The sequence below is a fragment of the Haloarcula marismortui ATCC 43049 genome (assembly GCF_000011085.1).
GTDB classification, from domain to species: domain Archaea; phylum Halobacteriota; class Halobacteria; order Halobacteriales; family Haloarculaceae; genus Haloarcula; species Haloarcula marismortui.
Genome location: NC_006396.1, coordinates 1 through 54186, shown reverse-complemented (window position 1 = coordinate 54186; position 54186 = coordinate 1). Strand labels below are relative to the sequence as shown.

General features: G+C 62.5%; 62 protein-coding genes and 2 tRNA genes (1 of these 64 only partly in view). 24 read left to right on the top strand and 40 right to left on the bottom strand.

The features are described 5' to 3' along the window. The 12 genes from eno to RR_RS04285 form a co-directional block, all read right to left on the bottom strand. On the bottom strand, positions 1-682 hold the 5' portion of the coding sequence (eno, locus tag RR_RS04340; RefSeq protein ID WP_004963339.1) for a phosphopyruvate hydratase. It extends 524 nt beyond the left edge of the window; only the first 682 of its 1206 coding nucleotides appear in the window; it begins with the start codon at positions 680-682; the stop codon falls past the left edge of the window. A 2-nt stretch (positions 683-684) separates the two neighbouring features. Continuing rightward, on the bottom strand, positions 685-858 hold the full coding sequence (locus RR_RS04335) for a DNA-directed RNA polymerase subunit K (RefSeq protein ID WP_004516796.1): 174 nt from the start codon (positions 856-858) through the stop codon (positions 685-687). Next, positions 855-1055: a DNA-directed RNA polymerase subunit N gene (locus tag RR_RS04330; RefSeq protein ID WP_004516797.1), complete on the bottom strand. Its 201-nt coding sequence runs from the start codon at positions 1053-1055 to the stop codon at positions 855-857. The genes RR_RS04335 and RR_RS04330 overlap by 4 nt, the downstream gene beginning before the upstream one ends. 12 nt (positions 1056-1067) lie before the next feature. Beyond that, positions 1068-1466 carry a 30S ribosomal protein S9 gene (locus RR_RS04325; RefSeq protein ID WP_004516798.1) on the bottom strand — a complete coding sequence of 133 codons (399 nt, stop codon included), beginning with the start codon at positions 1464-1466 and terminating at the stop codon, positions 1068-1070. Beyond that, positions 1460-1897: a 50S ribosomal protein L13 gene (locus RR_RS04320; protein ID WP_004593558.1), complete on the bottom strand. Its 438-nt coding sequence runs from the start codon at positions 1895-1897 to the stop codon at positions 1460-1462. The genes RR_RS04325 and RR_RS04320 overlap by 7 nt, the downstream gene beginning before the upstream one ends. Further along, complete coding sequence (locus tag RR_RS04315) at positions 1894-2244, bottom strand: 50S ribosomal protein L18e (RefSeq protein ID WP_004516800.1); 351 nt, start codon at positions 2242-2244, stop codon at positions 1894-1896. Before RR_RS04315 ends, RR_RS04320 begins: the two co-directional genes overlap by 4 nt. Before the next feature lie 24 nt (positions 2245-2268). Then, positions 2269-2353: transfer RNA gene (locus RR_RS04310), tRNA-Leu, on the bottom strand. A 104-nt stretch (positions 2354-2457) separates the two neighbouring features. Then, positions 2458-3237, bottom strand: coding sequence for a DNA-directed RNA polymerase subunit D (locus RR_RS04305; protein ID WP_004963344.1), 780 nt, complete (start codon positions 3235-3237; stop codon positions 2458-2460). A gap of 3 nt (positions 3238-3240) precedes the next feature. Continuing rightward, a complete protein-coding gene (locus RR_RS04300; protein WP_004516802.1) occupies positions 3241-3630 on the bottom strand; it encodes a 30S ribosomal protein S11 in 390 nt (129 codons plus the stop codon). After that, positions 3627-4142: a 30S ribosomal protein S4 gene (locus RR_RS04295; protein WP_004593562.1), complete on the bottom strand. Its 516-nt coding sequence runs from the start codon at positions 4140-4142 to the stop codon at positions 3627-3629. The genes RR_RS04300 and RR_RS04295 overlap by 4 nt, the downstream gene beginning before the upstream one ends. Beyond that, positions 4142-4675 (bottom strand): 30S ribosomal protein S13, encoded by a 534-nt coding sequence (locus RR_RS04290; RefSeq protein ID WP_004963348.1) that lies wholly within the window; start codon positions 4673-4675, stop codon positions 4142-4144. Before RR_RS04290 ends, RR_RS04295 begins: the two co-directional genes overlap by 1 nt. A 21-nt stretch (positions 4676-4696) precedes the next feature. Then, positions 4697-4781 (bottom strand) — tRNA-Ser (locus RR_RS04285). 217 nt (positions 4782-4998) lie between these two features. On the opposite strand from RR_RS04285, the gene RR_RS04280 reads away from it, so the two are divergent. Beyond that, positions 4999-5298 carry a hypothetical protein gene (locus RR_RS04280; protein ID WP_011222800.1) on the top strand — a complete coding sequence of 100 codons (300 nt, stop codon included), beginning with the start codon at positions 4999-5001 and terminating at the stop codon, positions 5296-5298. A 198-nt stretch (positions 5299-5496) separates the two neighbouring features. Next, positions 5497-6558 carry an Mrp/NBP35 family ATP-binding protein gene (locus RR_RS04275; RefSeq protein WP_011222799.1) on the top strand — a complete coding sequence of 354 codons (1062 nt, stop codon included), beginning with the start codon at positions 5497-5499 and terminating at the stop codon, positions 6556-6558. Between the two features lie 62 nt (positions 6559-6620). On the opposite strand, the gene RR_RS04270 is transcribed toward RR_RS04275, so the two are convergent. The 5 genes from RR_RS04270 to cofD all read right to left on the bottom strand — a co-directional run bounded on the left by RR_RS04270 (position 6621) and on the right by cofD (position 10201). Then, positions 6621-6812, bottom strand: coding sequence for a 30S ribosomal protein S17e (locus RR_RS04270; RefSeq protein ID WP_004516807.1), 192 nt, complete (start codon positions 6810-6812; stop codon positions 6621-6623). Between the two features lie 191 nt (positions 6813-7003). Then, positions 7004-7630, bottom strand: coding sequence for a DUF447 domain-containing protein (locus RR_RS04265; RefSeq protein WP_004963356.1), 627 nt, complete (start codon positions 7628-7630; stop codon positions 7004-7006). Beyond that, positions 7627-8490, bottom strand: coding sequence for a triphosphoribosyl-dephospho-CoA synthase (locus RR_RS04260; protein ID WP_049938663.1), 864 nt, complete (start codon positions 8488-8490; stop codon positions 7627-7629). The genes RR_RS04265 and RR_RS04260 overlap by 4 nt, the downstream gene beginning before the upstream one ends. Next, the gene (locus RR_RS04255; protein ID WP_007188236.1) at positions 8463-9209 is read right to left on the bottom strand and encodes a tRNA-dihydrouridine synthase; all 747 of its coding nucleotides are present in this window, start codon (positions 9207-9209) and stop codon (positions 8463-8465) included. Before RR_RS04255 ends, RR_RS04260 begins: the two co-directional genes overlap by 28 nt. Next, positions 9209-10201, bottom strand: a complete 993-nt coding sequence (gene cofD / locus RR_RS04250) for a 2-phospho-L-lactate transferase (RefSeq protein WP_007188235.1) — start codon at positions 10199-10201, stop codon at positions 9209-9211. Before cofD ends, RR_RS04255 begins: the two co-directional genes overlap by 1 nt. 161 nt (positions 10202-10362) lie before the next feature. Between cofD and RR_RS04245 the strand changes: the two genes are divergently transcribed. Next, on the top strand, positions 10363-10902 hold the full coding sequence (locus RR_RS04245; RefSeq protein ID WP_011222797.1) for a protein-tyrosine phosphatase family protein: 540 nt from the start codon (positions 10363-10365) through the stop codon (positions 10900-10902). 18 nt (positions 10903-10920) lie between these two features. On the opposite strand, the gene RR_RS04240 is transcribed toward RR_RS04245, so the two are convergent. From RR_RS04240 to RR_RS04220, 5 genes are all read right to left on the bottom strand, one after another. Further along, positions 10921-11661, bottom strand: coding sequence for an ABC transporter permease (locus RR_RS04240; RefSeq protein ID WP_004963373.1), 741 nt, complete (start codon positions 11659-11661; stop codon positions 10921-10923). Then, positions 11658-12599 (bottom strand): ABC transporter ATP-binding protein, encoded by a 942-nt coding sequence (locus RR_RS04235; RefSeq protein ID WP_004963377.1) that lies wholly within the window; start codon positions 12597-12599, stop codon positions 11658-11660. The genes RR_RS04240 and RR_RS04235 overlap by 4 nt, the downstream gene beginning before the upstream one ends. Before the next feature lie 272 nt (positions 12600-12871). Continuing rightward, entirely contained in the window at positions 12872-13111 is a 240-nt protein-coding gene (locus RR_RS04230) for an Rdx family protein (RefSeq protein WP_011222795.1), read from the bottom strand. Positions 13112-13142: 31 nt separating this feature from the next. Beyond that, on the bottom strand, positions 13143-13844 hold the full coding sequence (locus RR_RS04225; RefSeq protein WP_007188232.1) for a DUF7546 family protein: 702 nt from the start codon (positions 13842-13844) through the stop codon (positions 13143-13145). Then, entirely contained in the window at positions 13841-15232 is a 1392-nt protein-coding gene (locus RR_RS04220) for a heme o synthase (protein WP_011222794.1), read from the bottom strand. Before RR_RS04220 ends, RR_RS04225 begins: the two co-directional genes overlap by 4 nt. Before the next feature lie 142 nt (positions 15233-15374). Here RR_RS04220 and coxB point away from each other — a divergent pair, with 142 nt between their 5' ends. Further along, on the top strand, positions 15375-16136 hold the full coding sequence (coxB, locus tag RR_RS04215; RefSeq protein WP_004963388.1) for a cytochrome c oxidase subunit II: 762 nt from the start codon (positions 15375-15377) through the stop codon (positions 16134-16136). 448 nt (positions 16137-16584) lie between these two features. On the opposite strand, the gene RR_RS04210 is transcribed toward coxB, so the two are convergent. Next, the gene (locus RR_RS04210) at positions 16585-17346 is read right to left on the bottom strand and encodes a CAP domain-containing protein (protein ID WP_011222793.1); all 762 of its coding nucleotides are present in this window, start codon (positions 17344-17346) and stop codon (positions 16585-16587) included. A 122-nt stretch (positions 17347-17468) separates the two neighbouring features. Here RR_RS04210 and srp19 point away from each other — a divergent pair, with 122 nt between their 5' ends. The 3 genes from srp19 (at position 17469) to RR_RS04195 (ending at position 19077) form a co-directional block, all read left to right on the top strand. Next, entirely contained in the window at positions 17469-17747 is a 279-nt protein-coding gene (srp19, locus tag RR_RS04205; protein ID WP_004963393.1) for a signal recognition particle subunit SRP19, read from the top strand. Next, positions 17744-17971, top strand: a complete 228-nt coding sequence (locus RR_RS04200) for an H/ACA ribonucleoprotein complex subunit GAR1 (protein ID WP_004963396.1) — start codon at positions 17744-17746, stop codon at positions 17969-17971. The genes srp19 and RR_RS04200 overlap by 4 nt, the downstream gene beginning before the upstream one ends. A 74-nt stretch (positions 17972-18045) precedes the next feature. Further along, positions 18046-19077, top strand: coding sequence for a presenilin family intramembrane aspartyl protease PSH (locus tag RR_RS04195; RefSeq protein WP_011222791.1), 1032 nt, complete (start codon positions 18046-18048; stop codon positions 19075-19077). 18 nt (positions 19078-19095) lie between these two features. Here the strand turns inward: RR_RS04195 and RR_RS04190 are convergent, their stop codons facing one another. Both RR_RS04190 and RR_RS04185 read right to left on the bottom strand, forming a co-directional pair. Further along, positions 19096-20103: an ornithine cyclodeaminase family protein gene (locus tag RR_RS04190; RefSeq protein WP_011222790.1), complete on the bottom strand. Its 1008-nt coding sequence runs from the start codon at positions 20101-20103 to the stop codon at positions 19096-19098. Between the two features lie 117 nt (positions 20104-20220). Continuing rightward, complete coding sequence (locus RR_RS04185) at positions 20221-20451, bottom strand: hypothetical protein (protein ID WP_004963405.1); 231 nt, start codon at positions 20449-20451, stop codon at positions 20221-20223. A gap of 476 nt (positions 20452-20927) precedes the next feature. On the opposite strand from RR_RS04185, the gene RR_RS22255 reads away from it, so the two are divergent. Beyond that, positions 20928-21095, top strand: coding sequence for a DUF7331 family protein (locus RR_RS22255; protein WP_004963408.1), 168 nt, complete (start codon positions 20928-20930; stop codon positions 21093-21095). Between the two features lie 36 nt (positions 21096-21131). Here the strand turns inward: RR_RS22255 and RR_RS04180 are convergent, their stop codons facing one another. Beyond that, on the bottom strand, positions 21132-21545 hold the full coding sequence (locus tag RR_RS04180; protein ID WP_011222788.1) for a DUF3054 domain-containing protein: 414 nt from the start codon (positions 21543-21545) through the stop codon (positions 21132-21134). 111 nt (positions 21546-21656) lie between these two features. On the opposite strand from RR_RS04180, the gene RR_RS04175 reads away from it, so the two are divergent. After that, positions 21657-22205 (top strand): GNAT family N-acetyltransferase, encoded by a 549-nt coding sequence (locus tag RR_RS04175; RefSeq protein WP_011222787.1) that lies wholly within the window; start codon positions 21657-21659, stop codon positions 22203-22205. Between the two features lie 88 nt (positions 22206-22293). Next, the gene (gene fen, locus RR_RS04170; protein ID WP_011222786.1) at positions 22294-23274 is read left to right on the top strand and encodes a flap endonuclease-1; all 981 of its coding nucleotides are present in this window, start codon (positions 22294-22296) and stop codon (positions 23272-23274) included. A 57-nt stretch (positions 23275-23331) separates the two neighbouring features. Here the strand turns inward: fen and RR_RS04165 are convergent, their stop codons facing one another. From RR_RS04165 to RR_RS22020, 4 genes are read right to left on the bottom strand one after another with little or no spacing between them, the layout of a single operon-like run. Next, entirely contained in the window at positions 23332-24471 is a 1140-nt protein-coding gene (locus RR_RS04165) for an ABC transporter ATP-binding protein (RefSeq protein ID WP_007188224.1), read from the bottom strand. A 17-nt stretch (positions 24472-24488) separates the two neighbouring features. Continuing rightward, positions 24489-25418, bottom strand: a complete 930-nt coding sequence (locus RR_RS04160; RefSeq protein WP_004963427.1) for a carbohydrate ABC transporter permease — start codon at positions 25416-25418, stop codon at positions 24489-24491. Beyond that, positions 25415-26479: a carbohydrate ABC transporter permease gene (locus RR_RS04155; RefSeq protein ID WP_004963430.1), complete on the bottom strand. Its 1065-nt coding sequence runs from the start codon at positions 26477-26479 to the stop codon at positions 25415-25417. Before RR_RS04155 ends, RR_RS04160 begins: the two co-directional genes overlap by 4 nt. 6 nt (positions 26480-26485) lie before the next feature. Further along, the gene (locus RR_RS22020; protein ID WP_137440627.1) at positions 26486-26806 is read right to left on the bottom strand and encodes a hypothetical protein; all 321 of its coding nucleotides are present in this window, start codon (positions 26804-26806) and stop codon (positions 26486-26488) included. Positions 26807-27041: 235 nt separating this feature from the next. Here RR_RS22020 and RR_RS04150 point away from each other — a divergent pair, with 235 nt between their 5' ends. Further along, entirely contained in the window at positions 27042-28448 is a 1407-nt protein-coding gene (locus RR_RS04150; RefSeq protein WP_004963436.1) for a class II fumarate hydratase, read from the top strand. A 377-nt stretch (positions 28449-28825) separates the two neighbouring features. On the opposite strand, the gene RR_RS04145 is transcribed toward RR_RS04150, so the two are convergent. After that, entirely contained in the window at positions 28826-29329 is a 504-nt protein-coding gene (locus RR_RS04145; RefSeq protein WP_004963437.1) for a GNAT family N-acetyltransferase, read from the bottom strand. A gap of 158 nt (positions 29330-29487) precedes the next feature. Between RR_RS04145 and RR_RS04140 the strand changes: the two genes are divergently transcribed. Further along, entirely contained in the window at positions 29488-29784 is a 297-nt protein-coding gene (locus RR_RS04140; RefSeq protein ID WP_011222785.1) for a hypothetical protein, read from the top strand. Positions 29785-29818: 34 nt separating this feature from the next. Here the strand turns inward: RR_RS04140 and RR_RS04135 are convergent, their stop codons facing one another. Continuing rightward, positions 29819-30613: a DUF7537 family lipoprotein gene (locus RR_RS04135; RefSeq protein WP_011222784.1), complete on the bottom strand. Its 795-nt coding sequence runs from the start codon at positions 30611-30613 to the stop codon at positions 29819-29821. 88 nt (positions 30614-30701) lie between these two features. Between RR_RS04135 and gatE the strand changes: the two genes are divergently transcribed. After that, positions 30702-32573, top strand: coding sequence for a Glu-tRNA(Gln) amidotransferase subunit GatE (gatE, locus tag RR_RS04130; RefSeq protein ID WP_011222783.1), 1872 nt, complete (start codon positions 30702-30704; stop codon positions 32571-32573). Here the strand turns inward: gatE and RR_RS04125 are convergent. Together RR_RS04125 and RR_RS04120 are read right to left on the bottom strand one after the other, a co-directional pair. Beyond that, positions 32570-32989, bottom strand: a complete 420-nt coding sequence (locus RR_RS04125; RefSeq protein ID WP_004963447.1) for a DUF7344 domain-containing protein — start codon at positions 32987-32989, stop codon at positions 32570-32572. The genes gatE and RR_RS04125 overlap by 4 nt on opposite strands. A 61-nt stretch (positions 32990-33050) precedes the next feature. Continuing rightward, the gene (locus tag RR_RS04120; protein WP_011222782.1) at positions 33051-33539 is read right to left on the bottom strand and encodes an HTH domain-containing protein; all 489 of its coding nucleotides are present in this window, start codon (positions 33537-33539) and stop codon (positions 33051-33053) included. Positions 33540-33841: 302 nt separating this feature from the next. Between RR_RS04120 and RR_RS04115 the strand changes: the two genes are divergently transcribed. Then, positions 33842-36316 carry a bacterio-opsin activator domain-containing protein gene (locus RR_RS04115; RefSeq protein WP_011222781.1) on the top strand — a complete coding sequence of 825 codons (2475 nt, stop codon included), beginning with the start codon at positions 33842-33844 and terminating at the stop codon, positions 36314-36316. Positions 36317-36319: 3 nt separating this feature from the next. Here the strand turns inward: RR_RS04115 and RR_RS04110 are convergent, their stop codons facing one another. Both RR_RS04110 and RR_RS04105 read right to left on the bottom strand, forming a co-directional pair. Beyond that, the gene (locus RR_RS04110; RefSeq protein WP_007188219.1) at positions 36320-37045 is read right to left on the bottom strand and encodes an RNA methyltransferase; all 726 of its coding nucleotides are present in this window, start codon (positions 37043-37045) and stop codon (positions 36320-36322) included. Next, positions 37042-37566, bottom strand: a complete 525-nt coding sequence (locus RR_RS04105) for a hypothetical protein (protein WP_011222780.1) — start codon at positions 37564-37566, stop codon at positions 37042-37044. The genes RR_RS04110 and RR_RS04105 overlap by 4 nt, the downstream gene beginning before the upstream one ends. A 265-nt stretch (positions 37567-37831) precedes the next feature. Between RR_RS04105 and RR_RS04100 the strand changes: the two genes are divergently transcribed. Then, positions 37832-38791 (top strand): transcription initiation factor IIB, encoded by a 960-nt coding sequence (locus RR_RS04100; protein WP_004518753.1) that lies wholly within the window; start codon positions 37832-37834, stop codon positions 38789-38791. Positions 38792-38934: 143 nt separating this feature from the next. Beyond that, positions 38935-39267, top strand: coding sequence for a hypothetical protein (locus tag RR_RS04095; RefSeq protein WP_007188218.1), 333 nt, complete (start codon positions 38935-38937; stop codon positions 39265-39267). Positions 39268-39405: 138 nt separating this feature from the next. Here the strand turns inward: RR_RS04095 and sop2 are convergent, their stop codons facing one another. Together sop2 and RR_RS04085 are read right to left on the bottom strand one after the other, a co-directional pair. Next, positions 39406-40116 carry a sensory rhodopsin II gene (gene sop2 / locus RR_RS04090; RefSeq protein ID WP_011222779.1) on the bottom strand — a complete coding sequence of 237 codons (711 nt, stop codon included), beginning with the start codon at positions 40114-40116 and terminating at the stop codon, positions 39406-39408. A gap of 2 nt (positions 40117-40118) precedes the next feature. Continuing rightward, positions 40119-42320, bottom strand: coding sequence for a methyl-accepting chemotaxis protein (locus tag RR_RS04085; RefSeq protein ID WP_049939125.1), 2202 nt, complete (start codon positions 42318-42320; stop codon positions 40119-40121). 397 nt (positions 42321-42717) lie between these two features. Here RR_RS04085 and RR_RS04080 point away from each other — a divergent pair, with 397 nt between their 5' ends. The 3 genes from RR_RS04080 to RR_RS04070 all read left to right on the top strand — a co-directional run bounded on the left by RR_RS04080 (position 42718) and on the right by RR_RS04070 (position 46041). Further along, positions 42718-43674 carry an NADPH:quinone reductase gene (locus RR_RS04080; protein WP_049938655.1) on the top strand — a complete coding sequence of 319 codons (957 nt, stop codon included), beginning with the start codon at positions 42718-42720 and terminating at the stop codon, positions 43672-43674. A gap of 95 nt (positions 43675-43769) precedes the next feature. After that, on the top strand, positions 43770-44480 hold the full coding sequence (locus RR_RS04075; protein WP_011222776.1) for an SDR family oxidoreductase: 711 nt from the start codon (positions 43770-43772) through the stop codon (positions 44478-44480). 223 nt (positions 44481-44703) lie between these two features. Next, positions 44704-46041: a sodium-dependent transporter gene (locus RR_RS04070; RefSeq protein ID WP_011222775.1), complete on the top strand. Its 1338-nt coding sequence runs from the start codon at positions 44704-44706 to the stop codon at positions 46039-46041. A gap of 470 nt (positions 46042-46511) precedes the next feature. Here the strand turns inward: RR_RS04070 and RR_RS04065 are convergent, their stop codons facing one another. After that, positions 46512-47492 (bottom strand): DMT family transporter, encoded by a 981-nt coding sequence (locus RR_RS04065; RefSeq protein WP_004963476.1) that lies wholly within the window; start codon positions 47490-47492, stop codon positions 46512-46514. Between the two features lie 224 nt (positions 47493-47716). Here RR_RS04065 and RR_RS04060 point away from each other — a divergent pair, with 224 nt between their 5' ends. Continuing rightward, the gene (locus tag RR_RS04060) at positions 47717-48508 is read left to right on the top strand and encodes a helix-turn-helix transcriptional regulator (RefSeq protein ID WP_007188211.1); all 792 of its coding nucleotides are present in this window, start codon (positions 47717-47719) and stop codon (positions 48506-48508) included. Positions 48509-48554: 46 nt separating this feature from the next. On the opposite strand, the gene RR_RS04055 is transcribed toward RR_RS04060, so the two are convergent. Further along, positions 48555-49178 (bottom strand): uracil-DNA glycosylase family protein, encoded by a 624-nt coding sequence (locus tag RR_RS04055; RefSeq protein ID WP_049938651.1) that lies wholly within the window; start codon positions 49176-49178, stop codon positions 48555-48557. Positions 49179-49319: 141 nt separating this feature from the next. Here RR_RS04055 and RR_RS04050 point away from each other — a divergent pair, with 141 nt between their 5' ends. From RR_RS04050 to RR_RS04035, 4 genes are all read left to right on the top strand, one after another. Then, positions 49320-50870 carry an acyl-CoA carboxylase subunit beta gene (locus tag RR_RS04050; protein WP_049938649.1) on the top strand — a complete coding sequence of 517 codons (1551 nt, stop codon included), beginning with the start codon at positions 49320-49322 and terminating at the stop codon, positions 50868-50870. Between the two features lie 2 nt (positions 50871-50872). Beyond that, on the top strand, positions 50873-51178 hold the full coding sequence (locus RR_RS04045) for a hypothetical protein (RefSeq protein ID WP_004963491.1): 306 nt from the start codon (positions 50873-50875) through the stop codon (positions 51176-51178). A gap of 139 nt (positions 51179-51317) precedes the next feature. Beyond that, a complete protein-coding gene (locus RR_RS04040; RefSeq protein ID WP_007188208.1) occupies positions 51318-53168 on the top strand; it encodes an acetyl-CoA carboxylase biotin carboxylase subunit in 1851 nt (616 codons plus the stop codon). Positions 53169-53229: 61 nt separating this feature from the next. Then, on the top strand, positions 53230-54177 hold the full coding sequence (locus RR_RS04035) for a biotin--[acetyl-CoA-carboxylase] ligase (RefSeq protein ID WP_011222771.1): 948 nt from the start codon (positions 53230-53232) through the stop codon (positions 54175-54177). Positions 54178-54186: the final 9 nt, after the last annotated feature.

Genomic DNA, 54186 nt, shown 5'->3' with positions numbered 1-54186 from the left:
AGATAGCGAAGCCGAAGTCGTCGGCGACGGTCTCAACAGCCTCGTCCATAATCTCGAACGCTTCGTCGTCCGAAACGGACGGTGCCCAGGCTCCCTCGTCGCCCTTGCCCGCTGGCAGGTCGCGGTCGGCCAGGATGTCGTGGACCTCCTGATGGACCGCGGCGTTGGCGAAGACAGCCTCTTCGACGCTCGGTGCGCCGACGGGGGCTGCGAGGAACTCTTGGATATTGGTTGCATCCGCGGCGTGCTCGCCGCCGCCGATGATATTGCCCAGCGGCGTTGGGTACTCGTTGCCCCGGAACGTACCGCCGAGATGCTGGTACAGCGGTGCGCCCAGCACGTCAGCACCGGCCTTTGCGGCCGCCATCGAGATGGCGACGGCGCTGTTGGCTCCGATGCCGGAGAAGTCGTCGGTGCCGTCGGCGGCGTGCAGCGCCGCGTCGACGTCACGCTGGTTCCCGGCGTGGACCTCACCGATGAGTCGCGGGAGTGCCTCCTCGCGGGCCTTGGCGATGGCCTCGTTGGCGGGGAGTTCGATGGCCTCGTACTCGCCCGTGCTTGCGCCGCTCGGTGCCTTGCCACGACCGAAGCCCCCACTCTCGGTGAGAACGTCGGCCTCGACAGTCGCGTTCCCGCGGGAGTCGAGGACGCGGCGGAGTCGGATGTCAGTGATGAGCGTCATCGTTAATCACTCCTGTTGACCGTAAACGGTAGGACGCCAGCGTCGTACTCCTCGGCGGCGATGAGTATCGGCTGGGTGTGTTCCGTCTCGATGAGCACGGGAGCACCGTGGGCCAACTGCAGCGCTCGTGCGCCGAGTTTGCGGGCCTTCTCGTAGCGGCTTTCCTGTGCGTTCATTGGTAGGGTGAGACGATGTCGACGAGGTCCTTGTGCGAGACGAGCATCCGGCGACAGCAGTGCCGCTCGACGCCGAGTTCATCAAGGACCTTCTCCGGGTCCTCAGGCTCCTCGGCCTCGCGGGTGCGTGCTTTGAACTCTTCCCAGTGCTCGCCGACGACGTTACCGCACGTGAAACACCGAACCGGTACCATCATACCTGAATCACCTTAGCGGTACGATTTCTGGTAGCGGGCCCGCGCACCGGGGCCGCCCCACTTCTTGGGTTCGGACTGGCGAACATCGTTGACCAGCAGCGAGCGGTCGAACTCCATGAACGCATCACGGAGTTCGGCGTCGTTGGTGTGGTCGACAAGTCCGCGAGCGATGGCGGTTCGGGCGGCGTCTGCCTGCCCCATGACGCCGCCACCTTCGACGGACACTTCCACGTCGACCTCGCCGCGGAGGTCGTCCTCGGCAATGCGGAACGGTTCCAGCATCTTGAGCTGCGCCAGCTCGGGGTCGACGAGTTCGACCGGCTGCGAGTCGATACGCACACGGCCCTCGCCCTCACGAACGGTCGCGCGGGCGACGGCGGTCTTCTTCTTGCCAGACGTGTTCGTTACCATGTCTTGTTCGCTCCAAGCGTTTCGCTGATCTCGCCCAGCGTGACGAACTTGATGTTCGACAGTCGGTCAAGCGACGTGCCGTCTAGAACCTCGCCGTCCTCGTCGTACGGGTTGCCGAGGTAGACACGGACGCTCTCGAACGCTTCGCGGCCACGCTGCTTCTTGTGGGGCAGCATGCCGCGGATGGTGCGTTTGAAGATGCCGTCCGGTCGCTTGGGGTAGAAGTACCCGTTGTCGTTACCGATGTCGACACGTTTCTCGTACTTCTCTACGATCTGCTCCTCTCGGCCGGTAATCACGGCGCGTTCGGCGTTGACGACGGCGACCGTCTCGCCATCGAGAGCCTGTTCGGCGACCTGTGATGCGACGCGGCCCATGATACAGTCGCGGGCGTCAACGATGACATCCGCGTCGAATTCTGCGACGCTCATCGGATCACCCGGACGTGGGAGCCTTCTGGGTTGTTTTCAATTGCCTGTTCGAGTGATACAGCCTCTCCAACCTGGTCGATCTTCGTCTCGGCGGTTCCGGAGAAGTCGACAGCGGCGACGGTGACGTCCTTCTGCAGGACACCGGAGCCAAGCACCTTGCCGGGCACAACGACGGTTTCGTCTTCCTGGGCGTATCGTTCGATACGGCCGAGGTTGACTTCCGCGTGTGTGCGCCGTGGCTTTTCTAAGCGCTCGGCGACGTCGCCCCAGACAGCACCGCCCGAACTGCGGGCGGCTGACTTCAGGTCGGCGATGAGACTACTGAGTCTCGGGTTCGTCTTACTCATATGATTCCTCCGTTGTGGGAAAAGTGCAGGGAGCAGGATTTGAACCTGCGGACCCCTACGGGACAGCGCCCTGAACGCTGCGCCGTTGGCCAAACTTGGCTATCCCTGCGCGCGATTGTTCGTTTTGCGTGCCCCGTAAAACCCCTTTCGGTCCTCGCGCTCGGGGAGCGGGCGGTCATCGGTAGTGGTGGGGTATGTCGGGGCATTGTATCGTTACAGCTGGACTGCGTCTTTCAGTTCGGTCGCGCGGTCACGCAGCGTCTCGACCGCGCGCAGGACCAGTTCCTCGGTGGTGAACGACCCGTCCGTCTCGACGTGGAACACGAACGCGTTCGGCACGTCCGATACCTCGACGTCCTTGCCGGGGTAGCGGTTCCGAAGGTCGTTGTCGAACTCGTCTGTCGCGACGAGTTCGCCGTTGGTGGCGTCGCCGGCGGCGTGTTCGGCCGCCTGCTCTTCGATGACGCCACGCAGGATGTTCGGGTCGTCGTCCTCGAACTCGCCAAGGTCGCCAACGACCTCCACCTGCTGGAGGTGTCGGTAGCCGACGGCCACGCCACCCTGATGTTTGGCGTGCTCCCGACCAGTATCGAGGACGGCGTCTGCCTCGACTTCGAGACGTTGGCCTTCCTTGAGGTCGATGATCGGGATGTTGTCGTCGGCGGCCTCGACCATCGGGTCCGAGGAGACGAGGTCGCTGGAGTAGGCCGTGCTCGGTCCGTCGACGGACAGCGACAGCGTCACCTCATCGCCGATCTCGAAGTCGTCGAGGTCGGTCGTCAGCGGGACCAGTCCCAGTCGGAGACCGATCTGCTCGTTGAACATCACGCTGGTGTTCTCGATGACGCGGACGGTGTCGATACTGAACGTCGGTACGTCCGCGACCATCGCTCGCCGGATGCCGTTGGCGAAGGCCGGCGTGATGCCGCGCACGAGGATCCGCGCCTCGCGCTCGCCACGTTCGACGAACTCAACCTCGTAGTCCTGTGTCATTGGTTAGAATCCGGAGTTCTTGGGTGCACGAGTGCCGTCGTGCGGGGTCGGCGTGACGTCCTCGATGCGACCGATCTCCAGACCCGCTCGGGCGAGTGCGCGAATCGTCGCCTGCGCACCCGGACCGGGCGAGGTCTGGAGGTTGCCGCCGGGACCACGGACCCGAACATCGACGCCTTCGACGCCACGGTCGAGGGCCTTTTCGGCAACGACCTCGGCCATCTGCATCGCCGCGTACGGCGACGCTTCGTCGCGGTTCTGCTTGACAACCGTCCCGCCGGAGCTCTTTGCGAGCGTTTCCGCGCCGGTCTGGTCGGTGATGGTGATGATCGTGTTGTTGAACGATGCGTGCACGTGGGCGATGCCCCAGATGTCTTCGGTTTCTTCGCTCATTCTTGGGCCTCCGCGCGCTCAGGATGGAGTTCGTCCGACAGCGAGCTGTGCTCATCGAAGCCGACCGAGCTCTCGACGGCGGTTTCCACCGTCATGCCGGGTCGGGTGACGCGAGCGTCGTCCAGCACGATGTGTCCGTGGACGATGAACTGACGGGCCTGCTCGGGCGTGTTTGCGTAGCCCTTGCGGTAAACGACCGTCTGCAGGCGGCGTTCCAGCACGTCGGTCACGTCAAGCGACAGCACGTCGTCGAGCTGGTCCTGCTCGTTGAGGATGCCGTAGCGCTTGAGTCGAGCGAGGAACTCCTCGGACTCGGTCTCGTGCTCGCCGGCGCTGCCCAGCAGCTTCCGTGCCTCACGGCGGTAGCCACGAAGCTCGGACTGTGCGCGCCAGAGCTCTTCTTTGTTCTTCAGGCCGTAGCGGCCGATGAGGTTGGCCTCGTCGGCGATGCGTTCGCCCTGGAAGGGATGATTCGGCGTCTCGTAGAACTTCGTGTTTGAACCAAGCGCCATTATTCGTCATCCTCCGCGGCGGCATCTTCAGCCTGCTCTTCCTTGATCGCCTCGACGTTGACGCCGATGGTCCCCTCCGTCCGGCCGGTGGACTTGGTACGCTGTCCACGGACCTTCTGGCCGCGCTTGTGGCGGACACCGCGGTAGGAATCGATCATCTTCATGCGGTTGATGTCCTGCCGGCGGGTAAGCTGGAGGTCGTTGCCGGTCTCGTGGGTGGTCTCACCAGTGAAGTAGTCCTTCTGGTGGTTGGTCATCCACTCAGGCACATCGTCGGCGAAGTTCTCGACGCGCTCGACGACGCGCTCGATGACGTCGTCGTCGAGCTTGCCGAAGACAGCGCGCCGGTCGACGTCCGCCTTCTGGGCGATAATTCGGGCGGCCCGGTGGCCGATACCGTTCAGTTCTGTCAGTGCTCGCTCGACGGATTTCGTCCCGTCGAGGTCTGTCTGTCCGATACGGACGAAATAGCGGATGTCCTCCTCCTCTTCGGCATCCGCGTCCTCGCCCGCGTTGGGGTCTTCTGCACTCATATGTAGGTACTGATGGGTGAGCGTCGTGGCGGGGATTCGAACCCCGGAGGCTGTACGCCACAGAGTTAGCAACCCTGCGCCTTGGGCCAGGCTTGGCTACCACGACACGCGTTCTATGACACTCGCGCCCGCAGCACGCGGACTCGGGGGCGGGTCCCCCTACACGAGTCTATCCGATTCTATTCCGGGGTTGTATTTAAACGCAACGAAGGGGGCCGGCCGCGTGACTGCAAGGCATACCCACTGAGACATGAAGTGGCAAGCCACAGGGTCATTGATTAGGCCAGCACAATACATTCATCACTGGGAACACACATCAACACATGCGGCGGCACATCACCGACGGCGGGAGCAGCGTCGACCCGACCAACCGAACGGCGGTCCGTAACCATCTGGAACGGTTCGCGGGACCTTCTGCTGTTACCGAGGCAGAAGACGGGGCACTCCGGGCTGAATTCAGTGGCCGAACACACGTTGCGGTAGCTCCTGATGGCGCGATAGACACCGGCATGCCACTCCACTCGTTTGCTGGGACGCCAGAGCGACTCGTGTTCAATCATGAGGACGGCGAGCTACGCGCCGAACTGGACGGTGAGAGCGTCTACGTGTTCCGACGACCCTGAGTCCGACACGGCTACTCAATCTTGCTTTCTCCATCTCGTTCGCCTGCGTACGCGAAGGTACTAATTAGTCTGAACGACATAAGGCCGACACATCGCTACGTCGAACGATGCCGGCGCATCGCTGCGTCGTCCGATCGATTGCTGCCGTGTTCGGCAGTGTCACAATCCTTATCGCATCTCCAGAACCTACCCGTGTGCATGAATATAGACGACGTACGCGAGCGCCTGCGAATGGTCGAGGACCCGGACCTTGGAGACGACATTGTCTCGCTCGGGCTTATCAACAGCATTGACGTGACCGACGACGAGGTCAGCATCGACCTGGCGCTCGGTGCGCCGTACTCGCCAACGGAGACGGGTATCGCGAACGAGGTCCGCGAGGCGCTAGGCGACCTTGACCGCGAGATCGACCTCTCGGCGAGCGTCGACCGCGGCGTCCCGGAAGCGGAAGACCCACTGCCGAAAGTCAAGAACGTCATCGCAGTCGCTTCGGGGAAAGGCGGGGTCGGCAAGTCAACCGTTGCGGTGAACCTCGCCGCCGGCCTCTCACGGCTCGGTGCTCGCGTCGGCCTGTTCGATGCTGACGTGTACGGGCCGAACGTTCCGCGGATGCTCGACGCTGACGAGCAGCCACAGGCGACAGAAGACGAAGAGATAATTCCCGTCGAGAAACACGGAATGCGGCTGATGAGCATGGATTTCCTCGTCGGCAAGGACGACCCAGTTATCTTCCGCGGCCCGATGGTCGACAACGTCCTCACGCAACTGTGGGATGATGTGCTCTGGGGCGAACTCGACTACATGGTCGTGGACCTGCCGCCGGGGACCGGCGACACGCAGCTGACGATGCTCCAGCAGGTGCCCGTCTCCGGGGCCGTCATCGTCACCACGCCGGAGGAAGTCGCTCTTGACGATGCCCGAAAGGGGCTCCGGATGTTCGGTCGCCACGAGACGCCAGTGCTTGGCATCGTCGAGAACATGTCGTCGTTCGTCTGTCCGGACTGTGGCGGCACACACGACATCTTCGGCAGCGGCGGCGGCCGCGAGTTCGCCGACGAGACGGAGATGCCGTTCCTCGGCGAGATTCCGCTCGACCCCGAAGTCAGAGAAGGCGGTGCCACTGGCGAACCGCTCGTGCTCGACGAGGACAGCGACGTTGGCGAATCGTTCCGCGACATCGCCGCCCGCACCGCCAACATGCAGGGCATCATCCACCGGAAGCGCCAGAGCGACAGCCAGCGTGCCCAGCCCGAACAGTAGCGGGCTGTGACTGAAGAAAGCAGTAGCTCACGTGCCGCGGGAGACAGAGAGAAAGAACCGAGTTACGCTTCGACCGGGTTGTTCATCTTCCGGGTGACGTAGCCGGCGATGCGGTTGCGGACACCCTTGGATTCGATGTTGGTCAGTTCCTCGACGACGTCTTTGTTGTGTTCGAAGTCTGCACCGAAGGCGTCAGGGTATCGCTCCATGAGGAGCGTCCCGGTCTTCTTGACGTAGGCGGGTTTGATTGCCATGCGCGCTACTTGCTTGGTCGCACTCAAAAAGGGTTCGGAACGGACCACGCACGCGAATGTTTATCAGTAGGGGCGGGACGACCCAAAGCTATGCGCTGATCGCCGCCGTGGCAGGTCCCGCAGGAGTGCGACACAGCCTGTCTCGGGCCGTCGTGTGTCGCCTGCTTGCCCCAGATTCTGTGCTGAGTACCCTACCAGTCGGCGTCGACCAGGTCACACACTCGCTCGAAGGCCGCCCGCTCGCGCTCACCGCCAGCCGTTTCAACCACTGACTCGAAGTACGCGAGACGGTCCAGCAGCGTTTCACGGTCGTAGCTCGGCACATCCAGCCGCGAGGCTGCGACAGTCGCTTCGACGACGGCGGCGTGGCCACGGTTCGTCGTCGGAACGACCCGGCGCTCGACGGTGCTGTCGACGGGGTTGAGCGCCCACTCGACCCACTGCGTGTCCCCCTCATTCCCGGAGTCACGCCGTTCGACATCGACCGTTACCCAAGCGTCCGCGCTGTCGATAACAGGGTCGTCTTCCTCGCGGACCGACAGCGCCGCCTCGGCGAAGTCAACCGGGTCGCGCGTGAACTGGACGTAGCCGCTACCACGCTCCCGAAAGTTCCGCCAGGTCCGGGTCCGGCCCCACGTTGTCGCCGTGGCCGGCCCATCACCATCCGGTGCATGGACACCAAGTGCAGCGACGTTCCAGCGCTCGTTCGGCCCCAGCGTGGTGACGACTGTCTCGGAGACGCCAGCGAGCGTGACAGGCCACTGTGTCTCGGAATCACCGGATTCCGGACCATTGTCTGCCGAAGGGCCACCGGTCATACTTCGAGCCCCCGTTCGAGCGCGGCGAACAGCGACCCCGAAACGAGGTCGGCAGTCGTTCCGGGATTGATATCGCGCCTGACGAACTCCTCAGCGAGACCGGTTGCGGTTTCCGCACCGTCGAGAACGGCCTGTGCCCGCTCTTGAACTTCCACAGCGGTTTCGCGGTCCTGTCGCGTGGCGACAAAGGTGTCCGGCTCCGCCGCAAGGAGTTCGAGGAAGACCTCGGACGCGCGGTCAGCGACCGGGCCAGACCCATCCAGTAACCACTCGCTGGCCTTGAACACGCGTTCGAAGCCGGAGACCCACTCCGCAGCTACGCCGTCGATATCGGCGCTAGACTCCATCACGTCGAACAGCGTCGTCTCGCGCGCCCGGAGTTCCGGAATTGCGTCACTCCCGCGGCGGACATCGAGCGGTTCCAGCCCGTCTGGCGGGTCGTCGACAGCCACATCGACGTGCTCGAAGGCGCGGTAGAACGCCGCGGCGTCTTCGACCGTCGTTCCACGAACCACGGCATCGACACCGGAAGGCGACAGTCGGCCATCACTCGCCGCGGCCGCCAGCGGTGTGAGCACCAACAGCGCCCCGAACTGGGTGTTCCCACCGGATTGGCCGGCCATCCCCTCGACGGCGGTCTCGAACGCAGGACCGAGAGGGTCGCCCGCGGCCGCGCGGTCAAGCCCCCTCCGTGCGCCCACAGCGCCGGCCATGAAGTGCTCGAACCGGAGGTCGTCGTACTCCCGTTTGCGGTCGACGTTGCCGGGTTTCGGCGTCCCAGTGACTTCCAGCAGCAACGCCAACTGCGCGTTCTGTGCAACCGACCGCTCGCTCACGGTGACACCTCCGAGGCGAACCACTCTACTGTCGCTTCCCGGACCGTATCGAGTGTTTCCGGCTTGTCGCTTGCACGACCGACGCTGACGGCGTCAGCGCCATACGAGAGATACTCCCGTGTGGTCGCCGTCCCGCGAACGCCGTTGTTCGCCACGACGAACAGGTCGGTGGCGTCGGCCACGTCGGCGATGACTGACTCCGAGTCCATCGCGTCGACGTGGAATACATCACCACCGGCGTCTTCGATGGCCTGTGCAACGGCCGGGAGCGAGACGCCGTCGAGTTCAGCACGCCCCTTCACCGAAACAGTCGCCCCTGTCGACGCTGCTGCTTCCACGAACGCCGCCAGTCGGTCCGGCTCCCGAAGCAGCGACTCCCCGGCACCCGCAGCGCACATCTCGTCCTGCCGGCAGTGAGCGTTGATTTCGATGATAGCGTCGTGGCGCTGACAGACGGCGGCGGCACGCTCGACAGGGCCAAGCGTCGCGCTCCGGACGTTGAACGCCGGGCATAGCGGTGCGTCCGCAAGCGCAGCCAACTGGTCGTCAACGAACGCGACCGGGTCGTCGGGCAGGAACTCGGAGCGGTCGCGGTCCGTCATCGCTCGGGCGGCCTCGCGGGTCCGGTCGTCGAGCGCAATACCGCCGAGGAACGCACACCCGACGTGAGACTCGACCGCACGGGCCCACGAGGCGTCAGCCTCACCGCTGAGACTTGCGAGGGCGACGCGCGGTTCGAACATCAGGCCACCTCCGAGAGGGCTGTTTCGACGGCACGGTTCACCCGTTCAGCGTCAGCCGCATCGTTGAGGGTCGTGTCGGTTCGGACAACCGGCACGTCAAGTGGCGTCGAATCCTCCTCGTCCAGCACGAACGAATCAGCGAAGGGGTAGGCCTCAGCCACGCCGGCAGTGCTTGGCTCCAGCCCCACACCGGCCATTAGGTCCGCCGCCGGCCCCGAGAACACCGTGTCCTCAATGAACGGCGAGACGGCGACGACCGTTGTCTCGTGTAGTGCCCGTTGGATGTCGTCGATGGCAAGCATCGGCCCGAGCGAAGTCACAGGGTTCGACGGACCGATGACAACAGTATCGTCGAGTGCGGTCAGGACGGCGTCCGTCGCGCTGGCCCGTTCTGCGCCCCTGAACTCAACATCTTCGACCGGTGGCTCCCCGTTCCGACCGACCCACCACTCCTGAAAGTGCATCGGACCGCTCGGCGTGTGGATAATTGAAGCGACGGGGTCATCGCTCATCGGTAACAGCGTTCGTTCCAGCCCGAATGCATCGGCGAGCGTCCGCGTCACGGCTGTCAGTGATCGGCCCTCGTCAAGCAGCGAGGTGCGCGTGACGTGAACTGCGCGGTCCCGGTCGCCGATGTGCATGAACTCCGCGACACCGGAGAAGCGCCGCCAACGTGCGATGTCTCGCCCCGCAGTCTGCGCATCGTCGGGAAGGTATCGTGGTCCGCCGTCAAGCCCGGCGGCATCGGCAAGCCGTGTCAGTTCCGTGTGTGTCTCGGCGGTGTCGTCGGCGATACCCCACCACGTCTCCCGGTCGAGGACCTCCCCGTCCAGAAACAGCACGGTGTCGAGGTCCGGGCACACGAGATGGCCTCCCAGTTCGATATCGTCGCCGGTGTTGGCGACGACAGTCGTCGCCGCCGGCGAAAACACGTCGTCGGCACCGGCGAGGAGCTTCGGCGTTCCCGTCCCGCCGGCAAGAAACGTCACCATGTCTCGACGTAGGGGGAACTGACAGTATAAACGTGGCCACTGAAACTGGTCAGAGCTGGAAAGCAGTCTGGCGGAGACAGTGTTCTATTCAGAGAATCACAGCTGAGAACTGGGTGGGTAGAGTGAAGGGTATCGGTAGGATAGGCAGGGTAACGGGTGCTATGCCCATCGTGAATCCACACCGCTTCGCGCCTGCAGCCTCCAACGAAGAGTACGTCTACGGGTCCTGTGCGCCGGGCTGGCATACGGCCGCCACGCATCAGGACGCGCTCGATGATTGGATCGCACATATGCAGGCACACGACATCGAACGGGTCTGCTGTCTGCTTCCCGGGCAACAGCTCGACGACGCTGGGGCCAACCTCCGGCGTTATCGGGAGGCCTTCGGAGCGTCATCAGTCCGCCACGTACCGGTTCCCGACCACCGACTTATCGCCCAAGACCGCCTCCACGACGATATCCTGCCGTTCCTGGTTGACGCCTGTGAGACAGAAGAGCGGGTCGTCGTTCATTGCCTGGCCGGCATCGGCCGCACCGGACAGGTGCTCGCCGCGTGGCTGGTGTATCATTACGACTACGGCCCCGACCACGCCATCGAGACCGTGCAGGAGATGGGTCGTGACCCCAGAGACGCTATCGAAGCGGGGAACGCGACTGAAGCGGAGCTGTCCGACCTGCTGTCGTCAGTCGCGCGCCTGTAGAAAACTTTCCGTCGGCGCTCAGTCCGTCCGTGGGAGCAGCCGCGCACCGATCGCAAAACCGACGACGGCACAGACTGTGAGGACAGCCAGTGGGCCGAGCGCATCACCAGTGCCGGTCGTCGCCGCACGGACGCCACGCGAAAAGTATGTCAGCGGCGAGAGCCACGTCGGCAGCCACGCGGGCAGAAGTGTCTGTGGGACGAACGTCTCCGAGAGAAAGAGCAGCGGGAGCGCGAGGCCGTTGCTCGCCGCGATGACGCCGTCCTGTGAGTCCGCGAGACTGCCTAGCATCGCCCCGACAGCACAGAACAGCGCGACGCCGAGGCCGACAAAGGGGAGCAACAGCCCTGACGGGCGGATTGTCGCGCCGGTGAGCCACACCATCAGACCCAGGATCAGGAGACCGGCGATGCCGATGATGACGACGTTGACGAGCGTCTGCGCCAGTAGCCACTCAGTCCGGGTCAGCGGTGTCGTCGCCAGTTTCTCGAAGCGGTTTCCATCCCGGTGTCGCGCCACCTCGCTCCCGACACGGGAGAGCGGCGTAAACAAGACAACGACGGCCAGATAGCCCGGTGCGTAGAAGCTCGGGGGCTCCGTGAACAGCCCGCCGCCGCCCGGCTGGGTCTGGACTAGCACGCCGAAGATGACGACAATGATGACCGGGAAGAAGAAGGTGAAGAAGACGGCTGTCCGTCGCCGGAGGAAGGCCAGCGACGCCGCGCGCGTCTCCGCTGTGAGTCGCCCCAGCCGGCTCATTGGGCACCACCCGCGACCGGCTCCGTCTGTTGTGGTTCACCGCGCTGGCCGACAGCCGTCCCGGTGAGTTCGAGGTACACATCCTCCAGGTCCGGCTGTTTCCAGGTCAGGCTGTCGTACTCGATGCCGGCCTGCCCCAGTTGCTCAGTGATGTTGCCGATAGACTCCGGCCGGATGCCGTAGACGACCAGCCGGCCGTTCCGAAGCGCCGTCTCCGCCGGGTAGTCGATGGCTGAGACGGCAGCTTCGTCGAAGGACCCGTCCACGATGAGCTGGCTGTCGCCGCCGTGTTCGGCCACGAGCTGGTCCGGGGAGTCGAGTGCGATGAGCGTCCCGTCGGCGAGGAGGCCGACGCGGTCTGCGAGACGCTGGGCTTCCTCCATATAGTGTGTCGTGACCAGAATCGTTACGCCGCGGTCAGCAAGTCCCTCCAGCAATCGCCAGAGGTCACGCCGACCAGCCGGGTCGATACCGGTCGTCGGTTCGTCCAGCACGAGAAGGTCCGGGTCGTTAATCAGCGCCGTCGCAACGCAGGTCCGCCGCTGCTGCCCACCCGAGAGATTCTCGTACGTTGTGCTGGCAGTGTCGGCCAGCCCAACATCGTCGAGAACAGCCTCAACATCGCGAGTGTCGTCGTACAGACCGGCGTAGTACTCGAGCAGTTCCCGTGCCGTCAGTCGCTCGTGGGGCGCAAACGACTGGGGCAGGAGACCGATTCGGTCGCGAGCGACCGTTCTGGGCGATTGGCCGAACAGGGTTACCTCGCCAGTCGCATCTGTCGTTCCGGTCAACGCCCGCACCAGCGTCGTCTTGCCAGCCCCGTTGGGACCGACCAGCGCGAGCACCTCTCCGGTGGTCGCCGTCAGCGAAACGCCGTCAAGTGCGACCGTATCGCCGTAGCGCCGCCCGACATCTGATGCGACCAGTACCTCGTCCATGCGCCTTCGTCCGGTCGGGTGGCCGAAAGCAGTTCCGTTCTCGCGCGACTATCGGTTACACGTTACGGCCACATCTCAGACAGACGGCCGGAAGCCACGGCTTGTCCGTGACGACTGGTTGGGTGTCTTCACAGTGGTCACAGAATTCGGTTTTCGTCGCCATTTGCCGAAAGTGTCACACCAGAACAATAAATAGTTTGTTGTGCAGTAGGCCGTCACAAACCGAGGGTAGCTTCGCCACAGTGTTCGGGTAACCGTAGCACTGCGGCCTGCTACCTGACGTGCGACCGGATCTCGCGCACGATAGCGTCTGCGTTGAGTTCGTCGGCGGCCTCGGCCTTGTCGTAGACAGTCTCGTCGTCCACACTAACCCTGAACACGCCGTGGTCACCCATGACCAGTCGGACGCTGTCAAGTTCCCGCTCCAGTCCGGATAAAATCGCCTGCTGGACGTGTACTGCTCGCTCACGAAACCCACATGGGACACAGTATTCGATTTCGACGTGACTCATACTCGACTTTACGCCTGTCAGCCTGAAAGCGCTATGGCCGGTCGACCAGTGCTTGGAGCCGACCGACGAGCGTCACGTCGAACCGATGGACGCCGTACAACAGTCCAACCGAGGTGACAAACACCACCGTCGAGAGCCCGTATGACTGGGACAGGGCCGCCTGTGATAGCGTTGCCCCGACACCCACGAACCCGCCCAGTATCGACGCAAGAATCGGGAGGACACAGGAGACACATGAAAAGAGACCGACAATGCCGCCCACCGCGCCGCCGCTCGCATCGACAGCAGTCACGAACACCAGATACGAGAGCGCCAGATAGCCGGCGACCTTCCACGGGATGAGCACTACGCTCAGGGTCGCGCCGCTGAACACGACCGTCGGCGAGAACCCGGGCGGGGCCTGCGTGACTAGCCGGAGACCAGTTCCCTGACCGCCCGTGCCGTACACGCCGCCGACGTACCCCAACACAAGCAGATAGCCGAGAGCGATAACCACACTGCCGATCGTCCGACGGCGGCTGGGCAGTTCCGGTCGCACTCGCAGGGCAACGAGACCCGCGATGTTGAGCCAGATGAACGGGAACACCAGCAGAAACGGGTCCGTTGCGGGCTGGGCCGTGTTGACGACGTAGCCCAAAATAAGGATGAACTCTGCGTTCAATACGGCTGCCCAGGTTACCAGCGAGCGCGTGTCTGGTATCGCGTCTCTGAGAGTCGCTGTCGTGGTGCTCATAGTGCCAGTGCGTCGACGACGATGGCAATCAGGACCGCTCCAAGGTATGCGTTCGACGCGTGGAACGCCCGGAACGCCGCCGCTTCGGTCTGTTCGCGGTGGAGCAAGACGACAGCCCAGAGGAACACCGCACCCAGCAACACCGACGTGACGGCGTACAGCCACCCAAGCGGCGTGAGCACGCCCAGAATACCCGAAGCGATGAGTGTCGCTCCGAGGTAGTAGACGATGTGCTTGCGCGTCTCCGTTTCACCACGGACGACCGGCATCATCGGGAAGCCGCCCGCCTCGTAGTCGTCCTTGTACGCGAGCGCGAGATTATAGAAGTGTGCCGGCGTCCAGAGGAAGATGATGACGGCAAGGACGACGCCCGGGAGGCCGACCGACCCGTCGGCGGCGACCCAGCCAATAAGCGCCGGTAGTGCGCCAGCGGCCCCGCCGAGGACAGTGTTCTGGACGGTGTTGGGCTTCAACACGAGCGTGTAGATGACGCTGTAGAACACAATCGCAGTCAGCCCGAGGACCGCTACGAGTGCGTTCACCTGCCAGAACAGCCAGAGTGACGCAAACGAAAGCAGCAGGCCGAAGGCCAGCGCATTCCGGACCGGAATCTGGTGGGTTGCGATGGGACGGTCCGAGGTCCGGTCCATCCGCTTGTCGATATCACGTTCAAGGACGTGGTTGAACGTCCCCGATGCGCCGATAGAGAGGACGCCGCCCCCGAGGGTAAGCAGCACCGTCCGGACAGTGAGCGTCTGCCCGGCGGCGAGTGCCATCCCGGCTGCGGCGACTAGACACAGGAGCCACATGAGCCGGGGTTTCATCAGGCGGAAGTACGCTGACGCGGTCCCGACGAGCCGTTCGCGGAACGTAAGCGCTGGGGTCCGGTCGGGGGTGTCGTCTCCGGCCGGTTCTGGTGCAGGCGTCGGATTCTTTACCGGGGTTTCGTCATCACTCCCCGTCTCAGCTTCGAGGTGCCACGCCAGGGCCAGCACGAATGAGCCGAAGATGCCCATCCCCAGCGCGAGGTGGGCGCCGGGAAGAGCTGTCTCGGCACTCGTCGCAACGATAGCGCCGAGCGCTATCTGGACCGGATACAGCACAGCCCCAATAATGATAGCTGCTTTGACACGGCCGCGACAGCCGGATCGGAGCCCGACGACGGCCATAGCCACCACGAGGAGTCCAACGGCGGCGGCGACGAGTCGATGCCCCCAGGCGACCAGCAGGGCCGTGTTCGTCACGTCGACCGGTCCGTCACACAGCGGCCAGGTAGTACAGGCTGCTGCCGCATCCGTGAGCGTTGTTGTCGCGCCGGCGAGGACTAGCAAGTACACGCCAACAGCGGTCGCGGCGAGCAGCCCGGTGAAGGTCCGGCTCTCTGCCATTGTTGTAACCTTCGATGGAGGCCACTTAGACCCCGCGATTCCGCTGTCTCTATCCGGAACGGTTCTGCTGTCCTATCGCTGCAAATCGGGGGCCTGTGGCGAAGACAGCAGTTATTTATCCCCGAAATCCTAAGCCGCATTCATGACCCGGAAACGCGCCGGCCTGGTCGCTCTGTTCGGTGCTGCGCTGCTCGCGCTCGCCGTCGAGCCGGCCGCCGCCGCACAGATTCAGGACTCGACGACGGATAGCCTCATCTGGGGGCTAAACATGAACCTCCTGTACGTCGCTATCCCGATTACGGTCCTCGTCGAAGGGATTCTGATCTACACCGTCTGGCGGTTCCGTAATCAGGAAGAGGCACTCCCCACGCAGGAGAACCGTCGACTCGAAGTGACCTGGACTATCGCGACGGCGATTATTCTCCTGTTTGTCGGCGTCGCCTCTTACCAGGTAATGGCGAGCCCGTACGTCACCGCCGAGGCCGGTGACCAGGCCGCCCTGCAGGAACAGGACACTGAACTCATTACCGTCGAAGCCCAGCGATACGGCTGGACGTTCTACTACAACGAATCGAGTTGGGACGGGCAGGCAGAAGTAACCACTCGAACGGACCTGAAGATACCGGCCAATCAAGACGTAGCCTTCCGCGTGACATCAAGGGACTGGCTGCACGCATTCCACGTGCCCGGACTCGGACTGAAATCCGACGCGTTCCCCGGCCAGTACAACCGCCTCCGAACCAACGCGGGTAACACCGGCACGTACCAGCTCTACTGTGCCGAGTACTGTGGCTCTGGCCACTCACAGATGCTCGGGACCGTCGAGGTCGTCCCGCAGGACGAGTACGAGGACTGGCTGGCAGAGCAGAAAAGCGGCGGCGACTCCGAAGGCAGCAGCGAGTAGCGCGGACGCTGACACGTTCTTTTTTCCACGCTGGCTGACGATTCAGTTCGTATCGTATTGCAATGAGCCAACTAGTACAGCTTCAGTTCTCGCTCTAGAGGCTCGACGATAAGGACCGTTCAGGAAGGTTCTGAGTCGACGCGTACAAGCGAGGTGTTGTGAGTCAGCTACGCTACGACGCTGCCCTCCGAAGCTATCACGGCTCGTCACAGCCAGCAGAGTCTGGAGGATTGTGAATGGTATGTGCGACACCATTGCATTTGCCAGCAATTCAGCACAGTCTCAGAACAGACTGAAAGCCGGTCTGTCACCTATCGGGGCCGATAGTGACGAGCGCTTGTCCAGACAGTCGGCGCGCTAAGCGCTAAATACCACAGAATATAGCAGAGACGACGACGCTCGCAAGCAGTTGGCTGATGGAACGACGGCTGGAGCCGGCCCGCTACCGTTAGCCGCAGATGTTGGCAGTCGCGTACACGTTGCCAGTGTCAGTGATCTCCACGCCGATGCCGACGATATTGGCGTTGCGGAGCGTAAGTCGTTCGCGGTAGTCCGGCCACGCCATCCAGTCATCCACAATTTTTCTGGCGACTTCCTTGTCGGTGGCGTGGAATCGCTCCTCGCCGCCCTCCTCATATGGTTGTCCGGCGACTGTCTTCTCAACCGCTTCGAATCGGTTTCGGTCCGGTTGCTCGATGTACTCGCCTTCTGCAGATTCGAACGTACACCGGTCGTAGAGGCCGGTGTCTTCGTATCGGTCCTTACTGGAGACGCCGTCGATCTTGTGAATCGCCTTCCCTTCGATGGCCATCTGTTCACTGTGACTTTTTGCCATCTCGTTGAGGCCTTCTTCTGTCCGAAGTCCCGATTCGAACGGCGGAACACCCGCGGCCTCGCGTTCCTCGTTAAGGAACTGCCGGACGTAGTCCGAGACGTTCTGTTCGTTGAACTCACGCGCCGGAATCGACTCCTGCTGCGGGGTCGCTGTTCCGTTTGTTTCCGCCGTTGGTGTCGGCGTCGTACTATTGCCCGCTGTCGCCGTCGCCGTTGAACTATCGTCATTACCGCCGCCATCGCCGCTCTGTGAATCGGTTGTCTGTGTCGTCGTATCCGCTGTCCCGCCTGCGAACTGTGCTCCGACAAGCACTCCCGTCCCCAAGACCACGAGGAGCACCACAGCGGCGATAGCGAGTAACCCTTTCTTTACCATATACGACGGATAGATTACAGAGGTATGTAAGCTTGATTCTTCATATACTTAATCTGATTTTCATGTTCCCGACTGTCGACGGTGACGATAACCCATATATGCCACGGGCGGCCACTGCCGGTATGGTCGAGAACGTTATCTGGCCGGCGGCGCTCGACGCCAACCGTTCGCGAAGCGACGGGCGTCGTGTGTCACTGGATCTAGCCGTCGAGAACCCGACTGTCGACGAGATCGCCAAAGCCGTCCAGCAGGTCGGTTACGACGCGGTCATCGAACGGGACAAGACGTATCCACGCGAGTACGAAGGCCGCGGGCGAGTCGTCGTCAAGGACGCAGACGATGCGACGAAAAGCGACCTGCTCGGGGCCGTAGCGGCCTACATGCAGGCGCTCCGTGAATGAAACGCATCGGCACTGTCTCGCGGGTCGCACAGGGACTGGCCGTCGTCCGGGCACCTGACGACGAGTACGCGTCAGTGGGAACCACCGTGGTCGACGAGGAGCTCCAGACGGTTGGCTCCGTCGTCGACGTGTTCGGTCCGGTCGAGCGCCCGTACCTCGCAGTCTCGCCGAGCGACACCGTGCATCTCCCAGCGCTGGTCGGTGCGGTCCTCTACGCGCGGTAACAGCCCGCCAACCGCCGAGGCCTGTCCGCACCTGCTTCGTAACGCTCAAACCGGTTCCTGCAGGACGTGTGTGCATGGAGCGACGGTGGCGAATCCTCGGCGGCTGTGGCCTTATCGCTGGTATCTTCCTGTTCGTCCAACTCGGCGCGCTAGCGCTGGTCCAGCCCTTCGAATCGGCTGGCTACCAGGCTGTCGAGGACCCGTCTGACCCCACGAACAGCCTCATGTACATCGGGGCGATTCTGGTTGCCACGGCAGTTATGTTGCTTGCCTTCCGCTACGATGTCGATCAGCTCATTCGCGGGCTCATCGTCTTCTCGGCGGCCTGGCTCTCTCTGTACGTGTTTCAGGTACTTGTGCCGCCGGTGTTCACGTACGCCGGCCTCAACGTCGGCGCCGTCCTGTTAGCGCTGGGTCTGGGGACGGCGCTGCTGGTCTATCCCGAGTGGTACGTCATCGACAGCGCCGGTGCGGTGATGGGGGCTGCCGCTGCCGGCCTGTTCGGTATCAGTTTCGGCGTATTGCCAGCGCTCGTCCTGTTGACTGTGCTCGCAGTATACGATGCGATCAGTGTCTACGGGACCGAACATATGCTCACGCTGGCCTCCGGTGTGATGGATCTCAGGGTCCCTGTCGTCCTCGTGATTCCGATGACGCTGTCGTACTCTTATCTCGACGCGACGACGCCGAACCCAACAGCGGAAGACGAGACGAGCGATGACTCGGCGGCGGCGAACGACGACACTGAGGCGACGACGGGCACTGGCGAAGCGGACGAAAGTGACGACGTTCACGCCGACCCACTGGAGCGCGACGCACTGTTTATCGGCCTCGGTGACGCGATTATTCCGTCGATACTCGTCGCCAGCGCCGCGTTCTTCGCCTCATCGGACGTACTGTCAGTGTTCGGCGTTCCGTTGCCAGCGCTGACCGCGATGGTCGGATCCTACGTCGGCCTGACCATACTGCTCTGGATGGTGCTGAAGGGACGCGCGCACGCAGGACTTCCGCTTTTAAACGGTGGGACCATCGCCGGCTACATCGTCGGTGCACTCGCCGCGGGCATCAGTCTGGTCGACGCCCTCGGTCTCGGTCCGTACCTCTAAACTGCGTTCTCGCGACAGCTATCGGCCGGTCAGGGCTTTGCTCGCGGGCGCGAAGTCGATCTCCTCGCCGCGACCGTCTGCCTTCGCCCGTTCGTACAGCATATGGCCCGCAGCGACGGTTTCGATGGCTGTGCCGCCGGAGTCAAAGACTGTAATCTCCTCGGGAGACTGCCGCCCGGAGGCGTTTCCAGCGACAATATCACCCAGTTCCGCGTGGACGTGGTCCTCATCGACGACGCCCGCATCGAGGGCGTTGATGAACGACCCGGCGTCCTGTGTCACCCGCTCGCGCAGGTCCGGAACGTACGTGGCGCGTTCGATTGTCGTCGCGTCTAGCTCGTTCTTCTCGGGATGGTACTGGCCCATCGCGGTCACGTGGGTGCCCGGTTCGAGCAGGTCACCGTCGAACACCGGTTCGCTCGCGCTAGTCGCCGTGATAACGACATCGGCCCCTTCGATTGCTGCGGCCGGGGACGCGACGGCTGCGACTGTCGGGTCCAGCGCGTCGTTCATCTCCGCAGCGAAAGACTCCCGGTTGTCGGCTGTCGGCGAGTACACCTCAATGCGGTCGAAATCACGGACCGTCGCCGTGGCACGGACCTGGCCGCGGGCCTGTGCGCCGCTGCCGATGATTGCGAGGTCGCTGGCGTCACGGCGAGCCAGTGCGTCGACACCGACAGCCCCGGCCGCGCCAGTCTTGTGAGGGTTCATGCTCGCACCGTCGAGGACAGCGAGCGGGTCGCCGCTGTCGGCGTCAAAAATCGGGAGCGTGAAGTGTGCGTCCCGTCCGCTAAAACCGGCTGCGTAGGTGTATCCACCCATCGCGCCGGTGTCGGGGAGAATCGCGAGATAGCCCGTCAACATGCCCGCAGGCTCGTCCGAAAACAGCGTTGTTCTGGGAGTCGCCGGGGCCCCCTCGCCACGCTGGCGATACCCCTCCCGGACGGCGTCAACGTACTCGGCGGGTTCAGCGAGGTCAGCGACCTCGTCACTCTGCAAGAACAGCGCTGTCGCATCTGTTGTCATACTCCGTCGTTTGGGCGACCGACTCTTATACTGCCCGGCGGTGGCCAATCTGTTCGACCGGGTACACAGTCACGGAAGGTCTATCGAAGACAGGAGAAGTGACGGGTGGGACAGCGCCTAATCCGCGGTCTGGACCGGCTCCGACTGCGCGCTCTGGGCTGACGTGTCGCTTGGAACCGGGTCAACGGGGGCACGGACAAACATCGCATGGCCGATAAGGCCGACCGTCACGACAGAAGCCATCGGAATCGCTGTCGTCAGTTCGAAGCCGACAACGAACAGAGAGGCGGTGATGCCGGCCATGGCGAGCGGAATGAGTCCGAGAATGATGTCGTAATAACCCGTCATAAGTATGAATTATCCTACGGCAGTGTGGTATATGAATGTTTCCCTAAAATACGGCATAATACACTCAATGGCCCCTACAAATTTACTCAGTACCCGCTGAGTAACAATCTCATAAGTTATGGGTTGGATATAGGGGAAAGCTTAATATGTCTCTATTCCTGTGAATTGTTCACAATATAAGGACAGGGACGACCCGGTATTCCTGGCCCGCGGCCACGCGCATGGTGTGTGGTATTACTACAAAGCCGGAATACAGTGTTTACCAACCGCTATACGATGGGTGCGTAACGACTATTTGTTTCTCGGGATAGGACCCAGCTATGCGCCCATTTTCAGAATTTGAGAACTAGATTAGGTTATTCATGGTGTGGTCATGCTGCCTATTTTCTCCGATGATAACTGGGTCCATGTGCTTATTAGGTACGCCAAGATACGTTGAACCGGAGAAAAACGGAACGCCGATTCCAAACGAGACAATGAGCACGAACGCAACGGACAACACGACGGACGCCGCGACCGACGACCAAGAACGACGATACGCCGAACTGAACATCGGGGACGAGGAGTTCGTAATTTACGACCGGGAGAACCACCAGGCATGGATTCAGTCGACAGAGTCGCTTGAAGTCGCCAACCTGCGATAGTCCGTCATCGACACCGCATCCCTGCTACAGGCCGCTCTATTTTGCGACTGCAATCACGCCGCGCCAGAGCAACAGCAGCGTGCCCCCGACAAGCACGGAGACGAGTGCGAATGTCAGCGCCGCACTGCCGGGGAACATCGCCGTTGACCGAAGTCCCTGTGCGATCCCAACTGCCAGTACCCATCCCACGAGAGTGCGACCGAGAGCCGCCCGAACCGTTGCGGTCGCGGCGGCGGTGTACAGTCCTCCAAGCCCTGCGACGAGGAGCCAGCCGATATAAAACGGCGTCAGCGTCCCGGCAAACCGACCCGGACTGAGTATCGGATTAATACCGTGGGTCAACTCACCGACACCGACGAACAGGGCAATCGCCAGCAGGTCACCGACGGCGACCAGCGCCGTCCGAGCGGACAGTTCGATACGACCGTTCCCCACCGTCGAGACGCTCATACAGAGAGTTCTGACTCCGGGCACTTCCCTCCCTCGGATTTGACGACAACGGTTGGTGCCCTGAAACAGCGACCAGTACTGATTACAGTCGGCGGCCCGTTCAGCTGAACTATGGAGTTCACGCTGCTCGGCTGGCCCGAGGACGGCCACCGGCTCCGGCTGGACTACAAGCAGTTCGCGTACGCGGGCAAGTTCGTCATGACCTCGACCGGGAAGGCTGTCATCGGGGACGACGGCGTCGTGGCCGCGGCTGCGTTCGACGCCGACCGGACAGACCCGGACACCCTCTGTGTCCGGTATATCACCGTTCGGCAGGACCGACAGGGCGACCGACTCGGTGCCCGACTCCTCCGATTCGTTCGGGAGCGGGCCACGGAACGGGGCTTCGAACACGTGTCCATCGGCGTCAACAACCCCTTTTCATACCAAGCTGCCTACCGGGCCGGGTTCTGCTTTAGCGGCGCGGAATCGGGGATGGCCGAACTCGACCTCGTCTGGCCAGGCGACCGCAGTACCGAACGGTATCAGGCCGGGCTGGACCTGTTTCGGGAGCGCGACCTCTCACCCGATGAGGAGTCGTTTCTCGCAGCGAAGGCCGACGCCGACCCGCCGACGGTCCTCAACGAGTGGGCCGAGCAGCCGTCCGCACGGACCGACTGAGCCGCTCAACCGCCGCTGACTGTGTGCCATCACGGAGTAGCACGTCGTCTCCGAGAGATTCAAACGGCTGTCGGCCAAAGGCCTGCCAATGGGAAACGCTGATTTGCGGTCGCTCGCGGCCCTGTCGGACGTGTCGTTCGACGACCTCGGCGGGAGCGTCGTCGCCGTGGACGCCCACAACTGGCTCTATCGCTATCTGACGACGACGGTGAAGTTCACCAGCGAGTCGAAGTACACCACCAGCAACGGCGAGGAGGTGGCGAACCTCATTGGAGTCGTTCAGGGCTTACCGAAGTTTTTCGAGCACGACATGACGCCGGTGTTCGTTTTTGATGGCGCAGTCACGGACCTCAAAGACGACGAGGTCGAGAAGCGCCGCGAGCAACGCCAGAAATACGAGTCCGAACTGGAGGCAGCCCGGGAAGCGGGCGACAGCACCCGCGTCGCCAAGCTTGACTCCCGCACGCAGCGGTTGACCGACACTATCGTCGACACGACGCGGGACCTGCTGGAACTCCTCGACGTGCCTATCGTCGACGCCCCGGCAGAAGGTGAGGGGCAGGCGTCGGTGATGGCCCGGCGTGGCGACGTAGACTACGTCGGAACGGAGGACTACGATGCGCTGCTGTTCGGCGCGCCGATGACGCTCCGGCAGATCACGTCGAAGGGCGACCCCGAACTGATGGATTTTGCGGCCACACTCGAGCACCACGACCTTACCTGGGAACAACTGGTCGACGCGGCGATTCTGATGGGGACGGACTTCAACGAGGGCATCTCAGGTATCGGCCCCAAAACAGCCGTCAAAGACCTCCACGAGCACGGCGACCTCTACACGGTGCTTGCGGCCCGCGGCGAACACATCGACCATGCCGACCGCATTCGGGACCTGTTTCTCGACCCCGCGGCCACCGATGACTACGAAATTCCGGACAGCATCGAGCCAGACATCGATGCCGCTCGCACGTTCGTCACCGACCAGTGGGAGGTCGATGCTGACGAGGTCGCTCGCGGGTTCGAACGCATTGACGACTCAGTCGTCCAGACCGGACTCGACCGTTGGGCGTGAAAGCAGAGGCTCACGACCGACCAACAGCGGAATAAGGACGGATACGACCGTTTCAGCTCAGACGACAGATTCGACCGTTTCGATCTCGTCGAGCGTGCGGTTCCGGATGGCCGATCCGCTGCTCGTGTCGAAGAGGTGGATGGCGTTTTCGGGGAACCGGATTTTGACGTGCTGGCCGGCTTTGAGCTGTTTCATCCCGCCAACCGTCGCGATAAACTGGTCGTCCATCGATTCGTCGAACTGCAGGTGCGCCGTGTTCTCGTTCCCGCGTGGCTCGACGACGTGGACCGTCGAATCAAACACGTTCGGACCGACGTCGCTCTGAACGAATTCGATGTCTTCGGGCCTGATGCCGAGCGTGATGTCGCTCGTGCCCTCGACGGCGGCGACCGTCTCGTCGCTGAGTTCATACTCGAACCACTCACCTTTGAGCGTCGACCCCTCCAGCGTCGTCGGGAAGAAGTTCATCGACGGTTCGCCGATGAAGCCAGCGACAAAGAGGTTGTTCGGCTCGTGGTAGCACTCAAGCGGCGTCGCGCATTGCTGGAGGACGCCGTCGTTGAGGATGGCGATGCGGTCGCTCATCGTCATCGCCTCCGTCTGGTCGTGGGTGACGTACACCGTTGTCACGTCCAGGTCTTGCTGGAGCTCCTGAAGTTCGGTCCGCATCTCGGCTTTGAGCTTCGCATCCAGGTTCGCAAGCGGCTCGTCCATCAGGAACACTTCGGGGTCCCGGACGATAGCGCGGCCAAGCGCCACGCGCTGTTGCTGCCCGCCGGAAAGTTCGCCGGGCTTGCGGTCGATGAGCTCGAAGATGCCCATATCCTTGCACGCCTTCTCGACGCGCTCGTTGATCTCGTCGTCGGGCATATCCGTCGATTCCTCCAGCCCGAACGCCATGTTCTCCCGCACGGTCATGTGTGGGTACAGGGCGTAGGACTGGAACACCATGGCCACGTTCCGACGGGCCGGCGGCTGGTCGTTGATTATCTGGCCGTCCAGTCGGATTTCGCCGCGCGTGATGTCTTCGAGCCCGGCAATCATCCGGAGCGTCGTCGATTTCCCACAGCCCGATGGGCCGACGACACAGAGGAACTCCCCGTCCTCGATGTCGACCGAGACCTCGTCAACTGCGATGATTTCGCCGTCGTCGTCTTGGAACGTCTTCGTTACCTCGTCCAGTGTGAGTTGTGCCATTGTGAATACCTCCGTGATTATTCTCCAGCGACGCCTTTCGCAAACTGTTCGCCGAACATGATGTAGACGAGCAGCGTCGGAAGTGCTGCGACGATGGCCCCTGCCATCGTGGTGTTAAACGACTGGACGACCCCACCAGTGAGCGCCGCGAGACGCTGGGTCGCCACCTGCGAAGCCGGTTCGTTGACGAGTACGAGCGCGAACAACAGGTCGTTGTAGACCTGCGTGAACTGGTAGATGAGCGTCACCGCAAACATCGGCAGCGACAGCGGGAGGATGATGTTGCGGTAGATGCTGAACGCGCTCGCGCCGTCGAGGCGAGCGGCCTCGATCATCTCGTCGGAGATGCTCTGGTAATACGACCGGAACAGCAGCGTACAGATCGGAATCCCGTACGCGGCGTGGGTGATCGACAGCTGCAGCAACTGCACGTATCCGTTACGGCTCGGATACTGCCAGTTGCCGCCCGTGATGAACCCAAAGACGGTGTTGACGAAGCCGTTGAGCAGCCCCGGAAGCACCTGAAACCAGAACTGTGCCAGCGGGACCAGCACGGCCTGATAGGGGATGAAGATGCCCGCGATAATAAGGACGACCACGCCGACCTGCCCGCGCCAGCTAATCGTCGTCAGACCGTAGGCGGTCATACTGCCCAGCAGCGCCGACACAATCGTCGCGGGAATCGCCATCAGCAGCGAGTTCACCAGTCCCGGACGGAGCGTGTTCCAGGCGGTGGTGAGCGCGTCGAGCGTGAAGCCGTCAGTGCCCGGCGGCGCGAACGGGAGCGTCCGAGCGAACGCGCTCTCGGTCTTGAACATCGTCATCACGGCCGTCTCTACCGGGAAGAGGTAGAAGGCAATGCCCGCCAGCAGGAGGGCATACAGGCCGATACGGCTGTTCTCTGTACTGCGAAGTTCGTCGATGAAACCGCCGTCTCTGATACTCATAGTTCACCCCGTCGGTATTCGCTGTAGAGGTACGGACCAATGACCAGCAGTGCGAGGGCAAACAGCACGATAGCGACGGCTGACCCGTACGCCCACTGGAGGCTGTCGAACGCGACCCGATACATCATCGTCGCCAGAATATCCATGTTCGCCCCCGGCTGTGAGCCACGGAGCGCGTAGATGAAGTCGAACGCTTTCAGCGCAAACACCATCAGCACCACCGACGCGGACACCGCGGAAGCGCGGAGTTGCGGGATGATTACCCGTGCGTACATCCGAACCGTCGACGCGCCGTCGACCCGCGCAGCCTCGTAGTGTTCGGTCGGGATCGCCCGGAGGCCCGCGAGGAAGACGACCATCGCGTAGCCGCTGAACTGCCAGATGAGCGCGAAGATGACCGCCGCCAGTGCGGTCGTGTTCCAGGAGAGCCACTGAATGACCTCAGCGTTGACTCCGGCCGGCCGGAGTAGTCCCACGATGGCTCCTTCGAGATTGAACACTCGGAAGAACTGATTGAGAACGCCGTTGCGGGCGTTGTACACCCAGGCCCACATCGTCGCCGTCACGACGAACGAGAGGCTCATCGGGAGCAGGTAGATGGTCCGGAACGTGTTCTCGAAACGTATCTGCTGGTCGATGAGGATGGCCACGAACAGGCCAAGCGCCAGACAGAGGACGGTAAACACGACAAGTAACACCACCGTGTTCTGTGCTGCCTGCCAGAACGCCCCGTCGCTCAGCATGCGGCTGTACATACTGAGGTCGAAGCTCTCGTACTGGGCCCCGCCGAGTCCGTTGTACTCAGTCAGTGACAACAGGAAGTTCCAGGCGATGGCGCCGTACACAAAAAAACCTGCAAGCAGGACTGGCGGCAGCCAGAACGGGGCGGATTCGATGAGTTCCCATTCGACCGGAAGCGAGTTGCGAAGCGAATCGCCTCGGGTCGTCTTCACCGTCGCCCCGCCGTCTGTTGCCAGTTGGTCGCCGTCCGATTCGTCTCTCGATACCGCCGACCGGAGCCTACCCCCGGTGGCGAGGAGTCTACTGAGTATCTCGCGCATGGTTGGTCAGTGGTTCGCCGACGTGAGTTCGCCGTCCATCGTTCCGACGGATGTGTCGTCAGTCACATAGACTCGCCAGCCAGCACGCACGTAGACCACGCGACCCGCCCACCTGTCGCACCAACACAGGCTGGCGGGCGGCGTGGATACGCCGGATGACGGGTGTGCCATCCCGTCGTCGTGCCGAGCGAGCGATTGCAACGCGGCGGGTACACCGGCTGCGAGCGTTCGCGATGTGTCACGTCCGTCGGTGTCCCATCGGGCCCCAACAGCCGACGACGGCAGCAACACACCGCCGTCACCGGATATTGTGGGGGCATCAGTCATGAACGTCTCTGTGGCGTCGAACTCATGGTAAGTGGAGAGAGATTCTACTTAATATTTCCGAATGATAATACACGTTTATCCAGGTCACGGGTTCTGAGTCCCACGGTCTCCGCTCTCCAACTGCAGAGTTGTGGTGGCCAGTGAACGACTGTCCCGGCAGTTGCAGGGCTGTGCCGAGTGGTGTCCCGACTCGTACCGGTGGGTTTTACGACCGGGCGGACCACCCCCCGGACGTATGACCGACGAGTACCGGACAGAGCAGGATAGCCTCGGTGAGATGCAGGTGCCAGCCGACGCGTACTGGGGCGCACAGACGCAACGCGCCGTCGAGAACTTCCCGATCAGCGACGTAACCTTCGGGCGGCGGTTCATCCGAGCGCTCGGCGTCGTCAAGAAGGCGGCCGCGCAGGCGAACCGCGACCTCGAAACGATTCCGGAAGACAAGGCGGACTGTATCGTCGAAGCCGCCGACGAAGTCATCGCCGGCGAACACGACGACCAGTTCCCCGTCGACGTGTTCCAGACCGGGTCGGGCACGTCGTCGAACATGAACGCCAACGAGGTCATCTCCAACCGCGCCACGGAGCTGTACGGCGGTGACATCGGGACCCGCGAGATCCACCCGAACGACCACGTCAACTTCGGCCAGTCCAGCAACGACGTGATTCCGACGGCAATGCACGTCGCCTCTCTCGAAGCGGTCGAGAAGGACGTGATTCCGGGCCTGAAGACGCTGCGTGATGAACTCGAAGCCAAAGAAGACGAGTTCGACACCGTCGTCAAGACCGGACGAACCCACCTGCAGGACGCGACGCCGGTGACACTGGGGCAGGAATTCTCCGGGTACCGCACGCAGGTCGAGAAGGGTATCTCCCGTGTTCAGGACGTTCACGGTCGCCTCTCCGAGCTCGCGCTCGGTGGAACCGCAGTCGGGACCGGCCTGAACACCCACCCCGAATTCCCCGAAAAAGCCGCGACGTACATCAGCGAGGAGACCGACCTCAACTTCCGCGAGGCGGACAACCACTTCGAGGCGCAGGCCGCCCACGACGCGATGTCGGAAGCCCACGGCGCGCTCCGGACGGTCGCCGGCTCACTGAACAAGATCGCAAACGACCTCCGACTGCTCGCGTCCGGGCCCCGCAACGGTCTCGGCGAGATCGACCAGCCGGAGAACCAGCCCGGCTCCTCGATCATGCCCGGGAAAATCAACCCCGTTGTCGCCGAAGCGGTCAATCAGGTCCACAAGCAGGTCGTCGGTAACGACGCCGCCGTCTCAGCTGGCGCTGCAGAGGGCCAGATCGACCTGAATCTCTACAAGCCCGTGCTGGCTTCGAACTTCCTGCAATCGGCCAAGCTCATCGCCAACAGCAGCGCGGTGTTCGGCGAGAAGTTCGTCGCCAAACTCGAAGCCGACGCAGACCACTGTGCCGAGCGCGTCGAGCAGAGCATGGCGCTGGCAACAGCACTCAACCCCGCCATCGGCTATGACAAGGCGAGCAAGGTCGCGAAGAAGGCGCTTGCTGATGAAAAGACCATCCGCGAGGTTGTCCTCGAAGAGGGCTATCTCGACGAAGACGAGGTCGACGACGTGCTCGACCCCGAGAAGATGACGAAGCGTGGCATTCTAGGCGAGGAGTAGCGAGGGGCGCGCGAAGCGCGGCCCTCATTAGTGCGAGCGGAGAGCGATAGCGACCCGCGAGTAGCGAGGGAACGACCACAAGGAGCTGCCTCGGAAATGCGAGCGGAGCGGGACCTTCGGTCCCGCAAGCAGTCGGGCGGTATCGCCGCCCGACGACGGGGAACAGAGTGACCCGTGAGTAGCGAGCGGCCGAACGGTGTGAGATTTCTCATACCGGAACGGCGCTGTGAGGGTCCCGGTCCCCGAAACGCGAGGAACGACTGACAGAGCCGCGGGGTGGCACGACCCCTGCTGTGTCCCTGTTTTCTGGTCGGTTCTGTGCCGACGGGCAGCCGCCATTGCAGGTAAACAGCATCGGGCCACTGCGACCGATGCTTCTAGACCCGCGACTCGTCTGCGAGGACGTAGCGGCTCTCAGGGTAGCGTTCGCCGCCGATTTCGGTTTCGCTCTCGTCGGCGAATTCGAATCCGAATCCCTCGTAGAACTCGGCTCCCGGTTCGTTCGCCGAGAGGACCATTGCGTTGATCCGGTGGATATCGTGCTCGAACAGTTCCTCGCAGGTCTGTTCTAACAGTGACCGGCCGATTCCCTCGCGCCTGTAGTCTGGATGGACGTACAACCGGAGAATATAGCCTTCCTGGTCAGTCTCATGCCACGTCGCGTGTGCGAACCCGACGACGTGCTCCTCGCGCTCGGCGACGAGCAGGAGCGTCTGTGATTCGACCAGTTCTGATTCGAGTTGTTCGGGCGCGTACCAGTCGCGAACGCCGTCCTCAGCTGTCTCGCGAGAGAGGATGTCCGGGTAATCCGTCTCCCAGGCCGCCGTCGCCACCTGATTGATGGCCGTTACGTCGTCCGGAATTGCCAATCGGATTGTCATATGAACATATATGTCACGACCTGTGAAATGTTTTCCCGCGCCAAGTGGAGCGAAATAGTAGGTCTCACCCCACCGACCGGATCTGGTCGGCGAAGCCCATCACCGGACAAACAGAATTCATAATATTTTTTGATTAGGAATATAGAGGTGTTGTATAGATGCGTTACTCAGAAACGTTGCAGCTGTTCGATCAGGCCTGTGAGTTTCCCGCTGAGCACGCCACTGTCGTCCAGCAACTCGGCGATATCGAACTGGCCGCTCAGAACGGTGACTCGGTCGAAATGAGTGAGGTATTGGCCCGAACCAGTGAGGCCACGTACCAGTCCGCAGAGGGGCTGTATAACTCTCTGGTCGGGAATCTCGACGACGACTTTATCGGCCGGAAATACTACGACGACCGAGCAGGAAGCACGTCCGGAACTGACGAAGTTCGAACCGAGACAGACCGTCTGTAGCCGCTTTGCGTGCGGTGCCGCGTGCCGACCTCACTCAATTCGCCGGTGTTGATTCGTTGAGCCACGCCGGCCGCTCCGCTGTCGTTTCGCCGATATCCTCGTACCAGAAACTGTATTCGACGATACGGTCCTCGGTACGGTACCAGACGCTAAATTGGCGGACGAGGCTATTTGATTCGACCAGCAGTTCGACACGAAACTCTTCTAGCCGTTCCGCGGCTGGAATCTCGCCGCCGGAACCGCGAATCCGGTAGACTCGGCCGCCGTCCCGTGTAATGACTGCCGTGGCACTCTGGTTGACCACGGCGTAGCGATTCAGGTAGAACGCGGTCCGGTAGGCGTACTTATCACGGCTGAACCGGACCTCGCCGCGCTGGCGCTCGACGGTGCCGTTGTCACGGCGCTCATACCAGTTGGTGCCGTCGGCGTAGGTCGACTGTTCGTACCGCTCGACGGCCCCGTTCGAGTCAGTCGTCATTCTGACCATCTCGTCGCGGTACCGCGTCGGTGATTCGACGGCGACAGTCTCTTCGCGCCGGACGGAACTGCTGTCGTTCCCGATTGTGAACTCGCTGTAGCGTTCGTGCAGGGTGTAGGTAGTGCCGTTGAGCGCCTGCCGGTGGGCAGCCGCAAGGAGGGCGACGTTTTCGAGGCGCTCCGTGGTAACGCCGGGCGGCGGGTCCAGCGACGTTGCCGTGTCCGACTCGGCTGCTGTTGGGACCGGGGCGGGCGTGACAGTTCGCTGAGCAGCAGTGTCAGCGCCGACGAAGGCGTTACAGCCGGCTGTCAGGAGAACAACGACCACCGCGGCTGTCGACAGCCAGCGCATACTGACAGTGAGGGCGAGACAGCCAAAAGGGCGGCGGCGAGCGCGGGAAGGGTGCGTTTTTTGGCCCCCGGTCCCGGACACCTCGACAATGACCGAGTACGACTACGAGGAGCTGGGGCTCGTCGCTGGCCTAGAGATTCACCAGCAACTCGATACTGCGACGAAACTGTTCTGTGACTGTCCGACGACGATCCGCGAACCCGAAGAGAGCGACCGCTCCTTTACCCGCTATCTGCACCCGACAAAGAGCGAACTCGGGGAGATCGACGAGGCGGCGCTGGAGGAGAGCATGGTTGACCGGGAGTTCGAGTATCTGGCCTACGACACGACCTGTCTCGTCGAGGAGGACGACGAGCCACCGCACCGCGTCGACCGCGAAGCGATGGAGACGACGCTCGAAATCGCCCAGCTACTGGATATGTCCGTCGCCGACCAAGTGAACATCATGCGGAAAATCGTCGTCGACGGCTCGAACACCACGGGGTTCCAGCGCTCGATGCTGGTCGCAAACGACGGGGCCATCGAGACGAGCGCCGGCCCGGTCGGTGTCGAGGATATGCTGCTTGAGGAGGAGTCCTGCCAGCGCATCGAGGAGACTGAGGACGGCGTCCGCTTTTCGCTCGACCGTCTCGGCATCCCGCTGGTCGAAATCGGCACGAAGCCGGACATCAGTTCGCCCGAGCAGGCCCGTGAAGCCGCCGAGCGCATCGGAATGCTCCTCCGTTCGACCGGGAAAGTCAAGCGCGGCCTCGGAACCATCCGTCAGGACGTGAACGTCTCCATCGAGGAGGGCGCACGGATCGAGCTGAAAGGCGTCCAGAGCCTCGATGACATCGACGACCTCGTCCGTAACGAGGTCCGTCGGCAGGTCGAACTGCTGGACATCGCCGAGGAGCTCGCCGAGCGCGGCGCCACCGTCGGCGAACCACAGGACGTGACCGAGGTGTTCGAGGACACGGATTCGGGCGTCATCGAGGGGGCGCTCTCCTCGGGCGGCAAAGTACAGGGCCTCCTGCTGTCTGGCTTCGACGGGCTCGTGGGCCGCGAGATTCAGCCTGACCGCCGGCTCGGAACCGAACTGTCCGACCACGCTAAGCGCCACGGCGCTGGCGGCATCTTCCACACAGACGAACTCCCGGCCTACGGCGTCACCGAGGCGGAAGTCGAGGCGCTACGGGACGCTGTTGGGGCCGGCTCGGAGGACGCTGTCGCTATTGTCGCTGATGACCCGGAGACCGCCGAGCTGGCCATCGACGCCGTTGCGGAGCGCGCTGAGACGGCGCTTGCAGGCGTCCCGGAGGAGACCCGCGACGCGAACGAGGACGCTACGTCGCGGTACCTCCGCCCGCTCCCCGGCGCAGCGCGGATGTACCCCGAGACGGATGTGCCACCCGTCGAACCCGACGTAACCGAAGTCGAGACCCCGGAACTGCTCACAGAGAAGGTCGACCGATACGAGAGTGAGTTCGACCTCGGCTCCGGCCTCGCTGAGCAGGTCGCCTACGGCCAGCGATGGCCCCTGTTCGAGGCACTGGTGGCGGGCGAAGGCGTCGATCCGACGCTGGCCGCCGGCACGCTGGAGTCGACGCTGACCGAACTCCGCCGCGACGACGTGCCCGTCGAGAACCTCACCGACAAACACCTGCAGGGCGCAATTCTGCTGGTCGACGGCGGAGACGTGCCGCGTGAGGGGATGGAAGACCTCCTGACGGCACTCGCCGAGAACCCGTCACTGACGGCCGAGGAAGCTGTCGAGCAGGAGGGGCTGGGCGGCGTCGACGAGTCGGAAGTCCGTGACGCCGTTGCCGAAGTCGTCGAACGCCACGAGGACCAGGTCGCCGAGGAAGGCATGGGCGCGTTCTCGGCGCTGATGGGCGAGTGCATGGGCGCACTCCGTGGCAAAGCCGACGGCGATACGGTGAGCGACGTGTTGCGCTCAGAGATACAGAAGCGGGCTTAATTGCTTCGTTCAGGCTGTAAGGAAGCGATATCGACGGCGGTCGATGACAGCCCGTTACCGCTCGCCGACAGGTCGTGTTCTATCGTCGACTCGAGTAGCGGAACGAGGGCTGGCGCGTTCGGCCCGATGTCGACCATGTCTTCCGATTGGTTGTACTGGACGACACCGGCATCGACCAGCCGCGGCAGGTGGTTGTGGTAGAGGGCCGTGTAAATCGTGAGCCGCTCGTCACGGTACTGTTCGGCTGGTGTCCCGTGTTCGAATTCGGTCACCGTGTCCGTGAGCACAGCCAGTGAAACCGGTGTCGTGTACTGTGAAAGCCCGTACAGGAGGTACCGCCGGTAGTGCGATGACAGGAGCGACAGCCGGTCGTCCACTGGAAGCGAATCCGGTATCTCGGTTTGTTTCGTATTCATGTTACCTGGTATGGTGCTGGGATCTGGACGGTTCGCGTGTCAGGTTTGGACGGTTCGAACGCTATTGTACCACAGTACGCTCATGCCCAACTTCGTCGGCTATGTCTGCAGTATCCGCGAGGTGGCTGACACGATCGGTGACGCGGTAGACCGTGCCATCCCGCGTGCAGGGGGCGACGTGCTGGAGGTCATCGTCAACGTACTCAGCGAGGGCAAGCGACGGCAGCGTGATGACGTTGACCGACTCGTCGGAAACCATGTTTGTCACCGGGTGCTGCCAGTCGAAGGCGTCAAGCGAGACATCGGAGTCCCGTTCCCACTGTTCGAACATGGAAAGCCGTTCCAGCAGGTGTCGTCCCTCCGCAGTCCGCTGTGCGAGTCGCGGTTCGATCCGGCGTCCCCAGATCAGTATCGACAGGTCCTCGATACAGCCAGCGTCCTCAAGAGCCTGTAACCGGTCAAGCACGTAGTTCTGTTGTTGCGTTGCAGCTTCCGGACACAGGGACCGGACGAACAGTTCGACGCGAACTGGATTAGCAGTGGAATCCATAGTGAGGCAGTGAGTATCCTGTGGGTCGCTACAGTGGTAACCATCCTAAACACTCTCTCTAGGTCCCTAGAATAAATCGGGGCGAAACGGAGTCATGTCTGATATATCCGGGCCGGTCGATAATTGGTTAATATGTGACTATTTTGTGGTTGGTATGTCAGGGCTTCGTTTGAATGTGGTCCCTCAAAAGTCCGCTATAGCCCTAATTCGGGGTTATATTCATCACCGGTATGAGCGTGGCTGAAATATTAATGTTCTAACCAGACACCGGGCCTTAAGTAGCTCGCCGCCACACTGAACGCATGGTCCCGAGTGTCATGGATGGCCACGATGTTCCCGCTCTGTACGGGCCAGCCATCGATACACTACCCCTCATGTTTGCGATCGTAGATGCGTCCGGGATGATTCTCTCGACGAACGAGACATGGAGCGAGTTCGGCCGGGCAAACGGAACAGAGGTGACACCGAATACGCTCGGCGTGAACTACCTCGGTGTCGCTGACATGGCTGACGACACGACTGGGCAACAGGCAGCCGAGGGGATCAGGGCCGTCCTCGCCGGCGAGCAATCCTCGTTCGAACTCGAATACCCGTGTCACACCCAGTCAGCGAAGCGGTGGTTCCGGTTGTACGCTGCTCCGTTCACCATTGATGGGGAGACGTTCGCATCTATCGCACATATCGACATCACGGCCCGGAAGCAACGGGAGTCGGTGCTCGAAGCGGCCTACGACATCTGCACCGACTCAAGCCGGACGTTCACAGAACAGCTCAACGCGCTGTTAGAACTCGGCTGTGAGACGCTCGGTTCGTCGTTTGGGACGCTCTCTCGGGTCCACGGCGACGAGTACGTGTTCGAGGCAGTCACTGCACCGACGACTGCCGACCTCGAAGCCGGCCGAACGACCAGCATCGAGGACCTCCCGAACTGCAGACACGTCGTCGAACACCGCGAACCGCTCGCGATCAGGGACGTTGAGGCGGACGCGCCGGACCTCGCTGACCCGGAGTGGGGCATTGTGAACTACATCGGCGCGCCCGTCGTCGTCGATGGAGCCGTGTACGGGACGTTCTGCTTCTACGGACTGGAGCCGCGCACAGCGGAGTTCACGCAGTGGGACCTGACGTTCGTCCGGTTGCTCTCCGACTGGGCCGGCTACGAACTCGAACGACAGCGCCACTCGGAACAGCGGGACGCGTTGAACACTGCCTTTCCCGACCCCAGTTTCATTATCGACGCGGAAGGGCGATTTCTCGACTGTCTGACCGACCCGGAGACGATGCTGACGGTAGACGATACGGACACGCTTGTCGGCCAGACGCTACACGAGTTCTTCCCTCACGATACCGCTGATTCGCTACTGGCGGCCGTTCGTGCAGCCCTGCGGACCGGGTCGTTCCAGTCCGTGGAGTACAAACTGCAGGTACCCAGTGACAAGCGGTGGTTCGAGGCACGGGTCGCACCGCTGGAAAGTCGCGCGTACGACCCCGACACTGTCATTTTCGTCGCGCGAGATATCACCGCTCATAAGCACCGCCAGACCGAGCTCGAACGACAGCGTGACAAGCTCAAGCAGGCACAGCGGCTCAACGTGCTGGGCAGAGAGATCGCGAAGGCGTTACAGGACACACAGACACGTGAGGGAATCGAATCGGCAGTGTGTGCACATCTCACTGAATCGGACCTGTACCAGGCCGTCTGGACCGGGAGCCGCGGGAGTGCCACGAGCATAACACTGGGTGCCGCTGCTGGGATAGACACGGCGACATCGGAGCAGCTTTCGTCCGGCGAGCACAGCCTCGCCATCGACGCCATCGACACCGGTGAGGTACAGGTCGTCGAGGACATCGCCAGCGTGTCGACGCCTTCGGACACCAAGATCGACTGCCCACTAATCGAAGACCATTGCTCCGTCGCGGCAGTTCCCCTGACAACTGGCGAGACTACATACGGCGTACTGATGGTGTACGCATCGACTGGAGCGACGATTGGCTGCCGTGAGTCGGACATCCTGGCTGATCTGGGGCGACTTATCGCGCTTTCTATCCAGCGCGTCCACAGTCAGCAGTCATTGCTGGCGGCGACGACCGTCGAACTGGAGTTCCTGACGCCGGATTCCGACGATATCTTCGCCGGCCTCTCCGCGATGCTCGACTGTTCATTCACGCTCGAACGGCGCGTTCCGATCAGCTCCGGGAACTGTATCCACTATGTTCGCGCCAAGGGTGTGGACAGTGACCGGGTGTGTCAGGCGCTCACTGAGACGCCGTCAGTCGAGTCCTGTGCCGTCGTGGAAACGGCGGCGGAGAACCGAGCGCCCCTGTTCGAAGTCACGCTTGATGAGATATCCACATCGCCGCTTGACACGCTCGCAGATTACGGCGGGGCCGTTCAGCAGGCCGTCGCAGCGGACGGCGATCTGCGGTTCACAGCGGAGATGGCGCCGGATATCAACGTCCGTGCCGTTGTTGAGGCGATTCAGGAGGGAACGCCCGGGACAGAACTACGGAGCAAGCAGTACGTCGACCAGCCGGTCTCGACGGCCACTGACTTCCAGACACGGATACGCGACCGGCTAACGCCGAAACAGGCCGCCGCGCTCAAGACTGCCTATGCGCGCGGCTACTACGACTGGCCGCGAGGGAGTTCCGCGGAGGAACTGGCTGCGACACTCGACATTTCCGCGCCGACCTTACACTACCGGTTGCGGAAGGCCCACGACGCCGTCATCGGTTCGCTGTTCGACTCCGACACTGGGTCTGAAAAGCTCGACTGACCCTCAGTCGTCTTCGGCACGCTCGATTCGCTGTCGGGCTTGCCGAAACAGACCGCGAAGCGTCTTCGTCTCCCGGCCGGTCGGTTGCGCACGCCCGAGCACCCGCCGGAACAGCCGCCGGGCCTTGTGTTGTTTCTCTTCGGGGTGACCGATAGCGCCGAGGAATCGGTCGAACTCCTCGTGTAGCCCCTCGACGGCCGGCGTCTCGGCGAGCGTGTGCAGCTGTTCGGGGTGCTGGGTCTCGTCGACAGTTAGCTCGCGGAGTTCGTAGAGCACGATGGTGGCCGCCTGACCGAGGTTCAACACCGGATACGACGCGCTGGCCGGGATAGAGCAGATGACGTCCAGCCGTGCGAGTTCGTCGTTCGAGAGCCCGACCCGTTCGCGGCCGAAGACGACGCAGATGTCGCCCTCGACATCCTGAAGCGAGTCGGCAAGGTCGGCCGGCGTCGTCGCTGGATACCGGACGTGGTTGGCGGGGTCCTCGTTCGTCGTCGCCGTGCAGGCGACGGTGTGGTAGTTCTCGACGATGTCGTCGAACGTCACCGTCCGGGCGTTCGGCAGGATGTCGTCACGGGCCTGGCCAGCAAAGCCATACGCTTCGCCGTCTGGGTCTAGCTCCGGCGGGTCGACGAGCAGCAGTTCCGACAGGCCGAAGTTCTTCATCGACCGGGCGATGGTGCCGACGTTGCCCGGCGTCTCCGCGTCGACGACGGCGACCGATATCATACGTCCAGGTCGCTGAGGTCCATATCGATTGTGTCGAGGTCCTCCTCGTCCATCTGCTCGACTTCCTCTTTGAGTCCCGGAATCGCTTCGTCCCTGTCGGGGGCCTCTGGCAGCGCTGTCGGGTCTTCATCGACGTGTTCAAGACCGACGTACCCCTCCGGGGCGCGGTTCCCGTCAAGGAACCACTCGTGGAAGGCCGAGGCCAGGTCAGTATCACCGGCGTAGGCCTCGCCGTCTTCCTCACGGAACCAGTAGATGAAGTCCGTCTCGTGGTCCGAACAGACGACTACCTCGCCCATCGGCTCGCCGTAGATAGCATCCGCGACGTTGCACTGTTCGATGTCTTCGTCGCCGTGAATAAGCCAGCAGGCGTCACAGGGGTCGACAACCCGTTCTGCAAGCACCAGTAACCGCTGGCGAGTTTCCGGCTCCATGGTCTTGAGCGGGCGGACCCGCCCGTCCGACCCAAGCACGTCCTCGTTGAAGCGCCAGCCCCGAAGCCCGATATTGACCTTGCTCATACCTCAAAGTGGGTGAGTCCCGGACTAAAAGAGCGCGATATGCGGGGCGAACAGTGTCGGCCCGTCCGCGCTCCACCGTCATCGCGGAGTGAGAACGAGGTGTGCCAGCCGATTACACCCATCGCTTGCTCGAAACATAGACAGCTCTAGGTAAATTTAACATAATTGTTCCATTTAGGATTCACAGACCGCGTCCAAACCAGGCAAAACTGTCGGACTCGCCCAAACATTTATACGTGATTGGCTTTTCTCCGTAAAAGAACACATGGAACGGCCGACGCGCCAGCGGGATTCTGAACAGGAGGAACGCGAGGAGGAGTCCGAGAGCACGGGCCAGCAGACCTGCCCCGAGTGTGAGTCGGAGTCCATATCTAGCGACGGCGGTGGTGAACTCGTCTGCGAGGACTGTGGCCTCGTCATCGAGGACGAGAACATCGACCGCGGGCCGGAGTGGCGGGCGTTCAATCACTCCGAACGCCAGTCCAAGTCACGCGTCGGAGCCCCCACGACCCAGACGATGCACGACAAGGGGCTGACCACACAGATCGACTGGAAGGACAAGGACGCCTACGGTCGGTCACTCTCCTCGGAGAAGCGGAGTCAGATGCACCGCCTTCGAAAGTGGCAGGAGCGCATCCGAACCAAGGACGCCGGCGAACGGAACCTGCAGTTCGCACTGTCGGAGATCGACCGCATGGCGAGCGCACTCGGTGTCCCCCGGTCGGTCCGGGAAGTCGCCTCGGTCATCTATCGACGGGCGCTCAACGAGGACCTCATCCGCGGTCGCTCCATCGAGGGCGTCGCCACCGCCTGCCTGTATGCGGCCTGTCGACAGGAAGGCATCCCCCGCAGTCTAGAGGAAGTTTCGGATGTCTCCCGGGTCGAACAGAAGGAGATCGGCCGGACGTATCGCTACGTCGCTCAGGAACTCGAACTGAAGATGGAACCGGTCGACCCCAAGCAGTACGTCCCGCGGTTTGCCTCCGAACTGGAACTTTCTGAGGAAGTCCAGTCGAAGGCCAACGAAATCATCGACACCACCGCCGAGCAAGGGCTGCTCTCGGGGAAATCACCCACTGGCTACGCCGCCGCAGCCATCTACGCCGCTTCGCTGCTGTGTAACGAAAAGAAGACCCAGCGCGAGGTCGCTGACGTGGCTCAGGTGACAGAAGTCACCATCCGGAACCGGTATCAGGAGCAGATCGAAGCGATGGGCATCCACTGACTGGCGCGCTTCTCTTTATTCGATACCCTCGCTGTCCGCCGTTCACTTCAGTCACTGTCAGCTATAGCATAGCGTGGGCGGTCGGTACAGGATTGGTAACAAGCAACGTGTAGAGCTATCTGTCTGGGCAGCGAACTAGCGGTATGTCTGTTTCCCCCTCACAGAAACGGGTCGCACTTCTCGTCATCGGACTGGTGGTCCTCTTTGCACCCGCGCTGTTTGTCCTCGCCACCCTTGAGTTTCTCATCCTGTCCGGCAACCTCGCGCTCAACGAAATTTCGCTCCTCGAATTCGTCGAACTGTATCTTATCGACCTTGTGTTATTCGTCCTGCTCGGGTATGGCGTCTACCGGCTGACGTTCTGGCTGATCCAAGATCAGCTTCCAGACGCACTCGATACCGTGGACGGGACTGAAGCGGCCGGCGCGACTGACGAGACAGAGACCACTGGGACTGCCAGTGAAGAGCAGTCCTGACTGGCCGTTGAGTGTCGTCGTATATGCGTGTAGTGCCTCATACAAAACTGGACTTCACAGCAACGAAGGTCGCTCCCTGCGAACGGCTCCTTTCGTCGCCGTTCGCATTTTCGAGGGGCGCGCTTCGCTTGCCCCTCGCTAGTCCCCTGCAACCGCTGTCGGCTCCTCGGCGGTCTCCCCGGCTGAGCCGAGGTCGATCATCGCCAGCAAGGCAATGACGCCGAAGCCGACTTTCGTGACCACGTCGAGGTAAACGACCACGAGCGTCGCGGTCTCGACATCCATGAGGCCCACTCCTGCCGCACCGAGTAGCCAGACGACCGGATACACAAGCCAGAGGACGACAACGAAGTTCCGGAGTGTGCGGTACAGGCTGACCTCTATGTCGGACAGGGTCGACTTCGCAGCCACTGCGATGTTCCGGTAGAGGAGATAGATGACGCCGCCGAACAGCGCTCCACCGACTGCGAACAACGCGTAGCTAACCGGTGATGGAGTGACCGCGCCGGCGAATCCGAAGACGATAGTCAACGCCTGCAGGACGACGAGTTTCACCGTGTCCTCCCGGCTTGCGCCAGCGAGCAGCGCCAGGAACCAGACGTTGAGCGGCGTCGTTAACAGCCAGTCGACGTAACGGACCACGTACACCGCGTGCCCCTCGCTCTGTATCGACCCGAAGCCAAGCGCCATCAGCGCGTAGGCAACGATGGCGATACCCGGAATCGCGATCAGCAGCAGATACCGCTTCCGCGTCTCTTCGGGGACAAGCGTGTAGCCGTACGCCAGCACCGCCGTCCCGAGCAGTTCACCCAGTAATCCCAGCGTGAACCAGGTTGTTATCGTTGCCATTGTTAGTCATCCCCCACAGCGGCCGTGCTGTCGGTGCCCGTCCCGGCGGAGTTTTCGACAGTGAAGCGGTCCAGTAGCGATTCGAGATCGTCAGCACGCTGCCTGAGTTCCGTCGCGGAGTCAGACACTTCTTCGATGGACGCGGACTGGTCCTGTGCCGCGCCGGCCACGGTGTCCGCCTCCGTCGCCGTCTGCTGACTGATCGTCGTCAAGTCGTCGATAGTCCCCATCACGTCCTGTGCGGTCCGGGCCTGTTCCTCGGTCGCCCGGTCGATCTCCTGAATGCCGGTGTCGACCTCTTCGGTGTACTCGACGATGGTCTCCAGTGCGTCGACGGTCTCCTCGACCGTCGAGACGCCTTCAGTGATTCGGGTGCTGGTCGATTCCATCGTCTCGACGGTGTCGCCGGCCTGCTCCTGAATGGCCTCGATGCGCCCTTCGATGTCAGCGGCGGCCTCTTTGGTCTCCTCTGCGAGGCCCTTGATCTCGTCTGCGACGACAGCGAACCCTTCACCGTCACCGTCAGCGTGGGCGGCCTCGATAGAGGCGTTCAGCGCCAGCATATTCGTCTGCTCAACGATACTCGTAATGACGCCGACAATCTCACCGATTTCGTCGAGTTCATCGTCGAGCGCGTTGATCTCTTCGACGGTCTCGCCGGTCTCGGCCTCGATAGCGCTCATCTCCGCAATAGCTTCCTGTGCGGCTTCGCGGCCGTCCTCGCCAACTTTTGCGGCCGACTGGGACGTGTCGGCGACCTGCTGGGCGGAGGAGGCGACTTGCTGTGCGGTCGCCGAAAGGTTCTGCATCTCTGCGGCCGCCGATTCAAGCCCTTCGTTTTGCTCGGTCGTCCCCTCGAAGATCTCGTTGATCGACTTCGACACCTGCTTGCTAGCCCGGTCGACCCGCTCCGCGTTCGAGTTGACACGGTCGCTGGACTGGATGACGTTCGTCGCGAACGCTTTCATATCGGCGATTGTGTCTTCGAGCGCATCGAGCGTCGTGTTGATGTCCTCGCCGACCTCCGCCATTGCGTCGTTCATGCTGTCCGTTTTCACCCGTGCGGTGAGGTCGCCGTTGGCGGCTGCGTCGAGGGCGTCGCTGTACTGCTGTGCCTTGAGTTCGAGGTGGCCGGTCAGCGCCTCCATCTCGTTGCGTTCGGATTCGACATCCTCACGGGCAGCCTGTGCCTGCTCTTTGGCCGCCTCGGCTTCCTGCTTGGCAGTTTCGGCTTCAGATATCTGTGTCCGGAGGTTTGCCCGCATATTATCGAAGGCAGCGTACAGTGTTCCAAACTCGTCTTCCCGGGACGTATCGAGGTCGACATCCAGCTCACCGTCGGCCATCGCTTCAGCCTTTACTGAAAGCCGCCGCAGCGAAGCAATCGTGTTTCCGCCGATCGTGACCCCGATGAGTCCAAGGTTGACGACGGCAAGCAGGATGAGACCAATGAGGTCAGAGTTGATCTGATCGCTCAGGGCGTATGCGGCCTCCCGGTCGGAGTGGACCATAACGACCCAGTCGTGTGATTCGAGACGGGTCAGCCCCATCAACATACTGTCTGTTTCGTGGAACATTCTCTGTCCGGGTTCGAGCGTGCCCAGCGGGTCCGATTCCATCTGGGAAATCGGTGCCGTCGACCCGATCATCGAGTGGTTGGGGTGTGAGACGAACTCCCCGTCGGTGTTGACAACCGTGGTAAATGACCCTTCGCGGTGGCTCGATATCTGGTCAGCCTTCTCCCGGAGATCGATCATGTACACGAGCGCTCTGTCTTCGTCACCGGGGACCGGCGAAACGACGGCCACTATCGGATGGTCGACGACCGAGACAGAGAACGGCTCCGTCACGTGCGTGTCGTCGGGGCCGTCGAACTGCGGCGGGTCCGTAGCGAACGGTGCCCCTTGCTCGGCAGCGTTGACCCCGATGAAGTCCTGATTCGAACTGGCGCGAATCTCGCTTGTCTCGGTGTCAAAGTAGTGCACTGCGACGACACCGGGCGGTAGTTCCTCGTTGGACCGTAACTCCTCCAGTCGTTGCTGTTTCTCCGTGTCCGTTCCGTCGGTGAACACGGGAAGTCGCGACGTCGACCGGACGTTCCGACGCGATGTCGTCAGCCAGTCGTCTAACTGTACTGCCTGTGTCTCTGACAGCGCGGTGATGTCGTCCGCCACGTCTTCTTCGAGAGTGGCGGACGCCTGCACGCTTGTCAGGACTCCAGCAGCGATAATAACAAGTATCGCGAATGAAAGCGCCACCCCGAGCCTGGCAGCGTAACTGCCAGCAATAAAGCTCGGGAGCGGCGAGTCCCTATTTGAATCCATCACGCAATTCTACACAAACCTGCTAATAAAGGGTTGTTACGCAATTCTCACTGATGATAAGCACCACAACCGACTGTAGAAATCCGTCGCCTCGGAACGGCTACCGGTGGAACGTTCTATTGCTCTACTGATATACCTTACAGTCGCAGAGATGGGCACCGGCCCCACCCGTTCGCTGCCGGCGGTTTCGCTGCACGTACCGCGATATGAAAACCATATCAGAAGCCGAGCGGACTGTGGGGAAAGGTTTTGCCGATACCGCCTGACGCATACTGCAATGCGTGCTGTACGATTCCACGAATATGGCGGGACGGACGTGCTCCGCGTCGACGACATCGAACGACCAACGCCAGGTCCAGAGGAGGTCCTGCTCGAAGTCGAGGCAGCGGCGGTCAATCCGGTCGATACGTACTTCCGGACCGGCGACTACGAACCGGGCGAACTGCCCTGGATACCCGGCTCCGACTGTGCCGGGACCGTCGCCGCGACCGGCGAGCGCGTGGCTTCCGTCACCGAAGGCGACCGGGCGTTCGCAACCGGGCTGGGCAACTGGCTCCAGGGAACCTGCGCGGAGTACGTCACTGTTCCCGAATCACATCTGGCGCGGCTCCCCGACGGGGTGTCCGCCGAGGCGGGCGCGGCCGTCGCGCTCGTCGGCGTCACCGCCTGGCAGACGCTCGTCGACGCCTGCTCGCTGGAGCCGGCCGAGCGGGCGCTGATTCACGGCGGGAGCGGCGGTGTTGGCCACGTTGCGGTCCAGTTGGCTGCGGCGAACGGAGCGCGGGTGACGACGACGGCGTCACCGGCCTACCACAACCAACTGGCCGACCTCGGTGCGGACGACGTGTTCGACTACAGTCGGGACGACCTCGCCGACGCGGTGGTCGACGCCGGCGCACCGGACGTGGTTCTCGACCACCGGCTCGACGACTACCTCGCGTTCGACGCCGAGGTGGCCGCACAGGGCGCGCGAATCGCCGCCATCGGGAACACCGACCTCGCGGCGACGTTCGAGAACGTCCCGCGCTGCCGGGCTAAGGCCCTCAGCGTCCACCACGTCTCGATGTTCAACACGCCCGAGTTCGGCGCGGTGCTTTCCCGACTGGCGACGCTCATGGCCGACGACGAACTGACGCCGGTCGTCGCCCGCCGTTACGACCTCGCGGAAGTCCCGGCCGCTCACGACGACGTGCGCAACGACAGCTTCCTCGGCAAACTCGTCGTCACGCCGTAGTCCGACCGGCGCTACCGTCTATCGTCGGTCCACAGACTCGACCCTCGGGTTTCTTGAGATGGGCTTTTATATTACTACTATCCATTGACAGTTGTATGTCAACCGGGTATAATTTCGACGGTAAGATAGTACTGATCACGGGCGTTGGCGGGGCGCTGGGCAGTGCGGTCGCAAACGCCTTTCTCAAGGCCGGGGCGACCGTCTGTGGTAGTGACATCGTCGAACCGAACACCGAGGATTTCCTGCTTTCCGACCCCGAACGCGTGGACTTCTACCGGGCGGACTTCAGCGACGAGAACGACGTCGCCGACACCATTGACGCGGTCGTCGACGAGCACGGGCGACTGGACTACTTGCTGAACATCGCCGGAACGTGGCGCGGCGACACACCGATCCACGAGACGGATGCGGCCACGTTCGATTTCCTGTTCGACGTGAACCTGAAGACGATGTTTCTGGCGTCGAAACACGCGATTCCACACTTGCGGGCTAGCGAGGGCGCAATCGTCTCCGTCTCCGCGCGGTCGTCGCTGGAGGGCGGTGCAGGCGACGGCCTCTACCGAGCGTCGAAAGCCGGCGTCCGACTGCTAACGGAGACCATCGCGGCGGAGAACCTCGGGTCCGTGCGAGCCAACGCCGTCATGCCCAGCGTCATCGACACTCCGATGAACCGGGAGATGGTGCCCGACGCTGATTTCGAGACGTGGGTCGACCCGAAAGACATCGCCGACGTACTGTTGTTCCTCTGTTCTGACGCCGCAGCCGTGACCAGCGGGGCGGCAGTACCGGTGTACGGCGAGGTCTGACGTTGGTGGCTGTATCTGGCCTGCCTGCCGCCCGGCCTTAGCCCCGCGTTTCTCGTCGTCACGTATCCGCACTGTCAGGAACCGGCGGCAAGGGGGTATCAGTGCTGACGTCTCGGCTGTTGTTTGGCTTCGGGAATTATGTCTTTATCCTGATATTACGGCGGAGTATTGCGAATCGGAATCACGGTGGTTTTTATACCCCAAAAGAATATGCCGCATCACAATGAGTGACAGAGAAACGTGGGCCTCACGGCTCGGGTTCCTTCTCGCAGCAATTGGTAGCGCAGTCGGTCTCGGAAACATCTGGCAGTTCCCGTTCAAGACCGCGACAAACGGCGGCGCAGTGTTCCTCGTCTTTTACCTCGTCGCCGTGTTGCTCATCGGCTTTCCGGCAATGCTGGCAGAGTTCATCATCGGACGGCGAACGAACCGCAATGCCGTCGACGCGTTCGGGGAACTCGGATTCAAGCAGTGGCGGGTCGTCGGTGGCCTGGGCGTCTTTACGGGCTTCTGGATCCTCTCGTATTACAACGTCGTCGGCGGGTGGGTCATGCGATATATCCTCGGTAGCGCAACGGGCGCATACTTCGGAAACTCCGCGGAGTACTTCGGAGCCATCGCCAGTGGGCCGGAAGCTGTCGTCGGACAGGCACTGTTCCTGCTGATCTGTGTCGGTATCGTCGCAGTGGGTGTCGAGGACGGTATCGAGAAGGCGACGAAGGTGATGGTCCCCAGCATCGTTCTCCTCATGATCGGGATGGCGGCCTGGGTTACCACGCTTGAGGGAGCAGGGGCTGGCTACAGCTACTTCCTCTCACCGGACTTCTCCACGCTGGCGGCGAACGCTGGCGACCTGATTCCGTTCGCAGTTGGACAGGCGTTTTTCACCCTCTCGCTGGGGATGGCAGCCATGATTACCTACTCCTCGTACATCGGTGACGACGAGAGCCTCCCGGTGGATGGTGGCATCATCGTCGTGACGAACACGCTCGTTGGTGTGCTGGCCGGGCTGGTCGTGTTCCCGATTCTCTTCGCCATCAACGTCAGCCCCGACACCAGCGGTCCGTCGGCCATCTTCGTCGCGATGGCGTCGGCGTTCCCACAGCTCCCCGGAGGTCGACTCCTCGGTGTCGTGTTCTTCGGCGTTGTCCTCATCGCTGCAATTTCCTCCGCCATCAGCCTCCTCGAGGTTACAGTCTCCTACGGCGTCGACAACACGTCATACTCACGAGTGTCTCTGGCGGCGATGCTCGGAGTTGTGCTGTTCGTTCTCGGATTCCCGTCAGCCTGGGACCTGGCGTGGTTCGGCTGGTTCGACACGCTCGCGTACAAGCTGTTCCTCCCGCTGTCAGTGCTGCTCATCCTAGTGTTCGTCGGCTGGGTGCTCTCCTCCAACGCAGTTGCCGAGCTCCGACAGGGGACGGGTGGGCTCCGGGCATTCGGTCCGACCTGGCTCTGGATGGTCCGAACGGTGGTTATCCTCGGCGTGCTCCTGACGCTGGTCCTCGGCCTGCAGACGCTGTTCCTCGCTGAGGACCCCGCGATTATCCCGCCAATATAACCGACGCACAGCCTCGGTTTCCCGCGGACCTTCTTCGCGACGGTTTGTAGTGACCGCCCGGTGTATCCGGTCGTCGCGAGATGTTTTTTCCAGCCGTAGCAGCCTAGCCACGTGCAGAAGGGCGGCATGTCGCTCACGAACTGCGCAGGCGTAGATACACGCCACCGAAGAGACAGACCGTTGCCACCAGCAATAGACCACCGCTCAGCACGTCTCTGAGGACCCCGGAAACACCGGGATGCTCGATAAGTCCGAAGGTCCCCTCAAACGCTATCGACTGAAACACTAGCGCCAGTCCGCCTATCGGTATCAACAGTTGTCGACTGCGTGTATTTTCACCGACAGTCATGCCCGTAGGGATACATGACGGTGGAGTGAATACTTTGCTGAATCTCTGTGGCCGGCGGGCTCAGTGTACTCCCTATCCTAAGTGAGGTCGAAACAGGCATATGACACCCTAACGGCCTATCTCAGTCGGACTCGAACCCACGCTGTTCGTCCGCAATGCCGAGACTTTCGGACACAGTGTCACCCTCGTCGGTAGTAGCCGGGAGCAGTGCCCGGATGTCGACCGACTCGCTGCCCAGTACTACGAACCCCGTGAAGATAGTCAGGAAGCCCGCCACTGCGGTCGGGGTGATTGCCTCACCGAGCAAGGCCCACCCGCCGAGCGTTGACACGACGGGGACCACGTAGAAGATGAGGTTGGCCTGAATTGCACCGGTGACATCGAGCAGGCCGAAGTAGGCGATGTAGGCGATTGCGCCGGCGAAGATGCCGACGTACAGCAGGGCTGCTATCGCAGTCGGCGACCACACCGCCGTGGCCGCGGATTCGCCCATACCGATGCTCAGCGCATGGCAGAGCGCGGCGGCGACAGGGAGCGCCCATGCGGTTCGGACCGTACTCGACAGGCCACCGCCGGACCACCGGATGAGCACGCTGCCCAGCGCCGCGCTAGCCGCGCCAGCGAACAGGATGAGCTTGCCGATGCCCCCGCTCAGGAGCATTGCCGGGTCAGGGCTAACGACGAGACCGACACCGAGCAGGCCGATAACCATCCCGAGACCGCCGCGGGCCGAGAGTCGTTCGTCGGAGAGCAAGATAGCGGCGAACACCGGCGTCAGTATCGGGTTGAGGCTGAAGATGATAGCGGCAACCGCGCTGGTAGCGGACTGCTGGCCGACGAATATCAGCGCGTTTGCGAGGCCGAGCGCGAACAGGCCTGTCGAGAGAATCCCAAGCACGTCGCCACGGGTCCGTGGGAGCAGTTCATCCCGGGACCGCGTCACCACAACATACCCAAGGAGCACGACAGCGGCGATGTCGAACCGGAGAGCGACGAACAGAAGCGGCGGGAGATACGACAGTCCGGCCTTCGCGCCGACGAAGGTCCCGCCAAGCAGGACACTGGCAACGGCGGCGAGGGCGAACGTCCGGCGCGAAATCATACCGCCACCTCGTATTTAGTTTCTGATACGACTGCACAGCCGACAGAGAGAGCACGGAGAGAAACCTGAATCATCGTACTCTACAGTACGGTATCGATGCTTATAGGCCCGTTTAGAAAATATTACATAACGCGAAACGGCCGAACACCCGTGGCGGATGTGCACGGTGTGAAATTATTTCATACTACGAAAGCGATTTAGGACGGACTCCCTAACGTGGCGGTATGGAATCGGCGCTCGAAGAGATCGAGTTCCTCGCGCTCTCGTCAAACCGGGTCGAGGTGTTGCGGCTTCTGGCCACGGAGCCACACTCACGCGGGGAACTGGCGGCCGAAACCGGCGCGTCACAGGCGACGCTCGGCCGGATCATCGCTGACTTCGAAGAGCGGTCGTGGATTCGCCGAACAGGGGGTGAGTACGTCGCCACGGCGACGGGCCGCATCGTTGCTAACGGGTTCACCGACCTCCTCGGTAGCCTCGAAACCGAGCGGCGGCTGCGCGACATCGTCCAGTATCTCCCCACCGATGCGATGGCCTTCGACCTGCAACATCTGGCCGACGCCACGATAACCGTTCCAAGTCAGACGCGCCCGAACGCGCCGGTCCAGCGATTGCTCGACCTGCTTCGAGATGCCGAGGAAGTCCGGACGTTCTCCCATGCGTTCAACGACCAGGCGATTCGAGTCGTTCAGGAACGGGTCACCGCCGGCGAACAGCGGTTCTCGGGCGTGTTCTCGCCCGGCGCGATAGACGCACTGGCGGCGGACGACCGACTCCGGAAACGACTCGAATCGCTGCGTGCCGAACCGGACGCGTCAGTCCGGGTGCGAACCGATGGTGTGCCACTTGCGGTGATGATCGCCGACGACGTGGTCCATCTGCTGTTGCGGGACGACAACGGCGTTCTACAGGCGTCGATCGATACGACCGCGCCGGCCGTCCGCGAGTGGGCTATCGAGGCGTTCGACGCGTACTGGGCGTCCGCGGAACCGCTCTCCGACGAGTGGGCGCTGTAGCCACTGTTTCTGATCGTCGGAGCCGCTGTAAGAATCAATAGAACCGCTACCGGACCAGATACGGGTCGTCGTTCGGCAGGAACCGCCCGAGGTCCGCCTCGCGGCGATAGTCGGTCTTCAGTAGCGCAGTCAGGACGTCGACAAGGGCGTCTTCGTCGTCGTCGCTCCACTCCGCGGGCTCTTTGATCGGGTAGACGAGCCAGCCACTCCCGACGACCTCCGTGGCGTGGCGCGCGTCCATGTCTATGGACTCGGTCGGCTCCGAGGTCGTGTTCGCGAACACGTGTCGCGTGGCCCGCTCGCCGACAGGCAGGAGGACGTGGGCAGTGATGGCCCGGAGTTCCGTGTCGAACAGCGGCTCCAGAGCTTCGTAATCCGCGTCTGTCGGTGGGTCACCGCCGCACATATACAGGTACGACAGGTAGGTCTTCTCGACGGTTGGCGGCGTGCCGGCCTCGGCGAGCAGTCCAGCCTCAACGAGCGCCCGCTGGAGGCGTTCGGCCGCAGCGTTGTCGGTAAACGGGATGCCAGACGTTGCGCCACCGTGGACGCCGGGGTGGTCACCGATGACGTGGAAGTGGGCGTTGGCGTCGCCGTACCCCGGCACAAACGGCTCACACGGTGCGTCGAAGCCAAAGGGGTTGTGCTGGCGGGCCGTGACGTTCTTCACGCGCGAAAGCAACGGGCCGTCGCTCAAAACTCCGCCGGTTTCCGTTATCGAATACGAGAAATAATGGTTAAGTTTGATAACGCTTTTCTCGGATGCCCGCAAGGAGTCGGATATGCTCCGGTCCGGGAGAAGTGATATCGCGTGAGCCACGATGACCGTGTCGAGGACCTTCGGGAACGAAAAGCCGAGGCCGAACGAGGTGGTGGCGAGGAACGAATCGAGGCGCAACACGACCGCGGGAAACTCACCGCGCGTGAGCGCATCGATTACTTCCTCGACGACGGCACCTTCGTCGAGATCGACTCGCTCCGTGAACACCGCTCGACGAACTTCGACATGGCCGACAAGAAAGTACCGGGAGACGGCGTCGTCGTCGGCTACGGCAAAGTCGACGGCCGCAGGGTGTACGTCTTCGCCCACGACTTCACCGTCTTCGGCGGGTCGCTGGGCGAGGCGTTCGCCCAGAAGGTCTGTAAGGTGATGGACAAGGCCATCGAGACGGGCGCACCCATTATCGGGCTGAACGACTCCGCCGGCGCGCGGATTCAGGAGGGCATCGACTCGCTGGCGGGCTATGCCGATATCTTCCACCGCAATCAGCAAGCCAGCGGTGTCGTCCCACAGATTTCGGCCATCATGGGGCCGTGTGCCGGCGGCGCGGTGTACTCCCCCTCGATCACGGACTTCGTCTACATGGTCGAGGAGACCAGCCACATGTTCATCACCGGGCCCGACGTCATCGAGACAGTGACCGGCGAGGAGGTCGGCTTCGACGAACTCGGCGGCGCGAAGACCCACGCCTCCGAGTCCGGGGTGGCCCACTTCACGGCCGCCGATGAAAAGGACGCGATGGACGACATCCGCTACCTCCTCTCGTATCTCCCGCAGAACAACGTCGAGGACCCGCCGCGGGTCAAACCCTGGGACGACCCCGAACGCCGAGACGAGGAACTGAAATCGGCTGTTCCCGACGCGCCACAGAAACCCTACGACATGACGGATGTCGTCGGGCGTATCGTCGACGAGGACTCCTTCTTCGAGGTGGCTGAGGACTTCGCGCGCAACATCGTCATCGGGTTCGCCCGCATGGACGGTCACAGCGTCGGTGTCGTTGGCAACCAGCCGCGAGTCAACGCCGGCACACTCGACATCAACGCCTCGCGGAAGGGCGCACGCTTCGTCCGGTTCTGTGACGCGTTCAACATCCCGATTCTGACGTTCGTCGACGTGCCCGGGTTCATGCCCGGCAAGGACCAGGAGACCAACGCCATCATCAACCACGGCGCAAAGCTCCTGTACGCCTACTCCGAGGCCACCGTGCCGCTGGTGACCGTCATCACGCGGAAGGCGTACGGCGGGGCCTACGACGTGATGGCGTCGAAGCACATCGGCGCGGACATGAACTACGCCTGGCCGACCGCCGAGATCGCCGTGATGGGGCCACAGGGCGCGGTCAACGTCCTCTACGACGACGAACTGGAGGACGCCGACGACGTGGAAGCACGCCGCCAGCAACTCATCGACGAGTACCGCGACGCCTTCGCGAACCCCTACACCGCAGCCAAGCGCGGGTTCGTCGACGATGTCATCGAACCCCAGGAAACCCGCCCGCGGCTCATCGACGACCTTGACCTCCTCCGGGGGAAACGCAAGGACCAGCCCGACCGCAAGCACGGCAACATCCCACTGTAACGATGGCGGCTGACACTGACTCGGCTGTCGATGCAGATCTGGTCGCAGAAATCGCCGCCCAACTCGACGACGCGTCGACGGCCGAAGCGGCTGCTATCGCCGTCGCTATCGGCGCACACCTCACCGACCGCCAGCGTGCGGCAGCAGCGGCCGCGGCGGCTGCGGCGGCAGACGACGGTGACTCCTGGGACGGCAGACAGTGGTCGTTCTCCGGGCGCGTTGAAGCCACGCAGAAGCGGTCCGTTCGGGTTCGCTCGGACGCGCCGACCGACCCCTGGAGCGCTGCCGGCCGCGCCGAACGGTTCTAATCGCAGACAGTTTTTTGTCAGTTGCTCGGCGACACCCTGAGTCGGTTTGTGGTCATGTTCTATACTAACATGATTATATATGTAAATTTGGCCGCTATCTGCGCATAGTTTTATGGGCCGACTCTCAGTATGAGGGCGTATGTTCGATAAGGTGCTCGTCGCTAATCGCGGGGAGATAGCGGTGCGCGTGATGCGCGCATGCGAGGAGTTGGGCATCGGCACAGTGGCCGTCTACTCTGATGCCGACAAGCACGCCGGTCACGTCCGGTATGCGGACGAGGCGTACAACGTCGGTCCGGCCCGTGCCGCAGACTCCTATCTCGACCAGGAAGCGATTATCGACGCGGCCAAGCAGGCCGACGCTGACGCCATTCACCCGGGGTACGGCTTTCTCGCGGAGAACGCCGACTTCGCCGCGCGCGTGCAGGAAACGGACGGCGTCACCTGGGTCGGCCCCGAGAGTGAGTCAATGGAGGCACTGGGCGAGAAGACGAAGGCTCGCAAGATCATGCAGTCGGCTGACGTGCCTATCGTCCCGGGGACGACCGACCCGGTCGAAGACCCCGAGGAAGTCGTCGAGTTCGGCGAGGAGAATGGGTTCCCGGTGGCTATCAAGGCCGAAGGCGGTGGTGGCGGCCGTGGAATGAAAATCGTCCACGACCCCGAAGAAGCCGAAGAACAGCTCGAAAGCGCAAAACGGGAGGGAGAGGCGTACTTCTCGAACGACTCTGTCTATCTCGAACGCTATCTGGAGAACCCCCGCCACATCGAGGTCCAGATTATCGCCGACCACCACGGCAACGTCCGGCATCTGGGCGAGCGTGACTGCTCGCTCCAGCGCCGCCACCAGAAAGTTATCGAGGAGGGTCCCTCGCCGGCCCTGAACGATGCGCTCCGCGAGAAGATCGGCGACGCTGCCCGACGCGGCGTCCGCGAATCGGACTACTACAACGCCGGGACTGTCGAGTTCCTCGTCGAAGAGGACACCGACCGCGAGCAAGGGGAACTGCTCGGTGAGGAGGCGAACTTCTATTTCCTCGAGGTTAACACCCGCATTCAGGTCGAGCACTGCGTCACCGAGGAGATCACCGACATCGACATCGTCAAGTGGCAACTGCGGGTGGCGATGGACGAGGAGATCACCTTCGACCAGGACGACGTGGAAATCGAGGGCCACGCGATGGAGTTCCGCATCAACGCCGAGAACGCCGCTGACGACTTCGCGCCCGCAACCGGCGGCAGCCTCGACACCTACGACCCGCCGGGCGGTATCGGCGTCCGCCTCGACGACGCGCTCCGGCAGGGCGACGACCTCGTCACGGACTATGACTCGATGATCGCGAAGCTCATCACCTACGGCGGGGACCGTGAGGAGTGTATTGAGCGCGGGAAACGGGCGCTCAAGGACTTCGACATCGAAGGCATCCCGACCGTCGTTCCGTTCCACCGCCTGATGCTCACCGATGAGAAGTTCGTCAACGGGACACACACCACAAAGTACCTCGACGAGCACCTCGACCGGACGCGCATCGAAGAAGCGCAGGAGCAGTGGGGCACGGTCACCGAATCCGACGGCGAAGGCGACGAGGACGAGGAAGTCGTCGAACGCGAATTTACCGTTGAGGTCAACGGCAAGCGCTTCCAGGTCGACCTCGAAGAGCGCGGCGCACCCCCAATCAACGTCGGCAACGTAGACGCCGACGGTGGGAGCCAGCCACAGCGGCCACAGGGTGGCAGTAGCTCTGACAGCGGAGGCGGCAGTGCCACCACCGCCGAGGGTCAGGAGGTTGCCGCTGAGATGCAGGGGACGATTCTGGAGGTCAACGTCGAGGAAGGCGACGAAGTCGAGGCCGGCGACGTTCTCTGTGTGCTCGAAGCGATGAAGATGGAAAACGACATTGTCGCCGAACGCGGCGGCACTGTCAACGACGTAGCCGTCAGCGAGGGCGAATCCGTCGACATGGGCGACTTGCTCTTTGTGATCGGGTGAGCGCGGCCTGCCCGCCGCGCACTGCAGACGCCTTTTATTCCGGCCGGTCGAAGCCCCGGATATGAACGACACACGCCACCGGGTGCTCGATGCACTGGCCGACGGTCCTGTTTCGGGGCCGACTCTCGCCGACGAACTGGATATCTCTCGCTCCGCGGTCTGGAAGCACGTTGAAGCGCTCCGTGACGAGGGGTTCGAGATCCGTAGCGACGACGCGGGCTACGCCCTCGATTCGGTACCGGAGTTCGGGGCGAGCGCGGTCGAATACGGCCTCGATGCGCCGTTTTCTGTCGAGTACCACGACAGCATTCCCAGCACGAACGCACGCGCCAGAGACCTTGCGGCAGAAGGGGAGTCAGACACTGTGGTGCTGGCCGACGAACAGACCGGCGGCCGGGGGCGCCTCGACCGTGATTGGCACTCGCCGAGCGGCGGAATCTGGCTCTCGGTACTGTTCCGTCCCGACGTGCCGATGGCCCACGCACCGGTGTTCACGCTTGCGGCCGCTGTCGCGGTGACACGGGCGGCACGTGAGGCCGGCGTCGAGGCCGGCATCAAGTGGCCCAACGACGTACTCGTCCGCCACGGCGACGAGGAGCGCAAACTGGTCGGCATCCTCACCGAGATGGAGGGGGAGGCCGACCGCGTATCCTGGGTCGTCGTGGGCATCGGGGTCAACGCGAACGTCGACCCAGCAGACCTGCCCGATGAAGCAAACCCGACGAGTCTCTCGACCGAACGGGGCGAACCGCTCGACAGGCGACTGTTCACGCAGCGACTGCTAGAAGAATTCGACGCGTTGCGACAGGATACGGGGCGCGTCGTCGAGGCGTGGCGGGAGTACGCGACGACGCTGGGCAAACGGGTCCGGGTCGAGACACCGGGAGGCCCTATCGAGGGCGAAGCCGTGGACATACAGTTCCCGGGCGCGCTCGTTATTGAGACAGCATCCGGTACAGAGGTCGTTTCAGCGGGGGACTGTGAGCATCTCCGCCCGGTTTCGGAGTGAGCGCAACGA

Coding starts and splice junctions, on each gene's coding strand:
- RR_RS04280 (WP_011222800.1), top strand. CDS start 4,999: ATGCGGCGGCACATCACCGACGGCGGGAGCAGCGTCGACCCGACCAAC.
- RR_RS04295 (WP_004593562.1), bottom strand. CDS start 4,142: ATGGCGCTTGGTTCAAACACGAAGTTCTACGAGACGCCGAATCATCCC.
- RR_RS04035 (WP_011222771.1), top strand. CDS start 53,230: ATGAACGACACACGCCACCGGGTGCTCGATGCACTGGCCGACGGTCCT.
- sop2 (WP_011222779.1), bottom strand. CDS start 40,116: ATGGCAACGATAACAACCTGGTTCACGCTGGGATTACTGGGTGAACTG.
- RR_RS04220 (WP_011222794.1), bottom strand. CDS start 15,232: ATGGCAGAGAGCCGGACCTTCACCGGGCTGCTCGCCGCGACCGCTGTT.
- RR_RS04095 (WP_007188218.1), top strand. CDS start 38,935: ATGTCTGTTTCCCCCTCACAGAAACGGGTCGCACTTCTCGTCATCGGA.
- RR_RS04045 (WP_004963491.1), top strand. CDS start 50,873: ATGGCGGCTGACACTGACTCGGCTGTCGATGCAGATCTGGTCGCAGAA.
- fen (WP_011222786.1), top strand. CDS start 22,294: ATGGGAAACGCTGATTTGCGGTCGCTCGCGGCCCTGTCGGACGTGTCG.
- RR_RS04235 (WP_004963377.1), bottom strand. CDS start 12,599: ATGGACGAGGTACTGGTCGCATCAGATGTCGGGCGGCGCTACGGCGAT.
- RR_RS04255 (WP_007188236.1), bottom strand. CDS start 9,209: ATGTTCGAACCGCGCGTCGCCCTCGCAAGTCTCAGCGGTGAGGCTGAC.
- RR_RS04175 (WP_011222787.1), top strand. CDS start 21,657: ATGGAGTTCACGCTGCTCGGCTGGCCCGAGGACGGCCACCGGCTCCGG.
- RR_RS04075 (WP_011222776.1), top strand. CDS start 43,770: ATGTCAACCGGGTATAATTTCGACGGTAAGATAGTACTGATCACGGGC.
- RR_RS22255 (WP_004963408.1), top strand. CDS start 20,928: ATGAGCACGAACGCAACGGACAACACGACGGACGCCGCGACCGACGAC.
- RR_RS04275 (WP_011222799.1), top strand. CDS start 5,497: ATGAATATAGACGACGTACGCGAGCGCCTGCGAATGGTCGAGGACCCG.
- RR_RS04135 (WP_011222784.1), bottom strand. CDS start 30,613: ATGCGCTGGCTGTCGACAGCCGCGGTGGTCGTTGTTCTCCTGACAGCC.
- RR_RS04265 (WP_004963356.1), bottom strand. CDS start 7,630: ATGACCGGTGGCCCTTCGGCAGACAATGGTCCGGAATCCGGTGATTCC.
- RR_RS04145 (WP_004963437.1), bottom strand. CDS start 29,329: ATGACAATCCGATTGGCAATTCCGGACGACGTAACGGCCATCAATCAG.
- RR_RS04270 (WP_004516807.1), bottom strand. CDS start 6,812: ATGGCAATCAAACCCGCCTACGTCAAGAAGACCGGGACGCTCCTCATG.
- RR_RS04065 (WP_004963476.1), bottom strand. CDS start 47,492: ATGATTTCGCGCCGGACGTTCGCCCTCGCCGCCGTTGCCAGTGTCCTG.
- RR_RS04305 (WP_004963344.1), bottom strand. CDS start 3,237: ATGACACAGGACTACGAGGTTGAGTTCGTCGAACGTGGCGAGCGCGAG.
- RR_RS04195 (WP_011222791.1), top strand. CDS start 18,046: ATGGAGCGACGGTGGCGAATCCTCGGCGGCTGTGGCCTTATCGCTGGT.
- RR_RS04245 (WP_011222797.1), top strand. CDS start 10,363: ATGCCCATCGTGAATCCACACCGCTTCGCGCCTGCAGCCTCCAACGAA.
- RR_RS04300 (WP_004516802.1), bottom strand. CDS start 3,630: ATGAGCGAAGAAACCGAAGACATCTGGGGCATCGCCCACGTGCACGCA.
- RR_RS04100 (WP_004518753.1), top strand. CDS start 37,832: ATGGAACGGCCGACGCGCCAGCGGGATTCTGAACAGGAGGAACGCGAG.
- srp19 (WP_004963393.1), top strand. CDS start 17,469: ATGGTCGAGAACGTTATCTGGCCGGCGGCGCTCGACGCCAACCGTTCG.
- RR_RS04330 (WP_004516797.1), bottom strand. CDS start 1,055: ATGATGGTACCGGTTCGGTGTTTCACGTGCGGTAACGTCGTCGGCGAG.
- RR_RS04120 (WP_011222782.1), bottom strand. CDS start 33,539: ATGGATTCCACTGCTAATCCAGTTCGCGTCGAACTGTTCGTCCGGTCC.
- RR_RS04185 (WP_004963405.1), bottom strand. CDS start 20,451: ATGACGGGTTATTACGACATCATTCTCGGACTCATTCCGCTCGCCATG.
- RR_RS04155 (WP_004963430.1), bottom strand. CDS start 26,479: ATGCGCGAGATACTCAGTAGACTCCTCGCCACCGGGGGTAGGCTCCGG.
- RR_RS04290 (WP_004963348.1), bottom strand. CDS start 4,675: ATGAGTGCAGAAGACCCCAACGCGGGCGAGGACGCGGATGCCGAAGAG.
- RR_RS04230 (WP_011222795.1), bottom strand. CDS start 13,111: ATGAGTCACGTCGAAATCGAATACTGTGTCCCATGTGGGTTTCGTGAG.
- RR_RS04200 (WP_004963396.1), top strand. CDS start 17,744: ATGAAACGCATCGGCACTGTCTCGCGGGTCGCACAGGGACTGGCCGTC.
- RR_RS04320 (WP_004593558.1), bottom strand. CDS start 1,897: ATGAGCGTCGCAGAATTCGACGCGGATGTCATCGTTGACGCCCGCGAC.
- RR_RS04125 (WP_004963447.1), bottom strand. CDS start 32,989: ATGAATACGAAACAAACCGAGATACCGGATTCGCTTCCAGTGGACGAC.
- RR_RS04060 (WP_007188211.1), top strand. CDS start 47,717: ATGGAATCGGCGCTCGAAGAGATCGAGTTCCTCGCGCTCTCGTCAAAC.
- RR_RS04335 (WP_004516796.1), bottom strand. CDS start 858: ATGAACGCACAGGAAAGCCGCTACGAGAAGGCCCGCAAACTCGGCGCA.
- RR_RS04315 (WP_004516800.1), bottom strand. CDS start 2,244: ATGAGTAAGACGAACCCGAGACTCAGTAGTCTCATCGCCGACCTGAAG.
- coxB (WP_004963388.1), top strand. CDS start 15,375: ATGACCCGGAAACGCGCCGGCCTGGTCGCTCTGTTCGGTGCTGCGCTG.
- RR_RS04210 (WP_011222793.1), bottom strand. CDS start 17,346: ATGGTAAAGAAAGGGTTACTCGCTATCGCCGCTGTGGTGCTCCTCGTG.
- RR_RS04080 (WP_049938655.1), top strand. CDS start 42,718: ATGCGTGCTGTACGATTCCACGAATATGGCGGGACGGACGTGCTCCGC.
- RR_RS04180 (WP_011222788.1), bottom strand. CDS start 21,545: ATGAGCGTCTCGACGGTGGGGAACGGTCGTATCGAACTGTCCGCTCGG.
- RR_RS04325 (WP_004516798.1), bottom strand. CDS start 1,466: ATGGTAACGAACACGTCTGGCAAGAAGAAGACCGCCGTCGCCCGCGCG.
- RR_RS22020 (WP_137440627.1), bottom strand. CDS start 26,806: ATGACTGATGCCCCCACAATATCCGGTGACGGCGGTGTGTTGCTGCCG.
- RR_RS04040 (WP_007188208.1), top strand. CDS start 51,318: ATGTTCGATAAGGTGCTCGTCGCTAATCGCGGGGAGATAGCGGTGCGC.
- RR_RS04140 (WP_011222785.1), top strand. CDS start 29,488: ATGCGTTACTCAGAAACGTTGCAGCTGTTCGATCAGGCCTGTGAGTTT.
- RR_RS04150 (WP_004963436.1), top strand. CDS start 27,042: ATGACCGACGAGTACCGGACAGAGCAGGATAGCCTCGGTGAGATGCAG.
- RR_RS04070 (WP_011222775.1), top strand. CDS start 44,704: ATGAGTGACAGAGAAACGTGGGCCTCACGGCTCGGGTTCCTTCTCGCA.
- gatE (WP_011222783.1), top strand. CDS start 30,702: ATGACCGAGTACGACTACGAGGAGCTGGGGCTCGTCGCTGGCCTAGAG.
- RR_RS04115 (WP_011222781.1), top strand. CDS start 33,842: ATGGTCCCGAGTGTCATGGATGGCCACGATGTTCCCGCTCTGTACGGG.
- RR_RS04240 (WP_004963373.1), bottom strand. CDS start 11,661: ATGAGCCGGCTGGGGCGACTCACAGCGGAGACGCGCGCGGCGTCGCTG.
- RR_RS04225 (WP_007188232.1), bottom strand. CDS start 13,844: ATGAGCACCACGACAGCGACTCTCAGAGACGCGATACCAGACACGCGC.
- RR_RS04110 (WP_007188219.1), bottom strand. CDS start 37,045: ATGATATCGGTCGCCGTCGTCGACGCGGAGACGCCGGGCAACGTCGGC.
- RR_RS04160 (WP_004963427.1), bottom strand. CDS start 25,418: ATGAGTATCAGAGACGGCGGTTTCATCGACGAACTTCGCAGTACAGAG.
- RR_RS04105 (WP_011222780.1), bottom strand. CDS start 37,566: ATGAGCAAGGTCAATATCGGGCTTCGGGGCTGGCGCTTCAACGAGGAC.
- RR_RS04190 (WP_011222790.1), bottom strand. CDS start 20,103: ATGACAACAGATGCGACAGCGCTGTTCTTGCAGAGTGACGAGGTCGCT.
- cofD (WP_007188235.1), bottom strand. CDS start 10,201: ATGGTGACGTTTCTTGCCGGCGGGACGGGAACGCCGAAGCTCCTCGCC.
- RR_RS04165 (WP_007188224.1), bottom strand. CDS start 24,471: ATGGCACAACTCACACTGGACGAGGTAACGAAGACGTTCCAAGACGAC.